Origin of the sequence: Microcella flavibacter, assembly GCF_012530535.1 — a bacterium.
Taxonomy (GTDB): domain Bacteria; phylum Actinomycetota; class Actinomycetes; order Actinomycetales; family Microbacteriaceae; genus Microcella; species Microcella flavibacter.
In genome coordinates this window covers 1,632,701-1,687,386 of the sequence record NZ_CP051299.1, presented here as the reverse complement: position 1 = coordinate 1,687,386, position 54,686 = coordinate 1,632,701, and the positions used below count along the sequence as shown (strand labels likewise).

The window sequence follows — 54,686 nt, the reverse complement described above, 5'->3', positions numbered from 1 at the left end:
GGGGCGGGCGGCGACGCCGGATGACCGCCCGGGGCTCGTCGTCGTGTGCGTGCCGCCCGACGTCACCGCCGTGACCGTCGCCGCGCAGCTCGAGGCGCATCCCGAGGCCCTCGTCACCGACGTCGCGAGCGTCAAGGCGCAGCCGCTGCGCGAGCTGCTCGCGCTCGGCGCCGACGTCTCGCGCTACCTCGGCACGCACCCGATGGCCGGCCGCGAGCGCGGCGGCCCCGTCTCGGCCCGCGCCGACCTCTTCGTCGGGCGCCCCTGGGTGCTCGCGGGCCACGACGGCATCAGCTACGGCCGCGCCGCCGCGATCGAGGACCTCATCCTCGACGTCGGCGCCGTGCCCGTCGAGATGAGCGTCGACGAGCACGACCGCAGCGTCGCCATGATCAGCCACGTGCCGCAGCTCGTCGCGAGCGCCATGGCCGCCCGCCTCGTGCGCGCGGGCGACGGCGCGGTCGGCCTCGCCGGGCAGGGCCTGCGCGACGTCACGCGCATCGCCGCGAGCGACGTGAGCCTCTGGGTGCAGATCCTGCAGGCGAACGCCGGGCCGGTGGGCGAGATCCTGCACGCCCTGCGCGACGACCTCTCGGCCATGATCGAGGCGCTCGAGAACCCCGAGCAGGCGGGATCGCGCCGGCAGACCGCCGAGCTGCTCGCCGCGGGCAACGCGGGCGTCGCGCGCATCCCCGGCAAGCACGGCTCGAGCCGGCGCTTCGCCCAGATCGTCGTCATGATCGACGACACCCCCGGTCAGCTCGCGCGGCTGCTCACCGAGATCGGCGAGCTCGGCGTCAACATGGAGGACCTGCGCCTCGAGCACTCGCCGGGCGCTCCGATCGGCTTCGCCGAGGTGTCGGTGCTGCCCGAGGCGGAGCTGACCCTGATCGCGCAGCTCGAGCAGCGCGGCTGGCGCATCGCGGGCGCGAGCTGAGCATCCCGAACCACCCCTTGTCGAGGAGAAGAACTGTGAGCGACATGATCGTGGCCGTCGACGGCCCCGCCGGCAGCGGCAAGTCGAGCGTCAGCAAGGAGGCCGCCCGGCGACTGGGCTTCGCCTACCTCGACACCGGCGCCGCCTACCGCGCGCTGGCCTGGCACTGCCTCGATGAGGGCGTCGATACGGGGGATGCCGCTGCCGTGGCCGAGCGCGTGGCCGACTTCGACTACGCCATCGGCATGGAGCCCGACCGCTACTACGTGCGCGTCGGCGGCGAGGAGATCACGGCCGACATCCGCGAGCCGCGCGTCACCGCCGTGGTGAGCCAGGTGGCGCGCGTGCCGGAGGTGCGGGCGGGGCTCACGGCGCTGTTCCGGCGGCTCGTGTCGGAGCACCCGAAGCCGGGCGTCATCGTCGAGGGCCGCGACATCACGACCGTCGTCGCGCCCGATGCGCCGGTGCGCGTGCTGCTGACGGCCTCTCCGGAGGCTAGGATGTCCAGAAGGTCGGCCGAGCTGGGCAGCGAGTCGACCGAGTCGACAGCGCAGCAGCTGGCCTCGCGCGATGCGCAGGACATGCGCGTCGTCGACTTCATGAACGCCGCCGAGGGCGTCACGACCCTCGATTCCACGGAGCTCGACTTCGAGCAGACCGTGCAGGCGTTGATCACGATCGTGCGCGCCGCACCTCCCGCCTAGGGGAGGGGCGCGGAACACGCCTCGCCGGTGGGCGAGGGAGAAATGGGAGGATCCCATGACCGCCGACACCCCGACCCCCTCCGTTCCCGCTGACGACGCCGACGGCGCCGGCACGGCCGACTACCCCGTGCTCGACGCGAGCGCGGCGCAGGCCGTCGCCGACCGCATCGCCGAGCTCGACGAGGACATCACCGAGCTGCGCAGCCAGGCCCTGCGGGCCGGCCTCGAGGACTACGAGCTCGACGAGGACGACCTCACGCTGCTCGAGCACGCGTCGCTCGGTGAGGACGGCATCATCACGATGCCCGCCCTGCCCGTGCTCGCCATCGTGGGCCGGCCGAACGTCGGCAAGAGCGCCCTCGTCAACCGCATCCTCGGCCGCCGCGAGGCCGTCGTCGAGGACAAGCCGGGCGTGACGCGCGACCGCATCTCGTACAAGGCCGAGTGGAACACCCGCCGCTTCACCCTCGTCGACACCGGCGGGTGGGAGCCCGATGCGCTCGGCATCAACGCCTCCGTCGCGCAGCAGGCCGAGGTCGCCGTCGAGCTGGCCGACGCCGTGCTCTTCGTCGTCGACGCCATCACCGGTGCGACCGCGACCGACGAGTTCGTCGTCACGATGCTGCGCCGGTCGAAGAAGCCCGTCATCCTCGTCGCCAACAAGGTCGACGACACCCGCCAGGAGCCCGAGGCCGCCGCGCTCTGGGGCCTCGGCCTCGGCCAGCCCTGGCCGACCTCGGCCGTCCACGGCCGCGGTGTCGCCGACCTGCTCGACCACGTGCTCGAGGTGCTGCCCGAGATCTCGACCGTCGCGAAGGCCGAGTTCGGCGGCCCGCGCCGCGTCGCCCTCATCGGGCGCCCCAACGTCGGCAAGTCGAGCCTGCTCAACAAGGCGGCCCGCGAGGAGCGCGCCGTCGTCAACGAGCTCGCCGGCACCACGCGCGACCCCATCGACGAGCAGATCGAGCTCGCCGGCAAGATCTGGCGCTTCGTCGACACGGCCGGCATCCGCCGCCGCGTGCACATGGCGCAGGGCGCCGACTTCTACGCCTCGCTGCGCACGGCCGCGGCACTGGAGAAGGCCGAGGTCGCCGTCGTGCTGCTCGACGTGACGCAGCCGATCAGCGAGCAGGATGTGCGCATCATCGACCTCGTGCTCGAGTCGGGCCGCGCCCTCGTGCTGGCCTTCAACAAGTGGGACCTGCTCGACGACGAGCGCCGCCGCTACCTCGAGCGCGAGATCGAGCAGGACCTCGCGCACGTCGCCTGGGCGCCGCGCGTCAACATCTCGGCCCGCACCGGCCGCCACATGGAGAAGCTCGTCCCCGCCCTCGAGGTCGCGCTCGAGTCGTGGGACACCCGCATCCCCACCGGCAAGCTCAACGCGTTCGTCGCCGAGCTCACGCAGGAGCATCCCCACCCGGTGCGCGGCGGCAAGCAGCCCCGCATCCTGTTCGCGACGCAGGCCTCGACCCGCCCGCCGACCTTCGTGCTCTTCACCACGGGCTTCCTCGACCCGCAGTACCGCCGCTTCATCACGCGCCGCCTGCGCGAGATCTACGGCTTCGAGGGCTCGCCCATCCAGGTCAACATGCGAGTGCGCGAGAAGCGCGTTCGCAAGTAGTCGCTCGGCGTCGGCGCTGCCGCGCGTCACCGCTCGGTCCGCGGCACAAATGCAGGACTCCGCGACTCGTCACCGGCGTGTCCCCGCCTCACCCTTGGCGACGCGCCGAGCGAGTCCTGCATTTGTGCACGCTCGGCGGGGTGCGACGAGGCGGCGGGATGCTCGGCGCGGGCTCCGCAGAACCCGCGCCGAGCATCCCGAACCGCCGCAGCAGCTAACGCGGGTCGACGCCCTCGCTGACCTCGTCCTTGACCTCGGCGGACTCGCGCACGCGGTCGCCGCGGGTCTTCATGAGGCTCGCGATCGTCGCCACGGTGATGGTCGCGGCGATGAAGATGAGCGAGACCGAGGTGGGGATCTCGGGCACCCAGAGCAGCGGCTCGCCGCCGTTGATGAAGGGCAGCTCGTTGACGTACAGGGCGTGCAGCACGAGCTTGACGCCGATGAAGGCGAGGATGACGGCGAGGCCCTGGGCGAGGTAGACGAGGCGCTCGAGCAGTCCGCCGATGAGGAAGTACAGCTGGCGCAGGCCCATGAGGGCGAAGGCGTTGGCGACGAAGACGATGTACGCCTCCTCCGTCAGACCGTAGATGGCGGGGATGGAGTCGACGGCGAAGATGAGGTCGACGAAGCCGATGGCGACGATGACGAGCAGCATCGGGGTGACGAAGCGGCGGCCGTCGATGCGGGTGAAGAGCTTGTCGCCGACGTACTCGTTGTGCACGGGCAGCACGCGGCGCACGAGGCCCATGAACTTTCCGTTCGCGATGTCGGAGTCGCCGTGGCTGAAGGCCTGGCGGTAGGCGAGGAAGAGCAGCAGGGCGCCGAAGATGTAGAAGATCCAGGAGAAGTTGGAGATGAGCGCCGCGCCGACCGCGATGAACGCGCCGCGCATGATGAGCGCGATGACGATGCCGATGAGCAGCACCTTCTGCTGGTAGATCTTCGGCACCGCGAAGGCGGTCATGACGAGCAGGAACACGAAGAGGTTGTCGACCGACAGCGCCTTCTCGGTGAGGTAGCCGGCGAAGTACTCGCCGCCGTACGTCCAGCCCGAGACGAGGCCGATGCCGACGCCGAAGAGCAGGGCGAGGCCGATGTAGAAGGCCGACCAGCGGGCGGATTCGCCGATCGAGGGCTCGTGCGGCTTGCGCACGTGCGCGAAGAACTCGAAGACGAAGAACGCGATCGTGACCGCGATGGTGATGATCCAGATCAGGGGTGTGACGTTCATGCAGGGTCTCCAGAATTTGGCGTGGACGAATCGACGCCAAGGTCTTCCCCATTCCGCGGGCGGAACCGGCGGCCCGGGATGCGCGCTGCGATGCGCGAACCATCCGTACTGACGAGCCGTCCGTGGGTGGGGTACTCCCCTTGAACGAGTTCAGTCTACGGGAGGGCGCTGCCCGGCTCTCTGAGCATCGCCTGGGCGCAGGGTGCGGGCGGGGCGCAGCGGCCGCGCCGCCGCGAACTCGGTGATGAGCCCGGGATGCCCCACCGGGGTCGCGAGCACCGAATCGGGCGGCCGTCGCGCGAGGTCGGGAAAGCCTGCCGCCGCGAGCAGCTCGTCGTCGAGCGCGAGCAGCTCGGCCTCGACGAGCGGCCACGGCTCGTGGCTGTTGCGCGCGTGGATGGTGCGGCCGAGGTGCCGCTCGTGGAACCCCCACCGCGCGGTGAGGAAGCGGCTGAGCCCGGTGTCGACGGACGTCGTGCCGGGCCGGGCGAGGATGCGCGTGCGCGGCCGGCCCCCGGTGCGCCGGCGCGCCCGGTACTCGACCGTGCCGCGCGCCTCGTCGTGCCGCAGGCCCGCCTGCGCCCAGCGGTAGGGGAGCCCGAAGAGCGCCTGCGCGGCGAGCACCGAGGGCAGCTGCTCGGCGTCGAGCGAGCGGAACACCACGCCCCGCTCGCCGTTCTCGTCGATCGAGTAGGTGCGCACGTTGATCTCGATGAAGGTGCCGAGCCCCGGCACGGGCGGCAGCGGCAGGAAGGCGTGGTCGCTGAGCACGAAGGGGATGAGCCCCAGCCAGGCGCTGCCGTCGAAGACGTCGGGGCGGGTGCCGGCGGGCAGCATCGAGGCGACCTCCGAGGCGGGCACGCGCCAGTGCAGGAAGAGGAAGTCGCTCCACCGCTGGCGGATGACGGCGCGGCCGGGCAGCGGGGGCGCGGCGGGGTCGAGGGCGGGCGAGTCGAGGGCGGCGCCGTCGATCTCGGGCCGGCGCGCGGCCGCGGCAGCGGCATCCCTCGCCTCATCGGTCATGCCCTCATCGTCGCGCGCGCGGCCTGCGCGCGGGCCGTGACCCGCGGGGCAGCTCGACGCCTGCTGTCAGGCTGCGCCGCGTACGCTGAGCCCACCATGACCCAGCCGCCGCCCCTGCCGCCGCCGCACCTGCGGGATCCGGGCGATGCGTGGGTCGAGGGCCCCGACGGGCAGCGCTTCTGGGGCCGCTTCGGCGCCGCCGGGCTGCTGGCTTGGCACCCGACCGCGGGCATCCTGCTGCAGCACCGCGCCGAGTGGTCGCACCACGGCGGCACCTGGGGCATTCCGGGCGGGGCGCGCAAGCTCGACGAGTCGGCCGCCGACGCCGCGCTGCGCGAATCGCACGAGGAGGCCGGCGTGCCCGCCGACCAGGTGACGGTGCTGTTCGAGAGCGTCGTCGACCTCGGATTCTGGTCGTACACGACGGTCGTCGTGCGGGTCGATGAGCTCTTCGCCCCCGTGGTCGCGGACCTCGAGAGCCTCGAACTGCGCTGGGTCGCCCTCAATGCGGTGGATGCTCTGCCGCTGCACCCCGGATTCGCCGCCTCCTGGCCGGCCCTCCGCGCGCAGTTGCCCGCGGCCTAGAGCTCGAGCCGCACGACCGGCCGGTCGGCCTTGGCGCGGCCGACCTCGGTGAAGCCGTGCCGCTCGAACAGCGCGAGGGTGCCGGTGTTGAGGGCGCCGGGGCTGCGCCGCCCTCCGACCGCGGTATCGATCGGGTAGCCCTCGACCGCGGAGGCTCCGGCGGTGCGGGCGGCCTCGACGGCGGCGCCGAGCAGCGCCGTCGCGAGCCCCGTGCGGCGGTGGGCGGGCAGCACGGTGAAGCAGACGACGCTCCAGACGCCGTCATCGGCCCAGTCGGTGCCGGGCAGCGCCGGGGCGAGCACCGTGGTGCGGGGCAGGCGGGCGTAGTCGGGGCGCGGTGCGGCGCCGACCCAGGCGGCAGGGGAGCCGTCGACGGTGGCGAGCAGGCCGCGCGGGGCATCCCGGACCAGGTCGGCCTGCAGCGCCGCCCGCCGCGCCGCGTCGTCGAGAGCGCTGTACTCGGCGTTGGGGGTGAGCCACCAGCGGCACCAGCAGTGCGAGGACTCGCCGACGGCGCCGAGCACGTGCTCGATCGCGCTCCACGGCACGTGCGCGGCCGGGGTGATCTGCACCGATGCGGTCATGCGGCGAGGCTAGCGCTGCGCGGGGCGGCAGGGGAGTGGGGAACCGGGCTCGCGATTCAGGAGTCGCCCTCGGGCGACTGCTGCTGCGCCTGCCGGGTGGCCGTGAGGAAGAAGACGAGGGCGAGGATGAGGAACGGGAGCCCCGACCAGCGCGTGCCCTCGCCGATGAACAAGGCGATGCCGACGCAGAAGAAGGCGATGGCGACGCCGTAGTTCGCCTGCGGATCGTCGGTCTCGTCCTCGTCGGGGGCGACGGGCGGCGGGGTGCTCTCGCTCATGCGCCCAGTGTGCCGCAGGTCGAGGGAGCCTCGCATCCGTCGCGCGACGGATGCGTTCGGGTCTGCTCAGACGGCGGCGGGGCCGCGCAGGCGGCGCACGAGCACGGCGCCGGCGATGACGAGGGCGAGGCCGGTGGCGAGCAGCGCGATGCCGAGCGGGGCCGGGCCGATGACGAGCAGGATGCCGCCGCTGATTGCGGAGGCGATGACGAGTGCGATGCCCGCGCCGAGCATCCATCGCCACGCGGGGTGCGGTGCCACGTAGGTGCTGCGCCTGTTCATGCGCTCAGTATGCGGTGCGGAGGGATGCTCAGGCGTCCGCCGCGCGGATGAATTCAGCCCGCTGTCAGGGGGAGGGCAGCAGGGGCAGCATGTGCTCGGTGATGAGCGGCGCGAGCGCGAGGCCGGGGAACTCGCGCGGGTGCACCCAGCGAAGCTCGGCGATCTCGGCGGCGGCCGCGACGGGCCCCTCGAGCCGCGCCCGGAACACCTCCGCCACGACCGTCGCCCCTGCCTCGTTGGCGGCCGCGGCGGTGAAGCTGCCGAGCGGTTCGAGCGCCTCGACCGGCACGGAGGCGCCCAGTTCTTCGGCGAGCTCGCGGCTCAGCGTCTGAGCCGGGTTCTCGCCCGGGTCGGGCTTGCCGCCGGGCTGCATGAACACGGTGGTGCCGCGCTTGCGCACGACGAGCAGCCGCCCCGCGTCGTCGACGATGAGCGCCGCCGAGACGCGGATGACCTCGCCGGCCTGGGTCATCAGTGGATGGCCCCGCCGCGGATGCGCTTGTCGACCGGCGTCGCGACGACGGTGTCGATGATGATGCGGATGCCCCGCTCGAGCTCATCGAGGCTCAGGCTCGGCATGCCGATGCGCCCCTCGGCCAGTTCGGGCGTGGCGGGCACGTGGACGAAACCCGATCGCATCGGGCGTCGCTGCAGCTTCCGCTGCTCGGAGAGGCGCTGCAGCACGTAGAAGACGTGGTTGCACACGTAGGTGCCGGCACTCAGCGAGACACTCGCGGGCAGATCGGCACGCTGCAGGGCGTCGACGATTGCCTTGACTGGCAGCGTCGTGAACCGACCGTCGGGGCCGTGCAGCTCGATGCGCTCATCGGTCGGCTGCGCCCCGTCGTTGTCGGGGACGCGCGCGTCGTCGAGGTTGATGGCCACCCGCTCGGGCGTGATGCCGCTGCGCCCTTCGGCCAACCCCAGCGCGATGACCACGTCGGGCTGCACCTCGTCGACGACTGCCCGCAGGCGCTCGCCCGCGGCGCCGAACGCGACCGGCAGAACCACGGTCGACAATTCGACTCCCGGATGCCCGCTCACAGCCAACCGTTCCACGACGTCCCCGCTCGGGTTCGACGCCGCACCCCCGAACGCTTCGAACCCGCTCACCAATACGCGCACGCCCCCATCCTCCCGCGTCTCACCACCCCCCGCGAACCCGCTAAGCTATCCGAGGCCCTCCGGGGCCGAGCCACGGGCTGTGGCGCAGCTTGGTAGCGCACTTGACTGGGGGTCAAGGGGTCGCAGGTTCAAATCCTGTCAGCCCGACCAAACGAAAGAACCGGTCCCGCATAGCGGGGCCGGTTCTTTCGTTTCGTGGGGCGTGAATCGGCTTGCACCTGCGAGCAGGTGGGCCCACGCCGCGCGAGGGGCCCCGGGCGCGGCGCAGCCGCGGCTGGGGGAGCCGGTGGGGACAAATCCCAACCTGTCAGGCAGCACCCGGCGGCGAGCATCGCTCGGCGCCGCGCCATGGTCGCAACAAGGGCTAGGGACTTCTCGACTCTGAAAGAGCCTCGTTCACTCGCCGTCGGCTGATGCCTGTGAGTCATCCTGATGGGCAGCTGCCGCTGCTACCGCCAGTGTCACCACCGCCCCAGCCAGGCTCAGCGCGGCTATTCCAATCTTGGGCCCGATGTCTGCCGCGGCGGTTCGGAGTTGTTCGGGGTCCTTGATCGCCTCGAACCATCGTGTTGTCAACTGATCAACGTGGATAGCCCCGATGCCCATCGGCTCCCGGAACTCTTCAACTGCCGCGCCGATCTGATTGGCTGAGTCGATGATTGCACCCGCGGCCCCGGCATGAAGAATCACGTTTGCGCGAGCAAATTCTCCGGCTTTCTCCATTCGTGTGATCAAGTGCTGAGTCTTCTCGACCAAAATCTGGTGCCGCTTGCCGAGGGTCTCGTCTAAAGCGCGTCGGTGGTATTCGAGCTTGCTAGGCGCGGATTCGATGACTCGATCGATTTCAAGAATTTTGTATTCGTTGTCAAGCTGGAAGGTGCGTGCGAGCACTGTGAGCCAGAGCGCAGTCTCCTTCTCCACCTCTGTAATTGCTTTCGCGAGCCTACCGACGCTGGTGATGCCCTCGACCTTGTCGGCGAGGGATTCAAGGGCGCGAAGTGCATCTGCTCGCGTTTGTGCGATGGTTCCCGACTCTGCGACGACCTTGTCCCAAGCAGTTTTTGAATCGCCACCGTGTTCACGAATCGCCAGCGCCTCGTCTACCGATTCGACCGCGCGGTCGAGCCGAGCCAGGACTTCGTCCCGTTGCCGACGCCGAACGTCGTCGAGCTTGCTATCCATGCGCAGCAAGAGTGCTTTCAGTTCTTGAGCCTCGGCCTGCCGAGCAAATTGGGCCATGAGCCCCGCGGCCCCGGCGAGCATCGCTGGGCTAGTGAGCACCGCGCCCGCGGTGTTCTCGACCTCCACCCACTTCGAGACATCGCCAGGCCGACCGAACATGGCATAACTAACGCCTTTGGTCTTGGTCTCCATGAAGCCTTCAGACTTCAATTGTGCCGCTGATTCCTTCGTCAGCTTCACGTATCGCCCGGACCTCTCGACCATCTTGGCCACGCCATTCGCGAGATCAGATCCGGTCCCGAGCGCCCTACCAATCTTGTCGATGTGCAGCGCTATGGCGCTCTCTCGTAGCCCCATCGAGGTGAGAAAGCGCTCCACCGCGCTTATGTCTCCAACAATGGCGAGGCCGTCGCCGTCGTTGACCAGCTCGATCTCGTCGCGCATCCTGTGCCCCTCACGTTTGGTGTTCGCCCAGAGTATGGCTCGACCCAGACATTCGAGCGTCCTGGGCGTGAGGAAGGAATCGGTGACAACTGATCGTTAGTGCCGGATGGCGCTGACGGGAAGGATGTCATCATGCCCGGTCCCTATCCCAGAGAGTTCCGCGAGGACGTCGTCGCGGTCGCCCGACGTCGCGAGAGCGGTGTCACGCTCAAGCAAGTCGCCACTGACTTCGGTATCAGCGAAGCGACGTTGCAGAACTGGCTGCGCCAAGCCGATATCGAAGAAGGCGCTCGTCCCGGTCAGACCGCAGACCAAGCGGCCGAGGTGCGCGAGCTGCGTCGCCGGAATCGTCTCCTCGAGCAGGAGAACGAGGTCCTGCGGAAGGCGGCGGCGTATTTGTCGCAGGCGAATTTGAAACTCGGTGGCTCCCCAAAATGATCTACCCGCTCGTTGCTGAGCTCGCCGAAGCGGGGATTCCCGTGACGGTGTCGTGCCGGGTCTTGAAGCTCGCCCGCCAGCCGTACTACCGATGGCGGAAGGATCCCGTTCGGGACGCAGATGTGGTGCGCGCGTATCGGATCAACGCCCTCCACGATGCCCACGCTGAAGATCCGACGTTCGGCTACCGATATCTCGCCGACGAAGCCCGCAGGGCGGGCTGGCGGATGAGCCGGCGGACGGCCTGGAAGCTGTGTTCCCAGGCCGGGATCCTCTCTTCGGCGCAGCGACGCAGGCGCGGAAAGGGCAAGAAGGTTGGCCCGCCGGTGTTCGACGATCACGTGCAGCGCGTATTCCGCGCGGACGCGCCGAACCGCCTATGGCTGACCGACATCACCGAGCACCGCACGGCGACCGAGGGCAAGCTCTATTGCTGCGCGATCAAGGACGTCTTCTCGAACCGGATCGTCGGCTACTCCATCAGTGAGCGAATGACGGCGAAGCTTGCCGTCGACGCTCTCCGCAACGCCGTCGCCCGACGTGGGGACGTCGCGGGCTGCATTCTGCATGCCGACAGGGGCAGTCAGTTTCGCAGTCGGGCGATGGCCAGGGAGCTGCGCCGCCACGACATGGTCGGCTCGATGGGCCGCGTCGGTGCCGCTGGGGACAACGCCGCGATGGAGAGCTTCTGGTCGCTGCTGCAGACCAACGTTCTCAACCAGCAACGGTGGGCGACGAGGCCAGAGCTGCGCCTCGCGATCGTGGTCTGGATCGAGCGAAAGTATCACCGGCAACGCGCCCAGGACACCCTCGGAGGGTTGACCCCGGTCGAGTTCGAAGCGAGGCTATCCGAGTCGCGATCCCTCGCGGCCTAAACCGAACCTGTCACCAGTTCGTTCCTCACGCCCCCTCGATAGACGGGGCACGCCGAAACTCGATCCCGCGCCGCCTGACGCCTCAACCTGATTGACTGCCAGCAGTGATGCAGCGGCCGGGCTGACCTCACGAAGTACCGCGCGCGCCCCGGCCTTCACAGAGGAGTGCACGTGGCCGGCAAGACGACCAAGACCGCAGCAGCGAGTCTCGAAGACGCGCTCTGGGCCTCGGCCAATCAACTGCGGTCGAGCATGGATGCTGCCGAGTACAAGCACGTCGTCCTCGGCCTGATCTTCCTCAAGTACGTCTCCGACGTCTTCGAGAAGCAACGCCTGAAGCTCGACGCCCTCTCGCGCGACGACAGCAGCGACTTCTACATGCCCACCGATGCAGCCCGCCAGAGCCTGCTCGAAGACCGCGACGAGTACACCGGTGACGGAGTGTTCTGGGTGCCCGAAGGTCACCGCTGGGACGACCTTCGCAAGGCCGCAAAGCAGGCCGAAATCGGCCGCCGCATCGATGACGCCATGGAGGCGATCGAGAAAGAGAACCCCACGCTAAAGGGGGTTCTGCCCAAGAACTACTCTCGCCGCGAGCTCACCCCAGCCACGCTCGGCGGCCTCATCGATCTGTTTTCGAACGAGAACCTCGCCGCCGAAGAGCACGAAAGCTTGGATGTTCTCGGCCGAGTCTTCGAGTACATGCTGAGCAAGTTCGCCAACGCCGAGGGCAAGCTCGGCGGCGAGTTCTTCACGCCCCGCAGCGTGGTTAAGCTGATGGTCGACATGCTGGAGCCGTTCCGAGGCCGCGTGTATGACCCGGCGTGCGGCTCGGGCGGCATGTTCGTGCAAGCCGACCGCTTCGTGAAGGCCCACAACGGCTCACGCAACGACATCAGCGTCTTCGGGCAAGAGCAGAACCCCACCACCTGGCGTCTGGCGAAGATGAACCTGGCACTGCGCGGCATTGAGGCGAACCTTGGCCCGCAGTGGGGCGATTCGTTCACCAATGATCAGCATCCTGATCTGCGGGCCGACTTCGTCATCGCGAACCCGCCCTTCAACATCAAGGGCTGGGGTGCCGACCAGTTGGCGGGGGATGCTCGCTGGAAATACGGCGTGCCACCGACCAACAACGCCAACTTCGCCTGGGTGCAGCACATGCTGCACCACCTCTCGCCGACCGGCACGATGGCCACGGTGCTCGCCAACGGCTCGCTGTCGAGCCAGTCGGGCGGAGAGGGCGAGATTCGCGCCGAGCTCGTGCGCAAAGACCGCGTCGAGTGCATCGTGTCACTGCCGGGGCAACTCTTCTTCACCACTCAGATTCCGGTGTGCTTGTGGTTCTTGACGAACGACAAAAGCGCCAAAACGGTCGCGACCGAGCGACCGCAGCGCAGTCGCGCCGGCGAGGTGCTCTTCATCGACGCGCGGATGCTCGGCACGATGGTCTCGCGGACCAACAAGGAGTTCACCGAAGCCGACATGGCTCGCATTGCCGACACTTTTCACGCTTGGCGGGGCGAGCCGGGGGAGCAGCTTTACGAAGACGTGCCCGGCTTCTGCGCGAGCGTCACCCTCGAGCAGATTGCCGAGTACGGATACGCGCTCACTCCGGGCCGCTACGTCGGCAGCGAAGGCGCGCTCGTAGACGACGAGCCGCTCGATGAGAAGATCGCGAGGCTCACGGCTGAGGTGCGCGCGGGGTTCGAGCAGCGCGCTGAACTTCAGCATCGTGTGGTTTCCGCATTGTCTGCTCTGGAAGCAGACAATGAGTGACTGGGATCGCGTCGAGTTGGGGACCGTGTGCACTTTTCGTGCAGGGTCGGCGTTCTCACCGGACTTGCAAGGACGACCTGCCGGGGACCTGCCGTTCATCAAGGTGAGCGACCTAAGTCTTGCCGGAAACGACCCATTCATCCGCCGGTCAAACAACTGGGTCTCACACGAGACTGCGGAGTCGATAAAGGCTCGCGCTGTAGAGCCAAATTCGGTTGTATTTGCGAAAATCGGCGAGGGACTCAAGTCGGAACGCATTCGTATGACAACGATGCCGACGCTTCTTGACAACAACCTCATGGCGGCAACGGCGAGGCCGGGGCTCGACCCCATGTTCATGCTCTACTTGTTCTCGGTTGTGGGACTGTCTTCGTGGGCGGCGGGCTCTGCATTGCCCTACTTGCGCCAGGGCGACTTGGTGAAGATCCCTGTCGATCTTCCATCCCTCGACGAACAGCGGCGCATCGCGGAAGTTCTGGGCGCGCTTGATGACCTCATCGACACGAACGAGCGGCTCGGGCTGCGTTTGACTGAGGCCGCAAGTGCAATCGGGCAGCGCCTACTTTTGGAGATCAGTTCTGGAGTGCCCCGATCGGTCGAAGACATTGCAACGATCACGAAGGGCTACTCGTACAAGAGTGCCGAGCTGGTTGAAGGCGACGGCTGGCTTGTCGGGCTGAAGAATGTCGGTCGCCATGGCGTCTTCCGACCCGACGGGTTCAAGCCCCTCAGTGCAAAGGTTAAGCCTGCCCACGTCGTCGTCAACGGCGACTTGGTAGTTGCGCAAACCGACCTCACCCAAGCGCGGGAGGTGATTGGCCGACCGGTTCGAGTGCGCCGCGGTAAGCGCGAAGGCCTTCTTGTTGCCAGTCTCGATCTTGCGATTGTGCGCCCGTCGGAAGGCGTGTCTGGTCAGTTCATCCAGTCGGTCTTGGAGAGCGTCGATTTCCGCGATCACGTCTTGGGGTTCTGCAATGGCACTACCGTCTTGCATATGGGCGCAAGGGCCATTCCCTCCTTCCCCGTAGTTCTGCCTGGTGCCGAACTCATGGCGCGTTTTGAAGCTCTTCTTCCGTTGCGCGATGCCGCAGATGAGGCATTCGAAACCGCGGAGTCGTTGCGTAAGACCCGCGACGAGTTGCTCCCGCTGCTGATGTCCGGCGCGGTTCGCGTGCGGCCGAAGGGGGTCGCGGCGTGAGCGGCATCCCGACCGAGGCTGAGCTCGAAGAGCTCGTGCTCGACGAGCTCCGGCAGCTCGGGTGGGCAGTGCAGCACGGGCCCGACATCGACCCGGAGTCGGAGAATCCCGAGCGCGGTGACTATCGCGAGGTCGTATTGGCCGGTCGTCTGCGCCGAGCGGTGGAGCAGCTGAACCCCGAGCTCGACTCCGAAGCGGTCGAGGATGCTGTGAAGACGGTGGTGCGACCCGAGTCGCAAGTGGTGATGAGCGAGAACTGGCGGGCGTACCAGCTGCTCACGCAGGGGGTGCCGGTCGAAACGCGCGATGTCGACGGAAACCCGCGCACGGTGCGGGCGCGTCTCGTCGACTGGGTCGACCCCGGTGCCAATGATCTGCTCGCGCTGAACCAGTTCACGGTCGCGTCAGCGACCGGGGCGAAGCGTCGGCCCGACGTGGTGTTGTTCGTCAACGGGCTGCCGATCGTACTCGTAGAGTTGAAGCGCGCCGGCAACCAGCAGGCGAGCCTCAAGGGCGCGTTCAACCAGGTGCGTACCTATCTGAATGACATTCCCGACCTGTTCGCGTTCACCCAATTCGCGGTGATTAGCGATGGCGTGCAGGCGCGCGCGGGTGCCTTTGCCGGCAACTGGGAGCACTACGCGCCGTGGAAGACCATCACGGGCGAGCTGGCCCCGGGGTTCGTGCCTGAGATCGAGGTGCTCGCGCAGGGCATGCTCAACCCCGCTGTCTTGCTCGACCTCATCGCAAACTTCACTGTCTACCTCGGCGATGCCGGCAACCTGCAGCGGTTCGTGGCGAAGTATCACCAGTTCTGGGCCGTCAACCGGGCCGTGTTCGCCACCGTCGAGGCCGTCGAGGGCGACGGTCGTGCGGGTGTCGTGTGGCACACGCAGGGGTCGGGCAAGAGCTACGAGATGCTCTGGTACGCCGGCAAGATCATGCGCAATGCGGCGATGGAGAACCCCACCGTAGTCGTGCTGACCGACCGCAACGACCTCGACGACCAACTCTTCGACGACACCTTCGCCGCCGCCCTGCCCGGAGCGCCCCTGCCCGAGAAGCCCGTGCAGGCGAGTTCGCGCGCCGAGCTGAAGACGCTGCTCGGCGGCCGGGCGTCGGGCGGAATCATCTTCTCGACCATCCAAAAATTCGGCGTCTCGCGCGAGGAGAAGGACGCAGGCACATCGTTCCCGCTGCTCTCGGACCGGACCAACATCGTCGTCATCGTCGACGAGGCCCACCGCTCCAACTACGACTTCATCGACGGCTTCGCCCGCCACCTGCGCGATGGCCTGCCTAACGCCACCTTCATCGGATTCACCGGCACCCCCATCGAGTCCAGCGACAAGTCGACCAAGAACGTCTTCGGCGACTACATCGACACCTACGACCTCACCCAAGCAGTCGAAGATGGCGCCACCGTGAAGGTCTACTACGAACCCCGGCTTGCCCGGGTCGAGTTACCTCGGGATGCTCTTGCCGACATCGACGACGCCTTCAGCGACGCGACTTCGGGCTCCGAGGATGATGCGCGTGACCGCCTCAAGTCGAAGTGGGCGCGGGTCGAGGCCATTGTCGGCTCCGACAAACGCATCGCCGAACTCGCTCGCGACTTGGTGGAGCACTGGGAGCGCCGCCGGGAAGTGCTCACCGGCAAGGCGATGATCGTCACGATGTCGCGTCGCATCGCCGCAGCCCTCTACGACGCCATCGCCGAGTTGCGCCCCGACTGGGTCACGGATGATGACGGCACCGGGCGATTGAAGGTCGTCATCACCGGCTCAGCCGCCGATGACCAGTCGCTGCAGCCGCACATCCGCTCGAAAGACGCACTCAAGGCGCTCAAGGCGCGGGCGAAGGACCCATCCGACGATCTGGAGCTCGTGATCGTTCGCGACATGTGGCTCACAGGGTTCGACTCGCCCTCGATGCACACCATGTACGTCGACAAGCCGATGCGCGGCGCTAACCTCATGCAGGCGATCGCCCGCGTGAACCGCACTTTCAAGGACAAGCCCGCGGGCCTCGTCGTTGACTACCTCGGCATCGCCGAAGACCTGAAGTCGGCACTGTCGGAGTACACCGACCGTGACCGCCAGAACGGGGAGTTGGGCCAGGACGTGCGCGAGCAGGCAGTCCCCGGCATGCTCGAAGCCCACGGTGTCGTTGACACGATCCTTCACGGTCACGCTTGGCGCGCGGGACTTGTAGCCGGTGGCGCGAAGGCGTTCTTGCACACGTTGATGGGGGCCATCGAATACTTGCTCACGTCGCACGTCGACCAGGAGTGCTCGTCGGAAGCGCCGTGCCTGAAGCACCGGTATCTGTCGCAGGCCGGCCGGTTCGTGCGGCTCTATGCGATCTGCGCTGGCACGCCCGAGGCCGAGCGCCTTAAGGGGGACGCGGCATTCTTTGAGGCGGTGCGCGGGCAACTCTCGAAGATGGAGGTTGGCGACCTGCGCGTCAACCCAAAAGCCGAACTCGACACGGCAATCCGGCAGATCGTCTCCGACGCCATGACCGGTGTCGGCGTAATCGACATCTACAAGGAAGCGGGGCTTCAGAAGCCCGACCTGTCGATGATCGACGACGAATTCATCATTCGCTTCAATCAATCCGACCGCAAGAACCTGCAATTGGAGATGCTCCGACGTCTGCTGTCGACCGAGATTGCTCGAATCAACAAGCGCAACATCGTGGCCAGTAAGCAGTTCAGCGAGATGCTCAGCGACTCGCTGCTGCGCTACCAGAACCGCACTCTCGACTCAGCCCAAGTCATTGCCGCTCTCGCCGACCTCGCGCGCCGGATGACCGCAGAAGCCAACCGCGCCGAACAGCTCGGCCTCACCAGCGATGAGCTCGCGTTCTACGACGCCATCCGCACCAATGAGTCGGCTGTGCTGACTCTCAGCGACGATATCCTCAAGGCGATCGCGCACGAGCTCGTCGAAATCGTGCGCCGTGACGCGAAAACCGATTGGGCGGTGAAAGAGCAAGTACGGGCAAAGCTGCGGGCCACGATCAAGCGGCTACTGCGCAAATACGGCTACCCGCCCGACCAGGCGGAGGGCGCCACGCAGCTGGTGCTGGCGCAGGCTGAAGTGATTGCTGCCGAGTGAGCAATCGAATCGCTTCGGGTTGGGGGCTTGGATCGCCTGACAGAGGTCGGCAAAGTTGGATGTTGAGCTGCGAGCGATGACACAAAACCAGCGATACAACTTCACCGCGGGCCAGGCACCGGATTACTGGAACCCGAACCCGGAACATCCAGACCATCGGTTCGCGCTGGGGCGAGTTCTGACACCTTCTCGTTCTCTCAACCCTCTGGTCGTGATCGCGATGAACCCCTCGTACGCGGACCACTCAGAGTCGGACCGTACCGTCAACACTGTGATCGCGGCGAGTTCACAACTCGGTCATGACGGATGGCTGATGCTCAACCTGTACCCAGAACGTCGGACCAAACCCAACATGCTCGGCGCCTTCGACGCCGTCCTTTGGGCAAGGAACTGGGCCGTGATCGACGATGTCCTTGACACATTTGCTGTCAATGAAGTCCTCGGCGCCTGGGGCAACCCGCCGAACCACACGATTAGGGAGGCGTTGAAGCGAACGCGCACCGCGCTGCACGCAAGGGGTACTCGCGTCTACCACTTCGGCACGCTCACCAAATCGGGTTCGCCGCGACACCCAACGCCGCGCGGCGCAGTCTGGAACATCAGCGGATCGAAGCGTTACCTAGCCTGAACCTGAACCTGAACCTGAAGCGCGACGACCGCCGGAGAGCGTGAAGTTTTGTTGTGCACGGTCCCGGATATTCAATCTTCGCTCGCCGGCGAACGTGTCAATCGCCGATATCCGCAACCTTCTTAGAGTTCGCGGACTGTTCCCGGCGGGAGAGTCCCAGCCTGGAATCGGGTCCCTCCGACTATCGGAAGTCGTAATCCTCGTCGCGACCACTCGAGTCATAGATCTCCTCGGCACCTGCAAACGACACGCCATCGCCGTCGCTGTCGTCCTCGTCGTCGCCATACTGCGGACCATCGATGTGGTCTTCGCCGATCATGCACCGACAGGTCACGTAGTCCTGGGTGATTTCGCCGTCTACCCACGTGTTCGTGACGTGCGCATGTTCAGGTCCGGTGGGCATGACCCGATGCTACAGACTGAGTCGGCAGATGATCGAGCGCGGGCACGACCGGTGTTGCCGGCGACATCGCTTCGAGGTGGAGGAACCCAAAGCCGATGTGTTCGGCCGTCGTATTTTCCTAGGAAAGGGTTGCCCTGGGTGCCCGCATACATCCCAGCTGGCCCAGGCTGATCCACACCAACTCGTCCCACAGCTCCCGCTTGAGTCTGGTGCTTGTCAGACACATGAGGATTTTCTGCCGAGCCAGGCGCGACTTGCACGAAGCGCACTCGGCGATCGGGTGCCACATCGAGGGCCGCCAACTTTCGACTTTAGTAGTGCCCCATAAGGTGGTGTAGCCCGGTGGCTGGCTCGTCGTCTTGGACGTGGGCGCGGTCACCGTGGTGTTCCTTCGAGGAAATTCTCACATCCCACTCGAAAGGCATCACACACGATGACCGCTCCACATATTGTCGACCCTGCTGGCGTTCTTGGCGAGGCTCTCGCCGAGGCGTCCCCGGATTTGATGCGCAGCCTGCTGCAGACCATGATCAACGCACTGCTGTCCGCGGACGCGGACGCCGTCGTCGGCGCCGAATGGGGCAAACCCAGCCCCGATCGGCTCACGCAGCGCAACGGCTATCGGCGCCGCGAGCTGGACACTCGCGTCGGGACGGTCGACGTCGCGATCCCGAAGTTGAGGTCAGGAACCTACTTCCCCGAGTGGCTCATGGAGCGCCGCAAGCGCGCTGAGACTGCGCTGATCACCGTCGTCGCGGACTGCTACCTCGCCGGGGTCTCCACCCGGCGGATGGACAAGCTGGTGAAGACCCTCGGCATCCACTCGCTGTCCAAGTCGCAGGTCTCGCGCATGGCCGCCGATCTCGACGAGCACGTCGAGCAGTTCCGCCACCGCCCTCTTGGTGATGCCGGACCGTTCACCTTCGTTGCCGCTGACGCGCTGACCATGAAAGTGCGTGAAGGCGGCAGGGTGATCAACGCCGTGGTGCTGATCGCGACCGGCGTCAACGCCGACGGACGCCGCGAAGTCCTCGGCCTGCGGGTCGCCACCTCCGAAACAGGGGCGGCCTGGAACTCGTTTCTTCGCCGATCTCGTCGCACGCGGCCTGGGCGGGGTTCGTCTGGTCACCTCCGACGCCCACCAAGGCCTCGTGGAGGCGATCGCCGCGAACCTGCCCGGCGCGAGCTGGCAACGATGCAGGACGCACTACGCCGCGAACCTGATGTCCGTGTGCCCGAAGAGCATGTGGCCGGCGGTGAAGGCGATGCTGCACTCCGTCTACGACCAGCCCGACGCAGCCTCCGTCCACGCCCAGTTCGACCGACTCCTGGACTACGTCGACGGCAAGCTGCCCGACGCGCACGAGCACCTCGACGCCGCGAGAGCGGACATCCTCGCGTTCACGCAGTTCCCCGAGGGGCTCTGGCAGCAGATCTGGTCCAACAACCCCAACGAGCGCCTGAACCGAGAGATCCGCCGCCGCACCGACAGTGTCGGCATCTTCCCCAATCGCGACGCGATCGTCCGCCTCGTCGGCGCGGTCCTGGCCGAGCAGACCGACGAATGGGCCGAAGGACGCCGCTACCTCGGCCTCGACATCCTCGCCAAGTCCCGTCTGAGCCTCGTGCCCGACACCGGAAACGAGGTGACTACCGACACCGTCCTCGAACTCAGCGCTTAACCCATCACTTCGAAGGACCGCGCTACACCACTACCTGGGACTTGACCTCGACTTTGCATTCCATCGCTCCTGGAGAAGGCTCGAACTAGAAACTTCAGGCCTGTGATGCATCAACCGTCACTGCTTCCTCGCCCGGCTACAGAGCGTGGGTTCCGGCATGGCCTGCCAATCGACCTCTTGGCTCTGTACCGCGCGTTGGCTCGCGATGGCCCCGCGCTCACCGGAGTGCTGCTCGCGAGACCCGACTTGGCGATCAAGGAGGAGTTCGCTGTGCAGCCCGATTGACGGGCCGGTCGACCGAGGCCGCGGTTCGACGAAGGCTCGGCGCAGGCGGGACGGTCCACCGGTTCCGTGCGGAGCCGGCGTCTGACGTGAGGTGGAAGGCGTGGCAGGTGGCGCAGGGGTAGACGCCGATTTCCCGACGTCGAGGTCCGGTGCCGCGGATTCGTTCGAGGACACGGCGCGCGACAGCAGCACTCGGGTAGGGACGTTTCGTGCAAGCGGGCATCGCCGCTCCCTTCGTTAGAGGAAACGACGCGCTCCGGCTTGATGACCGACCACATCTGAACCGGCGGCTGTAAAGCTCCGGCCCTGCGGAATGCCCTGATGGGACTTACGACCGCGTCAGCATGCCTGATGCCTGGTGAGTAACGCAACGCTTGAGTGAGCGGCGCGTGGCAATGGATCGAGTCACCAACCGAGTCGTGCAGCCATCTGTGGCGACCCCGTTGACGCGGGCATCAGCATCCTGATCAGCACAGCTCTGGGTGGAGGCGTTCTCGCCGGAAACGACTCTGGCCCCGTGAAGTCTCTCGACTCCGCGGGGCCAGGCCACGAGCATCCAGGCTCTCGCCCGGTCGTCTCGCTCAGCTGACCACTCCGATCAGGCCGGAGGCGATCACGGTGAACAGGGTCGTCCAGAGGATGATCGCGGCGGCCTGCCACACGAGCACGAGGCTCTTGCGCACGCCGGAGGCGGTGAGCATCGACGCGGTGAAGTGGGTCGGGAGGAGGAGCGGGCCGAGCAGGCTCACCCCGGGAACGCCGTAGCGCTCGAAGGCCCGCTCGAACTTGGCGCGGCGCTTGGAGGAGCCGGCACTCGTGGCCATATCGGCTTCCAGCTCGGCCATCCGCTCGTCACTGACACTGCCACCCCCGCCGACGGTCGCCGCGGCGCGCGCCCGGGTGCGGGTGACGACGGCCTGGCGGGCGCCGGAGGTGAGGATCACGACGACGGCGACGGCGAGGAAGTTGCCGACCGCGGCGGCGATGCCGGCCACGACGGGGTTGATGCCGCCGATGATGCCGATGGTGGCGGCGCCTTCACCTTCGATGAAGGGCACGGCGCCGGCGAGGGCGACGACGAGGGGCTGCACCAGCTCGGGCACCTGGCCGACGAGGTCCTGGTAGAAATCGAAGACGGTCATGGGGTTCTCCTGTTCGTTGTGCCGGGGTTCCGGCGGTTGTTCGTTCGTGCCTCCATTTCATCGCCGGGGCGCAGTTCGGGTAAGTGTCGCTCCGTCACTGGTTTCCGAGCGTTTCGCGCTCCCGCTGGGTGACATTTGTCATGCGTTTAGGCTGGCCCCGTGTTCAGGCATTCCGACCCCGCGGTGGGTGCTCCGGCGTCCGAGGCCGGCCTCTCCGATTCGGCGTTCAACTTCACGCGAAGCATCACGGCGACGTGGTGGTACACGGTCGCGGGCGTGCTGATCATCCATGGCGCTGTGCTCTTCATCTGGGGGCAGTCGCTCAACCGCCTCGGGCTGTCGGCCAGCGAGAGCGCGGTCGTCATCGTGGGCGGGCTCGTCTGGTTCGCGTCGACGCTCGTCCTGCTCTACGACTACCGCGATCACCCGGGTGCCTCGGCGGCGACCCGTCGTCGTCGGGCGCTGGCCGCGCTGATCGTCGCGGTCGTGGTCGGTGCGGTGTCGGGTCTGCTCGCCGGGGTGTGGGTGCTGGCGGTGCTGCCGCTCGTGCAGTCGTCGATGCTGCTGCGGTGGCCGGCGGGTATGCGGCTGCGGGTGACGATGGTGGCGACGGCGCTGCTGGCGGCGTTGAGCATCCTGGATGCTCAGCTCGTGTTCGGCGGACTCGACGCCCTCACCTGGGTGCTGTTCGTCTTCTCGGCGATGGCCCCTCCGGGTGTCGTCGTCTCGCTGTGGTGGTGGGATGTGCTCGTGACCCTCGATCGCGCGAGGCTCTCCGAGGCCCGTCTGGCGGCCACGCAGGAGCGGTTGCGCGTCGCGACCGACGTGCACGACCTGCAGGGGCATCACCTGCAGGTGATCGCGCTGCAGCTGGAGCTGGCGGAGCGGCTGTTCGAGCGCGACCCCGAGGCGAGCATGGAGCAGCTGCGGGCGGCGCGGGCGAGCGTCGACGACGCCCGGCAGGGCACGCGCGATCTGGCGCTGCGGTTCCGCTCGGCGTCGCTGCGCGATGAGCTGTCGAACGCGGTCGACCTGCTGCGGGCGGCGGGCACGGATGCCGCGGTCGAGGTCGACGGCGACTGCGATGCGGCCCCGGCCGATGTGCTCGGCCCGGTCGTGCGGGAGACGACGACGAACGTGCTGCGGCACGGCGGCGGCGAGTGGGCCCGGTTGTCGCTGACCCGCGAGGGTGAGTCGTGGCGGTATCGCATCGCGAACGATGCGGGCGAGCATCCCGTCGCTGATGACGATGGCGGGGGAGCGGGCCTGGAGGGTCTGGAGCGTCGGGCGAAGGACGCGGGCGGCACGCTCGAAGTGCATCGCGATGCCGCGGAGTTCTCGGTGACGATGATCGTGCCGGCGGTGCCGTCGTGATCCGGGTGCTGCTGGCCGACGACGAGGGCATGATCCGCTCGGCGCTCGCCGCTCTGCTGCGCCTGGAGGACGACATCGACGTCGTCGCCGAGTGCGCGGACGGCCGCGAGGCGCTCGAGGAGGCGCAGCGGCTGCTGCCCGACGTGTGTCTGCTCGACCTGGAGATGCCGCACCTGGACGGCGTCGAGGTCGCCGAGGCGCTGCGGCGCACGACGGCGACCCGCTGCGTGATCGTCACCCGGCACGCCCGCCCCGGGGTGCTGCGGCGGGCGCTCGCCTCGGGCGTGGCCGGGTTCCTGCCGAAGTCGCGCGGCGCGGACGAGGTCGCGGCGGTCATCCGCAAGGTGGCGGCGGGCGCGCGCTACGTCGACCCCGAGATCGCGGCCGACGCGCTCACCGATGAGCGCTCCCCGCTGACCGATCGCGAGCTCGACGTGCTGCGCGCCGGTGCGCAGGGGCAGACGACGGGGCAGATCGCGAAGGCCCTGCTGCTGGCACCGGGGACGGTGCGCAACCACATCTCGTCGGTGCTCACCAAGCTCGGGGTGCCGACCCGGCAGCAGGCGACGCGGATGGCGGAGGAGCGGGGCTGGTTGTAAGTGCCGCGATCGCCGGCGTCAGCATGCTCAGCGCGAGCTGTTCGGCGTGCGGCCCCGCACTATGCCGTGACCGTGTCGCGTATTGGGGACACGACAATCACTTTCGACGAGTTCGCGCGAAACAACGATGCTGCGAGAGCCAGAACTAGATGTTTCACCACCGCACCCGGGCGAGGCTAAGCTCGGGCAGGTTCCTGCAAAGTAATTGATTGAAGGGCACGTTAATGGCCGCTGGATGTCGCGATTGCGCCATGTGTACAGGCCATGCCTTCACGGGCTTAGGGCGTTCGATTGGTCGGACGATTGCCGACGGTTCGACCTTCGGTATTGCGCATCTCGCGCGGCGACGTTGCAGGCCGTGTGGCCACCCAATGTCCGAACACTTGGGCAAGTCAGCTGAGATGGTCGTCGCCACGGATGCCGACGTGCGAAACGAGCCGGCCGGATCCGCATCACGCTCGGGTAAGGCGCCAAAGCCGAAGAAAGCCAAGCCGAACCCAGCAAGGTGGGTATCGCAAGCAGACGGCCGTTTCCGGTGGTGGAACGGAGAGGCTTGGACCGATTACTTCGCCGAATCGCAAGGCGAACCGGACCCGACCATTCCCCAACCGCCAGCTTCGGAGCTCGTTCTTGAGCAGGTTTCCAGTGCTCCGCTGGAGCCGAGACCGTCCGCAGTAGATGTCGTGGAGCAACTGAAGCAGCTGGCCCAACTCCGTGATCTGGGCATCATCACCGAGGCGGAATTTTCAGATAAGAAGACTGAGCTTCTCGGGCGCATGTGAAGTGTCTCGGCAACTCACGAGCCCCTTTCGAACGCGCGGAGAAACAACCATCTTGCTGACCAATAGTCTCCCGCCCAGCGCGAGCTATTCGCCGCGCGGCCCTGCACGACGCCGATGAACTCGTCTTACAGGGGGGACAACGAAGGGCCGGACGAGCGAGATGCCGGTCTCCAGTGGGCCGACGAGCGGGCGGGCGAACACGTCCTCGCGCGAGAGGACTCGCGCCACCGACGGGGACGTGATCGACGCCCCCACGTTCGTGATGACGAGGACGACGCATCCTCACCGATGTAGATGCAGATGTAAATGTCGATAGGGATGGTGTGTCTGCTCGGCCGGTAGATCCCACACCTCGACGGCGTCATGGCAGCACAGTCTCTGCGGCGCACGAAGGTGACCGGCTGCGTCACCGTCACCCAGCACACCTGTCCCGGCATGCTGGGGCACGCGCTGCCGTCCGCCGTCGCCGGGTTTCTGCGGAAGTTGCGCGGCTGTAGGTGCCGCGCGATCGGAGGCGATGTGTCCTCCCGCCGGCCCGTGCTTCGTCGTACTGGTGTAATCGTCCCCGACGGAAGGCGGAGCATCCATGCGCTTCATGATCCTCATCCACTCCAACGAATCGGCGGAGGCCGCCTGGGCCGACGGGCGCAGCGCCGAGCTGGAGGCCGCGCACGGCGCCGTCATCGACGATCTGCGGCAGCGCGGCGAGTTCGTCGACACCAACGAGCTCGACATCGAGAACGTCACGGTCGTCGGTCAGCACGGCGGCGCGCCGGTCGTCTCGCGCGGCCCCTTCACCGAGGGCACCGAGTACGTCGGCGGCTACTACATCGTCGACGTCGCCGACCAGGATCGCGTCGTCGAGATCGCCGGCCGGTTCGCCGAGACCCGCTACTGGCCCATCGAGGTGCGCCGTCTCGTGCACGCCTCCGACCCGAACTGATCGAAGGAGATCACCATGGAGTACCTGCTGCTCATCGTCAGCGACCCGGAAGCCCCCGCCTACATCCCCGAGGAGGACAACATCGAGGAGTGGTCGGCCGACCTCGACGCCCGCGGTGCCTCGCGCGTCGGCAACCGCCTGCGACCGCCCTCCGACGCGACGACCGTGACCGTGCGGGAGGGCAGGACGATCCTCACCGACGGCCCCTTCACCGAGTCGAAGGAGTGGATCGCCGGCTTCGACCTCATCGACGTCGCCGACCTCGACGAGGCGCTCGAGATCGCCGCGGCGCATCCGATGGCGCGCTTCGGCCGCGTCGAGGTGCGGCCGGTGTGGCCGTTCGAGTGATCGCCCGATCCGACGGCGCGGGATGACCGGTCTCGCGTCATCCGATGCGGCGACCGAGGCGGCGCGAGCCCTCGCCTCGGTCGCCGCGTCCGAGCGCCTGCGCGTGGTCTCCACGCTCATCCGCCTCACCGGCGACTGGGATCTCGCCGAGGACTGCGTGCAGGACGCCCTGGCCCGAGCCCTGACGGTCTGGCCGGAGCGGGGCATCCCCGACAACCCCGGCGCCTGGCTGTCGACCGTGGCCAGGAATCTCGCCGTCGATGCCATCCGCAAGGCCGACGCCGATCGTCGCGCCGCGCGTCGGCACGCGGTCGAAACGTCGATCGACAGCGAGGGGGAGAAGGAGTCGACGATGCCGACCGACGCGTTCGACGACGACCGCCTGCGCCTCATCTTCACCTGCTGCCACCCCGCCCTCGCCATGGAGTCGCGGGTGGCGCTCACGCTCCGAACCGTGCTCGGCTTGAGCGTCGCGGAGACCGCGCACGTCTTCCTCGTGAGCGAGGCGTCGATGCAGAAGCGGCTGGTGCGGGCGCGGGCGAAGATCCGCGGGGCGGGCATCCCGTATCGCGTGCCGCCCCCGCACCTGTTGCCCGAGCGCACGGCCGGCGTGCTCGCCGTGCTCTACCTGCTCTTCACCGAGGGCTACTCTTCGGGCAGCGGCACCGACCTCGTGCGGCCCGCGCTCGCCGAGGAGGCGATCCGCCTCACCCGGCTGGTCGCGGCGCTCATGCCGGGCCAGCCCGAGGTGCTCGCCCTGCTCGCGCTCGAGCTGCTCCAGCACTCGCGCGCGGCGACGCGCATCGACGCGGCCGGCGACCTGGTGCTGCTCGAGGATCAGGACCGCACGCGGTGGGACGCCGCCGCGATTGCCGACGGCCTCGGGATGCTCGCGCAGGCCGAGCGCGCCCTCGAGCCCCTCGCCGCCCCGCCCGGCCCGTACCTGCTGCAGGCCCGCATCGCCGCCGAGCACGCCACCGCTCCCACCGCTGCCGCGACTGACTTCGCGCGCATCGCCGAGCTCTACGCGGCGCTCGGCCGGATCGCGCCGTCGCCCGTCGTCGACCTCAACCGCGCGATCGCCGTCGCGCTCTCACAGGGGCCGGATGCGGGGCTCGCGCTCCTCGACGCGCTCGAGCTCGACGCCCGCCTCGCCGGCTACCACCTGCTGCACGCGACGCGGGCCGACCTGCTGCGCCGCCGCCGCAGCATTGGGGATGCCCTGCCGCACTACCGCCGCGCGCTCGAGCTGGCGCCCTCCGAGGCCGAGCGCCGGTTCCTGCAGCGGCGCGTGAACGAGCTTGACCCTCAATGAAATGGATATTAACCTCCATTACATGAGAAACCAGCCTCCGCTCCTGGCGCCGATCTTCCGATCGGACGCGCAAGCGCGGCTGCTGGCGAGCCTGCTGCTGGGCGACGACGAGCTCACGCTCGCTCAGATTTCCGAGCGCGCGGCGACACCGTACGCGACAGCGCACCGCGAGGTCGGGCGGTTGCTGGAGGCGGGCATCCTCACCGAGCGTTCGGTCGGTCGCGCACGCCTGATCGCGGCGAACTCCGACAGCCCGATCGTCGAACCGTTGCGGACGATCCTCGCCGTCGTCGCCGGACCGGCCCAGTTCCTCACCCATGAGCTGTCGGCGATCGACCGCATCGAGGTGGCGTTCATCTACGGGTCGTTCGCGGCGAGGGCGGCAGGCCGTGCGGGGCCCGCGGCGAACGACATCGATGTGATGGTCATCGGAAGCCCTGACGCCGACGCCGTCTACGCCGCCTGCGAGCGAGTGGAAGGTCGAGTTGGGCGCCCCGTGAACGTCACTATTCTCAGCGCCGTGGAACTCGAATCGGAACGAGGCGGCGGCTTCCTGCAGCAGGTCGCCGCGCAGCCTCGGATGCCGTTGATCGGAGAGTGGTCGTGACGCTGCTGCCCCTATCCGAGGACCAGCGCGAGGCCGTCGACGGTCTGATCGGCGGAGTGGGGTCTCTCAGCGCGAGCTGTTCGCCGTACGACCCCGCACGATGCCGATGAACTCGTCGCACAGGGGGTGCGCCCCGACCACAGGCCAGACGAGCGAGATGCCGGTCTCCGGCGCGCCGACGAGCGGGCGGGCGACCACGTCCTTGCGCGAGAGGACCCGCGCCACCGACTGGGGCATGATCGACACCCCCACGTTCGCGGCGACGAGGGCGACGGCATCCTCACCGGTGCCGTTGATGATGTCGATGGGCAGGATCGTGACGTCCTCGAGGGAGTGCAGCTCGTCGAGGCTGACGCTGTCGAGGCCGGCGACGAGCGAGCCCTTCGGGGCGACGACGACGGGCGCCTCGCGGTAGAGCGGGATGGCGTGCCGGTCGTCGTCGGCGGCGACGTCGCGGGCGAGCACCATGTGGGCGGTGCCGGCGTCGAGGGCGGCGAGGGCGTCGGCCTGGGTCATGGGCGCGAGGTCGAGGCGGCCGCGGGGGCGGCGCTCGCGCCACGTGCGCTCCCACTTGCCGGGCGTGACGCCGGTGACGAAGGCGACGGCGAGGGGATCGGGCATGGGCTCAGGCTACCGGCGGGGCCGGGCGGCGGTCGGGCGGGCCCGCGGGTCGCTACGCTCGGGTGCATGACCGATGCGCCGCGTGAGGACAACCGCCAGCAGCCGAAGCCGAAGAAGCAGCAGATGCTGAGTGCGGCGACGGCCGCGAAGAAGCTCGGGGTGTTCCTGCCGGCGACGCCGGAGCAGTTCCAGTCGCAGCAGATCTCGCGGGATGCCCTGCAGGAGCTGCAGGACAGCCCGCCGGAGTGGCTGACGACGCTGCGCAAAGAGGGCCCGCACCCGCGCGACGAGGTCTCGCGTCGCCTCGGCGTCTCGAACTCGGCGCTCGCCCGCGGCGGGGTCAGCGACTCGATGACGACGGCCGAGATCCGCGCGCTGCTCGACGAGCGGCCGCAGTGGCTCGTGGACGAGCGCGAGAAGCACGTTCCCGGGTCCGGCCGCCCGCTGGGCACCGCGATCGGCGAGCGGCCGGCGTCGGCGCGGCAGCACGGCGAGGACGACGTGCGCGACGAGGACGAGGGCGACGACCTGGTCTGATCGCGGGCTCAGCGCCCGCTGAGCTTCTGTACCAACCGGAACCCGGCCCGGTCGACCGAGGCGTCGCGCGCCGTCAGCACGACCGCACCGACCTCCGCCGCCCGGTCGACGCCGACCCAACTGCGGAACCCGCCGGTGCCGCCGTTGTGCCAGGTAATCGACTGCGCACCGCGGCCGAGCGTGATCCAGCCGGCGCCGATGCGCACCCCGTTCGAGAACTCGGTGTCGGGGTCCAGAGCGCTCATCCCGGGGGCGGTGCCGGCGAGGATGCGCTGCAGCAGCCCCTGCATCGTGCCGATGGTGGCGCGGATGCCCCCGGCGGGCGCGATGCCCTCCCCGGTCCACGGGGCGCGAGCCGCTCCTCGCCTGCTCGCCCCGATGAGGGCGCCGGGCCGGAGCTCGTCGACCGTGGCCGGGGCGTAGAAGGCGTCACCGAACCTGCTCTGCAGCAGTTCGCCGTACCGAACGCCGGAGGCCGCCGCGACCGCGTGCCCCAGCAGTTGGAACCCGAGGTTCGAGTACACCGCCCGCGGCGGGCCGATCGTGATGCCGCGGACCTGCTCGAGCAGCTCGGCGAGGGTGTCCCCGTAGGGGTTCTCGCCTTTCGTGTACAGGCGCCAGGTTCGGCGCCAGACCTTCATCGCGGGTGGCAGCCGGGGGAGACCTGAGCGGTGCGTGGCCAACGACTCCAGCGTGACCCGCTCGACCGCGCCGTGGTCGGCGAGCGGCAGCAGCGACCCGAGCGTCGTGGAGGGGGTGACCCGGCCGAGGCCGATCGCCTCGCGGTAGAGCATCCCGGTGAGGGCTTTGGAGACGGAGCCGATCTCGAAGTCGGCGTCGTCGGCCGCGCCGATCGAGGCCGTCGCGAAGCCCTCCGGCGTGACGGTGGTCATGGCGGTTACCGTGTGGGCCCGGCCGAGCAGGGCGCCGGCGGTTGCGGCGAGGGAGGCGTCGCCCCTCCAGGTGGTGGTCACGGCTCGATCGTCGCACAGCGAGCGCGGGCCGCGTCGCCCCCGGTCCGGCCGAGCGTCCCGCCCGCATAGGAACGGCGGCGACGGAGCGACTCTCGTCGTCCGACGCCGCCGTTCTAGCAGCTGCGTGCCGGGGCTAGCTCGCCGCGACCTCGTCGCGCTTCGGCAGCACCCAGTTCGCGCGCGGGAAGTGACAGGTGTAGCCGTTGGGGTACTTCAGCAGGTAGTCCTGGTGCTCCTCCTCGGCCTCCCAGAAGGGCGCCTCGGGCTCGATCGTGGTGACGACCTTGTTCGGCCAGAGGCCCGAGGCGTCGACGTCGGCGATGGTCTCGCGCGCGACGCGCTCCTGCTCGGGGCTGAGCGGGAAGATCGCCGAGCGGTAGCTCGTGCCGACGTCGTTGCCCTGGCGGTTGAGCGTCGAGGGGTCGTGGATCTGGAAGAAGAACGCCAGCACGTCGCGGTAGCTGGTCTTCGTCGGGTCGAAGACGACCTCGAGCGCCTCGGCGTGGCCGGGGTGGTTGCGGTAGGTGGGGTGGTCGTTCTCGCCGCCGGTGTAGCCGACGCGCGTGCCCAGGATTCCGGGCTGGCGGCGCACGAGATCCTCCATGCCCCAGAAGCAGCCGCCGGCGAGCACGGCGGTCTCGGTGCCGGGGGTGCGGGTGATGCTGCCGGTGTCGGTCATGGTGCGGTCTCCTCTGCTGGATGGGGCGGGCTGGGCGCGGCCGGTGAGGCGGCTCGCGAATCGTTCGATGAAGGGATGCACGGCTCAGGCCGTCGCGTCGGAGCTCGAGTCGAACAGCGCCCGGTAGGCACCGTAGCCCTGGGCTTCGAGCTCGGCCACCGGCACGAAGCGCAGGGCCGCGGAGTTCATGCAGTAGCGCTGCCCTCCGGCTTCGCGCGGGCCGTCGTCGAACACGTGGCCCAGGTGGCTGTCGGCGCCGGAGGAGCGCACCTCGGTGCGCACCATCCAGAGCATGCGGTCGCTCTTCGTCGTGACGACGCCCGGTTCGATCGGCTTCGTGAAGCTCGGCCAGCCGGTGCCGCTGTCGTACTTGTCGAGGGAGGAGAACAGCGGCTGACCGGAGACGACGTCGACGTAGATGCCGGCCGCCTTGAGGTCGTGGTACTCGTTGCGGAACGCCGGCTCGGTGCCGTCGTTCTGCGTGACCTTGCGCTGCATCGGGGTGAGGCGGGCGATGGCCTCGGGGGTGGCGCGGTACTCGGTGGTCATGGCTTCTCCTTACGTCCGTCGACGGTTCGGAGCCGGCGCTGGCGGCGGCGGCCCGGCACGTCGTGCTCATGACAACAGGCGGAGGCGCGCATCCGTTCCCGATGGGCTTGGAACGGACCGAGAATCGCACCCCCACCACTGGGGGATGCCGTGGCGCAGCGTCCGACGTACGGTACGAGCACTCCTCACGGAGCGACGCGGCGCCCGGTCGGGCGGTGCGCGCGAGGGGCCGGGCGAGGACGGGATCCCATGACGAGCGACACGAGCGCTGCGGGCGCCTCGGCACGACGCGAGTACGACCGGCGCCGCGCGAAGGACGAGCAGCGCACGCGCGAGCAGTGGGGCCGGCTCGGCGGGCTCGCCGTCGCCCTCACGCCCGAGCGCCGCAGCACGCGCGCGTGGAGCATCGGCGCGGTCGGCGAGGAGAAGGTCGGACAGGCGCTCGACGCGCTCGCCTCCGACTCGATCCGGGTGCTGCACGATCGGCGCATCCCGGGCTCGAGAGCGAACATCGACCACATCGTCATCACGCCCGGCGCGGTCTGGGTCATCGATGCGAAGCGTTACGCCGAGAGGCGGCCCGAGCTGCGCGTCGAGGGCGGCATCATCCGGCCGCGCACCGAGTCGCTCATCGTGGGCGGCCGCGACCAGACCCGGCTCATCGACGGCGTGCTCGGGCAGTCCGCGCGCGTCTGCGCCGCCATCCCCGGCAACCCGATCCGGTCGGCGCTGTGCTTCGTCGACGCCGATTGGCCGCTGTTCGGCGGCGCGTTCAGCGTGCGCGGGGTCGAGGTGCTGTGGCGGGCGCGGCTCGCCGACCGCATCCTCGCGACGGCTTCCGGCGCGGTCGACGTGGATGCCGTGGCGGCGGCCGCCGAGACGCGGTTCCGCCCCTCGGTCTGACGCGGCGAGCGGCGATCGACTAGAGGGCCTCCTCGGAGCCCTCGAGCTCGGCGAAGCGCTGCTGCATCGTCGGATTGCCGCGGGTGAGCGACTTGATCGTCAGCGAGTCGGCCTTGTCGTTGGCGAGCCGCAGGTTGTTCGACGACTTCAGCAGGTTCTCCTTCGTCTTCTCGAGATCCTTGATCGCCTCGTCGATGCGCTTGATCGCCTCCTGGAACTGGTTCGACGCGAGGTCGTAGTTGCGGGCGAAGCCGGTCTTGAACGTCGTCAGCCGCTCCTCGAAGTCGGTGATGTCGACGTTCTGCTCCCGGATGCGCGCGAGCTCGCCGCGCACCGCGATGGTGCTGGCGGCCGCGTTGCGCAGCAGCGTGATGATGGGGATGAAGAACTGCGGCCGCACGACGTACATCTTCGGGAACCGGTGCGAGACGTCGACGATGCCGCCGTTGTAGAGCTCGCTCTCGGGCTCGAGCAGGCTCACGAGCACCGCGTACTCGCAGCCCTTCTCGTTCCTGTCCTTGTCGAGCTCCTTGAAGAAGTCCTCGTTGCGCTTCTTCGTCGCGGTCGTGTCGCTCTCGTTCTTCATCTCGAACATGATCGACACGTACTCGACGCCGGTCTGATCGCGGTCGCGGAACACGTAGTCGCCCTTGCTGCCCGATGACGCGTCGTTGTCCTTCTCGAAGTACGCGTTCGGGAACGCCGCCGAGCGCATCCGGTTGAACTCGATCTCGCAGTGCTGCTCGAGGGTCTCGCCGACCATCTTCGTCGACAGCCGCGCCTTGAAGTCCTTGTGCACGGCGATGGCCTCGTTGAGCAGCGCCACCTCGGTGCCGTGCTGCTCCTTCAGGGCGATCTCGCGCGCCTGCTGCTCCGACTTGCGCTGCTCGAGCTCGAGGGCGAGGCGGTCGCGCTCCCGCTCGACGGCGCCGACGGCCTCCGACACGGCGAGCTGCTTCGCGAGCTCGGTGGATGAGAGCTCCGCCCGCAGCCGCTCGACCTCGGCGGCCTTCTCCGCCGCCTGCTGCGCGAGCTGCGCCGCGGCCTTCTCGCGCTCCGCGTTCGCGGCGGCGAGCGCCTTCTCGCGATCGGCGTTCGCGGCGGCGAGGGCCTCGCTGATGGCGAGCTGCCGGGCGACGTCGGCCGAGGCGATGTCGGCCTTCAGCCGCTCGATCTCAGCCTGCTTCGCGGCGGCGGCGCGCTCGAGCTCGCTCGCGGCCCTGGCCTCGGCGAGCTCGAGCGCCGCGGCCTTCTCGCGCTCGGCGAGGGCGAGCTGGTCGTGCAGCGCCTGGTCGAACTCGCGGTCGCGCACCTGCTTCACGATGTCGGCGTAGCCCGCCTCGTCGATCGTGAAGGCCTTGTTGCAGTGCGGGCAGATGACCTCGTGCACGGTGCTCCCTCCGGCCGCGGGCTCGGCGCCGTCGACCTCACGATGAACGCTACCCGGGGGTGCGGAATCCGACATACTGTCGACATGTCACCCTCCCTCGTCGGCGAACAGCTGACCACCCTCGTCATCGTCGGAATCGTCGTCGCGCTCGTCCTCGTCGCCGTGGTCGTGCTGCTGCGCGGCATCAAGGTGGCGAAGCCCGATGAGGCGATCATCGTCACCTCGAAGCAGCGCGCCACGCAGGAGCGCCCCCAGAACAACGAGTTCGACAACGTCGGCCAGAAGGTCGTCTTCGGCTCGCGCGTCTTCGTCAAGCCCGTCGTCGAGGCCTACTTCAAGCTCAGCCTGCGCAGCCGCCAGCTCAACGTGCAGGCGACCGCCCAGACGAAGGACGCCATCACGATCAAGGTGAACGCCGTCGCCGTGGTGAAGGTCGGCGGCTCGGAGACGATGGTGCGCGCCGCCGCCCAGCGGTTCCTCAATCAGCAGGACCAGATCGAGTCGTCGACCGAGGAGGTGCTGAGCGGTTCGGTGCGATCGATCGTCGGTCAGCTCACGGTGACCGAGATCATCACCAACCGCTCGGCGCTGCAGGAGCAGGTGCTCGAGGCGGTGCGCGAGGCGCTCGACATCCAGGGCCTGCAGATCGACACGCTGCAGATCAAGGAGATCGACGACGACAACAACTACATCCGCGACCTCGGTCGTGCCGAGGCCGCCCGGGTGAAGCAGGTCGCCGAGGTCGCCGAGGCCATCGCGCAGCAGGCCTCGGAGGAGGCGCGCATCAACGCCGCGCAGGCGATCGCCGAGCAGCAGCGCAAGCTCGACCTGCGCAACGCCGAGATTCAGAAGGAGACCGACAAGGCGCGCGCCGAGGCCTCCGCCGCGAAGCCGCTCGCCGATGCGATCGCCCAGCAGGAGGTCGTCGCCCAGCAGGAGATCACCGCGGCCAAGCGCGTGGGCCTGCGCAAGCAGGAGCTCGACGCCGAGGTGCGCGCCGTCGCCGACGCCCAGGCCTACGCCCTCGAGAAGCAGGCCGACGGCGCCGCCGCCGCGGCCGTCGCGAACGCCGCCGCCGACCGCGACTCGCGCCGCGCCGCCGCCGAGGCCATCGAGTCGGAGGGCATCGCGGAGAAGAACCGCCGCATCGCCGCCGCGCAGGCCATCGAGGCCGAGGGCATCGCCGAGAAGAACCGCCGCATCGCCGCCTCCGAGGCGCTCGTCGCCGAGGGCGAGGCCGAGGCCAGCGCCATCCGCTCGAAGGGTACGGCCGAGGCCGACTCGACCCGCGCGCAGGCCGAGGCCCTGGCCGAGCGGGCGGATGCCCTGCTCAAGCAGCGCATCATCGACCAGCTGCCCGCCATCGTGCGCGCAGCCTCCGAGCCGCTGTCGGCCATCTCGTCGATGACCGTGATCTCGAGCGACGGCGTCGGGCAGATCGGCGACAACGTCGCCGGGCAGCTCGCCACCTCGACGAAGCTCATCAAAGATCTCGTCGGCATCGACATCTCCGAGATCATGACCGGCCGGGCCACCGGCTCGGCCGCGGGCGCCGCCATCGGCGAGGCGCTCGCCGGCGGCACCGCACCGGCCGCCCCGGCGGGCACCGCCTCGCCGCGCAAGAAGTCGACGCCGAGCGAGCCCTCGGGCAGCTAGGCCGTCGCGGTGCTCGCGGCGGGCTCCGGCTCGATCGGCAGCCAGAGCTCGGCGCGCGCGGTCGAGCCGTCACCGATCGGCTCGACCGCGAGGATCTCGGGGCCGGGCACGAGCCGGTACGGGTTCGCCGGCAGCCACTCGCCGTACGCGAGCGGCCAGAGCTGCTGCAGCGCCTCGGGAACCCGGCCCTCGGTCGACAGCACGAGCCAGTCGCCGGCGGCGACCTCGATCGCGTCAAGGTCGGCCGGCGGCGACGCCTCCGCGCGGGTCGCGGCGCCGATCGTGTAGCGCAGCATCGAGCCCTCGGCGCGGGACTCGTCGAACTCGTCGCTGACGGAGAGCGAGCCGGCGGGCATCCCGTCGCCGGCGCGCTCGCCGATCGCGGCGATGCTCGCGCGCACGTCCTGGCCGAGCGCGCGGGTGAACCGCTCGATGTCGGCGTTGGGTCCCTCGAAGACGAGCGGCACGCGGGTGCTGCGGCCGACGATGCGGAAGGCGGGCAGGGGGGTGATGCGGTACTCCATGGGGGAGCTCCCTTCGACGGTGAGATGGAACGACAGGCGCGACTGTGAGCGCAGCGCGGCGCCGGTGCGGCGCGCCTCATCCGGCCCGGTGCCGTGCACGGCCGCGAAGGCGCGGGCGAAGGCGTCGGCCGAGCCGTAGCCGAAGCGCACGGCGATGTCGCTGAGCGTCTCGCGCCCCGCGAGCACGGCCGCCGCGGCGACGGTCAGGCGCCGCCGGCGGATGTACTCCGAGAGCGGCAGCCCCGCGAGCGTCGAGAACATGCGACGGAAGTGGTACTCGCTCGTGCGAGCGATGCGGGCCAGCTCGGCGACGTCGATCTCGGCCTCGAGCCGGTCGTCGATCGCCCGCATGGCCTCGTTCCCGCCGTCCATCGCCTCTCCCTCCGCGCTGCCGGCGGTCGCCGGCGTCGTGATCCCCACGGTAGGCGCGGGCGCGCCGGGGCGTCCGATGATCGGTGCCCGATGCGGTGGGATGCGCGGCGCGCGCCGGCGGCGGCTCAGCCCTCGTCGGGCTCGGCGTACCGGTGCACCCGCATACCGGCGTCGCTGAAGATGCTGATGACCTCCGCCGGCGCCCCGCCGAGCGCGCTCATGCTGTGCGGCACGCGCGTGTCGAACTCGGCGGCCTCGCCGGGCTCGAGCTCGGTGCGGGTCTCGTCGAGCACGAGCAGCAGCCGGCCGCTCAGCACGTAGAGCCACTCGTAGCCGTCGTGCACGCGGGGCGCGGGCACCGCGTCGACCGGCGGGTAGGTGATCTTGTAGGTCTGCATCGGCGCCGTCTCGGCCGTGAGCGGCGCGATCACGTGACCGTGGCGGCGGATGCTCGGCCGGCGCACCCGCGGGTCGGCGTCGACCGGGCTCAGCAGGTCGTCGATGCGCACGCCGAGGTGGCGCGACAGCGGCAGCAGCAGCTCGAGGTTGGCCTGGCGCTTGCCCGACTCGAGCCGCGAGATCGTGCTGGGGGAGACGCCCGCGCGCTCGCCGAGCTCGTCGAGGGTGAGACCGCGCAGGCGTCGCGCCGCGCGCAGGCGGGGGCCCAGGGCATCCAATTCACGCATCGCGCCTCCTTGCTGAATCTGCAAGGAAGTTTGCCACACGATCGCACCGACCGCAGGGTGGGACCATGACGACGCCCACCCCCACGCCCCTGCTCGACGCTCTCGTGATCGGCGGCGGCCCCGCCGGTCTCAGCGCCGCGCTCATGCTCGGTCGCTCCCGCCGCTCGGTGCTCGTGCTCGACGCCGGCGAGCCCCGCAACCGCACCGCCGCGACCGCCCACGCCGTGCTCGGGCACGACGGCATCGCGCCGCACGAGCTGCTGCGCCGGGGACGCGAGGAGGTCGCCCGGTACGGCGTCGAGGTGCGCTCGGCGCGGGTCGTCGGCGCCCGAGCGACGGCCGACCGCGTGACCGCGACCCTCGACGACGGCACGACCCTCGCCGCCCGCGCGATCGTGCTCGCGAGCGGCATCGTCGACGAGCTGCCCGCCGTGCCCGGGCTCGCCGCGCACTGGGGTGACCGCGTGCTGCACTGCCCCTACTGCCACGGCTGGGAGGTGCGCGAGCGCCGCCTGGGCGTGCTCGCCACCGGCCCCGCGTCGCTGCACCAGGCAGAACTCGTGCGCCAGTGGAGCGACGACGTCGTGCTGTTCGGCGCGGCCGCGGGGGAGGCGCTCGGCGACGCCGTGCGGGCGCGGCTGGCGGCGCGCGGGGTGCGCATCGTCGAGCATCCCGTCATCGCCGTCGAGACCGCGGGGCCCGATCGGGATGCCCCGCTCGCGATCGTCGACGCCGCCGGCGCCCGGCACGCGGTCGACGCGCTCTTCACCGGCGGAGAGCCGCGGCTCGACGACGCCCTCGTCGACTCCCTCGGTCTGGAGCGGTCGACCGAGCCCGGCGCCGCCCTCGTCGTCGACGCGATGGGCGCGGCCGCGCCCCGGGTCTGGGCGGCCGGCAACGTCGTGGCGCCCTTCGCGAGCATCCCCCTCGCGATGGCGAGCGGCACGATGGCGGGCGCGGCCGTCAACGCCGCGCTGGTGGCCGAGGACGGCGATCGCGCGCTGCTCGCCTCGCCCGCGCACTTCTGGGAGCACCGCTACGCCGGCACCGAGCGCTCGTGGTCGGGCCGCGCCAACGCGACGCTGCTCGCCACCGCCGACGATCTCGTCCCCGGCACGGCCCTCGAGCTCGGCTGCGGCGAAGGGGCGGATGCCCTCTGGCTCGCCGAGCGCGGCTGGCGGGTCACGGCGCTCGACATCGCGCCCACCGCTGTGCACCGAGCGCAGCAGCTCGCGGCCTCGAGTGCGGCACTGCGGAGCGGCACGGGCTCGGTCGAGGCGCACGTCGCCGACCTCGCCGCGCCCTGGCCGGTCGAGGGGCGCTACGACCTCGTCGTCGCGAGCTTCCTGCACTCGCCGGCCGCGCTCGACCGGCTCGCGCTGCTGCATCGCGCGCTCGACCGGGTCGCCCCGGGCGGGCGGCTGCTGCTCATCACGCACGTCGCACCGCCCGCGGGTGCGCCGAGCGACGGGCATCCGGCCCTCGACCTGCCGAGCCCGCAGGAGGAGCTCGATGCGCTGCGGCTGGACCCCGCCGAGTGGATCGTCGAGGTCGTCGAGACCCGCGCGCGCACGGTCGAACGCGTGACGGGGGAGCGGCACGCGGTGACGGACGGGGTGCTGCGGGTGCGGCGGGCGGCCCCGGGCGAGCGGCGCGACGGCTGAGGGGCGTCTATGCGGGGGCTGTGCGTGCGGGGCCCGGCTGGGCATCCCGAACCGCGCCCGCGTACCCTGGGAACGCACCCCCGACTCTCACCTTCTGAAAGGCGTTGAGCCCCGACTGTGGATTCCACGGCCATTCCCGCCGGTTCCGATACCGGCGACTGCTCCCATAGACCCTCGTCCTCCTCCTGCCGCACGGCGGTGATCGCATGGTGATCGAGGGCATCCTGCTGCTGCTGCTCGGCATCGTCGTGACGCTCGCGATCATCGCGGCCAACGGCTACTTCGTGGCCCAGGAGTTCGCGTACATGTCGGTCGATCGCAACCGGCTCGGCGCGCAGGCCGACGCGGGCGACGCCGCCGCGGCGCGCGCGCTCAAGGTCACGAAGCGCACCTCCTTCATGCTCTCGGGCGCGCAACTCGGCATCACCGTCACCGGCCTGCTCGTCGGCTTCGTCGCCGAGCCGCTCATCGGGGCCTCGATCGGCACCCTGCTCGGCGGCATCGGCATCCCCGCCGTCGTCGGCATCGGCATCGGCACCGTGCTCGCGCTCGTGCTCGCCACCGTCGTGCAGATGATCTTCGGCGAGCTCTACCCGAAGAACCTCGCCATCGCGAGCCCCGATCCGCTCGCCCGGCGCCTCGCGCGCTCGACCATCATCTACCTCACCGTGTTCGGCTGGCTCATCGCCGTCTTCGATGCGGCCGCCAACGCCCTGCTGCGCCTGCTGCGCATCGAGCCCGTGCACGACGTCGACTCGAGCGCGACGGCCGAGGATCTCGAGCGCATCGTCAGCGACTCCCGCGACAGCGGCGACCTGCCGGCCGAGCTCTCGCTCATGATCGATCGCATCCTCGAGTTCCCGAAGCAGGACGTCGAGCACGCGATGATCCCCCGCTCGCTCGTCGACACCATCCCGCCGACGACCACCATCGGCGAGGTGCGCGCCATGATGGCCCGCGCCCACACCCGGTACCCGGTCGTCGACGACGAGAGCCAGCCGCTCGGCGTCGTACAGCTCGCCGACGTGCTCGGCACGACCCTGCCCCGCGAGACGCCCGTCACCGAGCTCATGCGCCCGCCCCTCGTGCTGGCGACCCTCATGGCGCTGCCGGATGCTCTCGCCGAGCTCACCCGCAGCAGGAACCAGATCGCCTGCGTCATCGACGAGTACGGCGGCTTCGCCGGCGTGCTGACCCTCGAGGACCTCGCCGAGGAGGTCGTCGGCGAGATCACCGACGAGCACGACGACGACTCCGCCCCCTCGGTGGAGCCCGACGGCGACGACGTCTGGCGCATGGGCGGCGACGTCCACGTCGACGAGGCCCACCGCGCCATCGGCTACGAGCTGCCCGAAGGCGACTACGAGACCGTCGCCGGGCTCGTCATCGCCGCGCGCGGCGGACTGCCCGAGGCCGGCGAGACGGTCGTCGTCGAGCTGCCCGACGACCCGGGCGACCTCGTGCACGACCGCGAGGTGCACCGCTCGCTCGAGATCGAGGTGCTCGAGATCGAGCGGCACGTGCCGAGCGAGGTGCGGGTCACGCTCGTGGAGCGCGAGGGCGACCGCGAGGACGAGACGGTCGACACCGACGGGGAGGGCAAGGCGGAGCATCCCGAGCTCGGGGCCGCCCCCGATGCCGACGCGACCGCCGCGGCCACCGCCGCCGCGCCGACCGAGCAGACCGTCACCGAGACGACCAGCGCGACGGGCGCCTCGGCCGCGAAGGAGGAGGACCGATGAGCGACGGCATCATCGTCACGCTGGCCACCATCGGCCTCATCGCGCTCAGCGCGTTCTTCGTCATCATCGAGTTCGCCCTGCTCGGCGCCCGCCGGCACCGCCTCGAGGAGACGGCCGCGACCGACCCCTCGGCGCGCGCCGCCCTCCGCGGCGTCAACGAGCTGACGCTCATGCTCGCCGGCGCGCAGCTCGGCATCACCGCGTGCACCTTCGCCCTCGGCGCCATCACGAAGCCCGCGCTCGACTACTGGATGGGCCCGATCTTCGAGGGCTGGGGACTGCCCGAGTGGGGCGCCGGCGCGCTCGCCTTCGGCCTGTCGCTGCTCATCGTCACCTTCCTGCACCTCGTCGTCGGGGAGATGGCCCCCAAGTCGTGGGCGATCGCGCATCCCGAGACGGCGGCCAAGGTCATCGGCATCCCGTCGCGCATCTACATCTGGCCGTTCCGTCCGCTGCTCGGCTGGGTCAACAGCATCGCCAACCGCCTCGTGCGGGCCTCCGGCGTCGAGCCCGTCGAGAGCGCCGCGGTGGGCGGGCAGAACGCCGACACCATCCGCCACCTCGTCGAGCTCTCCGCCCGCAGCGGCGCGCTCGAGCCCGAGTTCCGCGACTCGCTCGAGGGCGTCATCGACCTCGAGACGCTGCGGCTCGACGAGCTCGTCGACATGAGCGCCACGCCGACCGCCGTGCCCGTCGGGGCGACCGTCGCCGACGTGCAGGCGGCCGCCGCCTCCTCGGGGCACATGCGCATCCTCTTCGGCGACCCGGCGGCCGAGGTGCCGCGCGTCGTGCACGTGCGCGACACGCTGCTCGACGAGCCCGAGGCGCAGGCCGCGCCCTTCGCCCGCGACGCCCTCGTGCTCGCCGCCGACACCCCCGTGTACGAGACGCTCGCCCGCATGCGCGCGCTGAGCCAACAGCTCGCCATCGTCATCGACGACGGCCGCTTCGTCGGCGTCGTCACGCTGTCGGACGTGCTGCGCAAGGTGCTGCCGCAGCCGGAGGAGCAGATCGCGGTGATCTAGGGCCCGTCGGGCGGGCGGCGCTGTCTACTCGTCCGCGAGGTCGAGCCGCATCACGACGCGGCGCTTCGTCGGGCGGCTCACCTCGGTGAACCCCGCGGCGAGGGAGGGCCCGACGGGGCCGACGTTGAGCTCGTCCCAGACGACGCGCTCGCCGCCGGTGAGCATCGGGTAGCCCTCGATCGCGCGGGCGCCGTGGGCGCGGGCGTGCTCGACGGCGGCGGCCACGAGCGGGTAGGTGAGTCCGCGGTCGCGGAAGCCGCTCCGGACGATGAGGCAGGCGATGGCCCAGACCGTGCCGTCGTCCTTCGACTCGGTGCGGCCGGCCCAGGGCACGGGGTTGCCGGCCAGGCGGCGAAAGGCGGGGCGGGCATCCACCGCGCACCACCCGGCGGGCTCGCCGTCGAGGTGGGCGACCAGCCCGATCGTGCGCGCCGCATCGCGCGGGATGCCGCTGCCGGGCCCGGCCCCGCCCGCGTCGTCGCAGCCCACCTCGCTGCGCAGCACGGCCAGCCGCTGCGCGACCGGCAGGTGCCATCACTCGCGGTCGCCCATGCGGATGCGCTCGCATTGGCAGCGCCCCGCGGCGCCGGTCAGCACGAGTTGGAGGTCGTCCCAGAGCGCCTCGGACGCCGGCACCACCCGCACCTCGCCGTCGAGCACGCGCATGCGACGAGGGTAGCGCCGCCGGCCGCGGTCGCCGCCTACCCTGGACGCGTGGTGCACCCGAGGAGCAGGGCCGGCCGCGCGGCGATCAAGCGCCGACGCCGGATGGCGCTGCAGACCCACGACCTCACCGCGGGGGAGTGGGCGACGCTCGTCGCCGCCTGGGGCGGCTGCGCCTACTGCGGCACGACCGAGGCCGCGCTGCAGAAGGATTGCGTGCAGCCGATCTCGCGCGGCGGCCGCTACACGGTCGACAACGTCGTGCCCGCCTGCGCCTCGTGCAACGCCAGCAAGAGCAACGACGAGGTCACGAGCTGGCTGCGGCGCAAGCGGCTCGACGAGCGGGCGTTCCTCGAGCGGTACGTCGCGGTGCGGCGGGCGCTCGGGGAGGCCGCGGCGCCCGGATAGACTCGCATCTCGTGTCCAAGGTCCTGACTTCCCTGCCCGTCGGCGAGCGCGTCGGCATCGCCTTCTCCGGAGGTCTCGACACCTCCGTCGCCGTCGCGTGGATGCGCGACAAGGGCGCGATCCCCTGCACGTACACGGGCGACCTCGGCCAGCCCGACGAGCCCGATGTCGCCGCGGTGCCCGAGCGGGCGAAGGAGTACGGCGCGGAGATCAGCCGCCTCGTCGACGCGAAGTCGGCGCTCGTCGAGGAGGGTCTCGTGGCCCTCGCCTGCGGCGCGTTCCACATCCGCACCGGCGGCAAGGCCTACTTCAACACCACGCCCCTCGGCCGCGCCGTGACCGGCACCCTGCTCGTGCGCGCCATGCTCGAGGACGGCGTGGAGATCTGGGGCGACGGCAGCACCTACAAGGGCAACGACATCGAGCGGTTCTACCGCTACGGCCTGCTCGCGAACCCGCGCCTGCGCATCTACAAGCCCTGGCTCGACGCGGACTTCGTCACGGAGCTCGGCGGCCGCCAGGAGATGAGCGAGTGGCTCGTCGAGCACGGGTTCCCGTACCGCGACTCGGCCGAGAAGGCCTACTCGACCGACGCCAACATCTGGGGCGCCACTCACGAGGCGAAGACGCTCGAGCACCTGAACGTCTCGCTCGAGACCGTCGAGCCGATCATGGGCGTGCGCTTCTGGGACGAGTCGGTCGAGATCGCCGCCGAGGACGTCACCGTGGAGTTCGAGGAGGGCCGCCCCGTCGCCCTCAACGGCGTGCGCTTCGACGACCCGGTGCAGCTGGTGCTCGAGGCGAACCGCATCGGCGGCCGTCACGGGCTCGGCATGAGCGACCAGATCGAGAACCGCATCATCGAGGCGAAGAGCCGCGGCATCTACGAGGCGCCGGGCATGGCGCTGCTGCACATCGCCTACGAGCGGCTGCTCAACGGCATCCACAACGAGGACACGATCGCGAACTACCACGCCGAGGGCCGCCGCCTCGGGCGCCTCATGTACGAGGGCCGGTGGCTCGACCCGCAGTCGCTCATGCTCCGCGAGAGCATCCAGAAGTGGGTCGGCAGCGCGGTCACCGGCACCGTGACCCTGCGTTTGCGTCGCGGCGACGATTACACGATCCTCGACACGGCCGGGCCGACCCTGTCGTACGCGGCTGAGAAGCTCTCGATGGAGCGCGTCGGCGACGCCGCCTTCGGCCCCACCGACCGCATCGGTCAGCTCACGATGCGCAACCTCGACATCGCCGACTCGCGCACCCGCCTCGAGCAGTACGCGGCGCAGGGCATCATCGGCGGGGCGACGGCGGCGCTCGTCGGCCGCATCACGGCCGGGCTCGCCGACGACGTCACCGAGCCGGCGTCCCCCTCGAAGGATGCTGCGCTCGCGCACGCCGTCGACGCGGCCAACGAGGCCAGCGCCTTCGACTCGGGCACCGACTAGCACCCCGTCGGTCCCAGCGGGCCCGACCTCGGCGCGCGGGAGCGCCTCCTGCTCGACTCGCTCGCCCGGAGCTCGCACCGGGGGCTCGTGTCCACCTGGCGCGGGCATTTCCGCGACACGCCGCTGAGACGGCGGGACCTGCGCTCCGCCGCCAGCGCATCAGCGCGCGACGGACATCACCGGCTCGTCGCGGCCACCGGGTCACCCCACGGGCAGGCTGACCGTTCCCAGAATGCGTCGGCGCGCGCCCTCGGGGTGCTCGGAGCGCTCGACGAGCGGGAGAAGGGCATCCCGGATCGTCACGGCCACCACGCGCCACTCGTCGTCGGTCGCCTGCACGGCCACCTGACGGAACCCCACGAGGTCGTCCTCGAGCGTCGCTCGAGGCGCGGCGAAGTAGTCGTCGAAGGCGGAGGCGAGCGACGCGAGGTAGGCGAGGAAGCCGGCGCGCAGGCGGGCCTCGTCGACGAGGCCGTCGTCCGACGGGTCCACGCTCGTGCGCGCGAGGTCCAGGCGGAGGGTGCGCTCGACCGACCCGCGGACGCGCGATTCGGCGACGACCTCGAGCACTCCGCCGTCGATGAGCGACCCGACGTGGCGGTAGAGCGTCGCCACCGGGACGTCGCCGAGGCGTTCTGCGAGCTCGCGCGTCGTCGACTGCGGATAGCCCAGCATCGCCTGCACGATGCGGAGCCGCACGGGGTGCAGGAGCAGATCGGCTGTGGTCACGGGTCCTCCGAGTGCTCGTGGTCTCACGCCCGGCGGGAATGATCTCGTCTGCGATAATGTTATCAAATCCGATACCAATGAGGGGGAGGTCCTTCGTCCCCCCGACGATCAGGCGGTCCGCATCCGCCGCGAGCTCCAGGAGACCCCATGCCGACGACCATCCACGCCGGCCCTGCCGGCATCACCGTGCGCCTCGGACGCCTCGACCGGCTGCTGGCGCTCCGGGGCGACCTCGTGGTCCCCGCGGAGCATGTCGCCGAGATCACGGCCGTGGCAGACGGCATGGCCGCCGTCAGGGGCCTCCGCGCGCCCGGTCTGGGCGTCCCCGGAGCGCGCAAGATCGGTACCTGGCGCCGCCGAGGTCGTTCGACTCTCGCGGTCGTGCGCGGCAGCGGCCCTGCCGTGCAGATCCTGACCTCGGACGGGCCCGTGCATCGCATCGTCGTCTCCGCGGCCGACGCGCCCGACCGCGCGGCGGTCCTGCGCGCCGCGATCCGGACGAGCCGACCGTGACCGCCGCGATCGCGGCATCGCCGTTCGTCATCGACGCCGCCGTGCGGCTCGTCGGAGAGCGTATCGACGTCACCGGAGCGACCGCTCTCGCCGTGCTGCTGCCGGGCAGTGGGCCGGTCGATCGGGAGGGGGACGTCCGCCGACTCGCGCTGGGCATCCAGCGTCAGCTCGCGACCGCGCTGGCCGATCACGGGATCGCGAGCGTGCGCTGGGACAAGCGCGGCGTCGGCGACTCCGGCGGCGAGTTTCTGAGCACGGGGTTCGACGACCTCGTCGACGACGCTCTCGCGGTGGTCGACCGCGCGCTGGAGGAAGCGCTGCCGGTGATCGTCATCGGGCACAGCGAGGGCGCGACGATCGCTGCACGCGTGGCCGCCGAGCGGCCGCGGATCGCCGGCGCGGTGATGCTGAGCGGCTACGCGCGCTCCGGTCTGGAGGTGCTGCGGTGGCAATCGCGCGCCCTTTCCGGCGACCTCCCCGCGCCCGTGCGGGGTCTCCTCCGACTGCTGCGCACCGACCTGGAGGCGCAGACGGAGAAGAATCGGCAGCGGCTGCTGCGCACGACCGGCGACGTCGAGCGCATCGGCGGGGTGCGTCTCAACGCGCGATGGCACCGCGAGTTCATGGCCTACGACCCCCGCACCGACCTCGATGCGGCCGCGGCGCCCGTGCTGGCCATCACCGGCTCGCTCGATCTGCAGACCCCGCCCGAGGACCTCGCGCTGATCGCGGCGCGCACCGGCGGACCGACGCGCACCGTCGAGCTCGAGGGCGTCAGCCACATCCTGCGGACGCAACCGAGGGCCACGCTGCGCACCTACCGAGTGGATGCTCGACGCCCGATCGACGCGCGCATCGTGCCGCTCATCGCCGCGTGGTGGAGCGATCTGCGCGACGCATCGCCCTGACGACGAACGCGTCCCGCCCCGTCGTCGCCCGTGCGGGCGCGGGTTCGTGTCCGTCCAGCGCGGTGCATCGTCCGACGCGCCGCGGACGCAGGGGGACACTCTGACCGTCTTCGCGACGACCGCGCGCGGTGGACATCGCGAGCGGGCGTTCACCACCTCGGCGGCGGGAGGCCTGATCGGTGGGCGGCTGGCGGGAGGCGCGGCGCGCTACTCGGTACCGGAGTCGTCGCCGCGCTCCGCGTCGAGCTCCCGCAATCGCGCGAGCTTCGTCCACGGCACGAAGCAGATCCAGACGATGGACGCGATCACGGCGCCCATGAGCAGCGAAACGGTGTCCATCGCTCCACGGTAGGTGTGATCGATTGACGAATCCTCCGTCGTGCGACGGATATCGCCCAGGTTCCGCCGAGCGCTAGTAGCGCGGCTTGCGCGCCGGTCGGTCGTCGCCGTCGCGCGCGGGGCGCTTGCCGCGCGGACCGCGGTCGAGCTGCAGCGAGATGAGCTGGCCGCTGATGCGGGTCGACTCGAGCTTGCGCATGGTCTCCGACGAGAGCGAGGCGGGCAGCTCGACGATCGAGAAGTCGGGCATGATCTTGATCGCCCCGAAGTCGTCGCGGCTCAGGCCGCCCTCGTTGGCGAGCGCTCCGACGATCTGCCGGGGCTCGACGCGGTGGCGGCGGCCGACCTCGATGCGGTACGGCACGAGAGCCGACTGGCCCTCGCGGCTGCGGCGGGGCGGCCGCTCGCCGCGATCGTGGCCGCTGCGGGCATCCCGCTCGGGGCGGTTCTCGCGCGGCGGGCGCAGGTCGTCCTTCGTCAGCAGCAGCGGGGTGCCTCCCTGCGAGACGACGGCGAGGGCCGCCGCCACGTCGGCCTCGGGCACGTCGTGGTGCTCGACGTAGTGGCCGATGACGTCGCGGAACACGCTCATGAGCTCGGCGTTCTGCAGCGCCTCGGTGATGGCGTCGTCGAAGCGCTCGAGGCGCGTGGCGTTGACGTCGTCGACGCTCGGCAGCTGCATCTGGGTGAGCGGCTGGCGGGTGGCCCGCTCGATCGCGTCGAGCAGGCGGCGCTCGCGCGGGGTGACGAAGCTGATGGCGTCGCCCGAGCGGCCGGCGCGACCGGTGCGGCCGATGCGGTGCACGTACGACTCGGTGTCGATCGGGATGTCGTAGTTGACGACGTGGCTGATGCGCTCGACGTCGAGGCCGCGGGCGGCCACGTCGGTGGCGACGAGGATGTCGAGGGCGCCCGACTTCAGCTGCTCGACGGTGCGCTCGCGCTGCACCTGGGCGACGTCGCCGTTGATGGCCTGGGCCGAGTAGCCGCGGGCGCGCAGCTTCTCGGCGAGCGTCTCGGTCTCGTTCTTCGTGCGGACGAAGACGATCATGCCCTCGAAGTTCTCGACCTCGAGGATGCGCGTGAGGGCGTCGACCTTCTGCGGGTACGAGACCATCAGGTAGCGCTGCCGCGTGTTGACCGAGGTCGTGGTCTTCGTCTTGACCGTGATCTCGTCGGGGTCGTTCAGGTACTGCTGCGAGATGCGGCGGATCGCGGCCGGCATCGTCGCCGAGAACAGGGCGACCTGCTTCGAGTCGGGGGTGTCGGCGAGGATCGTCTCGACGTCCTCGGCGAAGCCCATCTTCAGCATCTCGTCGGCCTCGTCGAGCACGAGGTACTTGAGCTCGCTGAGGTCGAGCGTGCCCTTGTCGAGGTGGTCCATGATGCGGCCGGGGGTGCCGACGACGATGTGCACGCCGCGGCGCAGGGCCGAGAGCTGCACGCCGTACGCCTGGCCGCCGTAGACGGGCAGCACGTGCACGCCGTGCATGGCGGAGGCGTACTTCTCGAAGGCCTCGCACACCTGCAGCGCGAGCTCGCGCGTAGGGGCGAGCACGAGGGCCTGCGGCGACTTCTGCGAGATGTCGAGGCGCGACAGGATCGGCAGCGCGAAGGCGGCCGTCTTGCCGGTGCCGGTCTGGGCGAGGCCCACCACGTCGCGCCCGTTCAGCAGGGTCGGGATGGTGGCGGCCTGGATGGCCGAGGGGTGCTCGTAGCCGACGTTCTTGAGCGCCGTCATGACGTCGTCGCTGAGGCCCAGCTGGTCGAAGGTGATGGTGGGCGCGCTGTCGGCCTCGGTGGGGGCGGTCGTCTCAGGAGGCGTCATGGCCTTAACGGTACGCCCCGGGCGGGGTCGGTGCGTGCGCGGGCGCGCGGCGGGGCATCCCGACCCTCTTGCGGGGATGCTCGGCGCGGGCTATCGTGTAACCAAATGGTTGTAGATAAGCAGTCCGATGAGGTCGTCGACCGCGTGTTCCAGGCGCTCGCCGACGCCACCCGGCGCGACATCCTCGCCCGGGCGGCCGTCGACGAGCTCTCGGTGACCGCGCTCGCCGCGGGCTACGCGATGAGCTTCGCCGCCGTGCAGAAGCACGTCGCCGTGCTCGTCCGCGCCGGCCTCGTCACGAAGCGACGACGGGGGAGGGAGCAGCTCGTGCGGACCGACCTCCGCCAGCTCGAGAAGGCCCGCGCCCTGCTCGAGCAGTACGAGAGCCTCTGGCGGCACCGTGCCGCCGGCATGGAGCGCCTGCTGGCCGAGGGCTGAGCGGCGCATCCCCGTCGACCGGCGGGGGAGAGGAGGCGGGGATGCCCGTCATCAGTTCCGAGATCGATGAGCGCACCCTGACGCTCGTGTTCACCGCCGAGTTCGACGCGCCGCCGATGCGGGTGTGGCAGCTCTGGGCCGATGCGCGGCAGCTCGAGCAGTGGTGGGGACCGCCGACCTGGCCCGCCTCGTTCCCCGCGCACGACTTCACCGTCGGCGGCTTCTCGCCGTACGTCATGACGGGCCCGGAGGGGGAGACCAGCGCGGCCTGGCTGCGCTTCACCCACCTCGACGAGCCGAACGCGCTCGAGTTCGACGACGGGTTCCGCGGGGAGGACGGCGAGCCCGACGACACCATGCCGAGGATGCACGGCCGCGTCGAGCTCGAATCGCTCGACGGCGGCCGCACCCGCATGGTCACCCGCATGCGCTTCGACTCGGCCGAGGAGATGGAGCAGATCGTCGGCATGGGCATGATCGAGGGCATGACGGGCGCCATGGGGCAGATCGACGCGATCCTGACGGGGGATGCTCCGCCGAGGCCCTAGCCCGCGGCAGGGTCGAGCGCGCTTGTCTCAGCCCTTCTCGGCCTCGCGCGCCGCGATCTGCTCGCGCCAGCCCTCCTCGGCCTGGAGAAATTCGTTGTCGGCGTAGTCCTCGAAGTCGCTCTCGTCGGTGACGCGGCGCACCTCGAGGGCGTTGCCGGGGCCGAGCGGGCAGCGCTTCGCCCACTCGACGGCGTCAGCCTGGGCCGGCACGTCGAGCATCCAGAAGCCGTTGAAGAGCTCGCGGGTCTCGCCGTAGGGGCCGTCGGTGACGACGCGCTCGTCGCCCTCGCCGAACGTGACCACCGCGCCCTGCGCGGCATCGCTCAGGCCGTCGCCGCCCACCATCACTCCCGCCTCCATCATCGCCGCGTTGTACGCGCCCATCGCGTTGATGACCTCCTCGAAGTCGATGTCGGCGGAGGCGGCCTGGGCCGCGTCGGTGGTGCGCATGATGAGCATGTACCTGGGCATGGTGTCTCCTTCAGGGGGTGGGCGCCGGATGCGCCCTCATGATGACGTCGAACGGGATGCGCGGGAATCGACATCGTCGTCGGAATCCGTCCGCAGCGGGGTCGAGGGGCGGGCGTCTGCGCTCACGCTAGTGCTGAGCATCCCGCATCGAAAGGGGCGCGGGTCGGGGCCGCGTACCCTGGTGGGTATGGCACCCGAGCGCGGCATCCGCAACAACGGCACGACCGCGATCGCGCGACCCCAGGTGCGGCCCGCCGCCGAGGGCTGGACCCAGAAGCTCGACGCCGAGGGCCGCCCCGCCCTGCAGTTCGCCTCGCCGAAGCGCGGCAAGCCGCCCGAGCACTGGGCCGACCTCACCGTCGAGCAGCGCGAGGCGAAGGTCATCGAGCTCGGGCTGCCGAAGTTCCGCGCGAAGCAGGTCTCGACCCACTACTTCACGCACTACACCGCCGACCCCGCGCGCATGACCGATCTGCCCGCCGCGCTGCGCGACGAGCTCGCCGCGGGCCTGCTGCCGCCGCTGCTCACCGAGGTGCGCCGCCTGCAGACCGACAACGGCGACACCATCAAGTTCCTCTGGAAGCTGCACGACGGCGCCCTCGTCGAGAGCGTGCTCATGCGCTACCCGGGCCGCATCACGCTCTGCGTGTCGAGCCAGGCGGGCTGCGGCATGAACTGCCCCTTCTGCGCGACCGGTCAGGCGGGGCTCACCCGCAACATGTCGGCGGCCGAGATCGTCGACCAGGTCGTCGCCGCGAACCGCGCGCTCGCCGCGGGGGAGCTCGGCGGCCGCAAGAAGGGCGACGAGACGCCCGACCGCGTCAGCAACATCGTCTTCATGGGCATGGGCGAGCCGCTCGCGAACTACGCGCGGCTGATGAGCGCGGTGCGCACGATGGTCGCGCCGCAGCCGAACGGCCTCGGGATGAGCGCGCGCAACATCACCGTCTCGACGGTCGGCCTCGTGCCGGCGATCAAGAAGCTCGCCGACGAGGGCATCCCGGTGACCTTCGCCCTCAGCCTGCACGCGCCCGACGACACCCTGCGCGACGAGCTGATCCCGGTGAACTCGCGCTGGAAGGTCGACGAGGCGCTCGACGCCGCCCGCGAGTACTTCGAGAAGACCGGGCGCCGCGTGAGCATCGAGTACGCGCTCATCAAGGACATGAACGACCACGCCTGGCGGGCCGACCTGCTCGCGCAGAAGCTCAACGAGCGCGGCCGCGGCTGGGTGCACGTGAACCCCATCCCGCTGAATCCGACCCCCGGATCGATCTGGACGAGCTCGGACCCGGCCGTCATGCGCGAGTTCGTGCGCCGCATCGACGACGCCGGCATCCCGACGACGCTGCGCGACACCCGCGGCAAGGAGATCGACGGGGCCTGCGGCCAGCTCGCGGCGGCCGACGAGTAGCGCGACCGTGCCCGAGCCCGTCGACCCGACCCGCACGCGCGATCAGCGCGAGCTGACGACGGCCTCGGGAGCGACCTGGCTGATCGTCGGCGCGATCACGACGGTGCTCGTCGGCGGCATGCTGCTCGCGCTGGGGTGGACGCTCGGCGACGACCGCGCGTCCCTCGGCGCCGCCCTCATCGGCGTCGCCATGGCGGCCATGCTCGTGGTGCGGGTCACCGTCCGCGCCCGCCCGACCCGACTGCGCCTGCTCGCGATCCTCTTCGGCCTCATGGTCGCGACGGGCCTGGTGATCGTCCTCCTGGTCGCGGCCGGCTGAGCCGTGACCGTCGCTGATCGCCGCCCGAGCCCGTCGTGATGGATGCCCCGCCTCCCGTCTTCCGCGCCCCCATGCGCTCCCGGCTCGCCTCGGTGCCCGATGACCGCGCCGCCGTCGCCCGCGCGCTCGAGCTCGGCCTGGTCGGGGTCGGCGGGCGTCTCGACCCGGTGCCGCACGATCTCGCCGCGGCGGTCGCCGCCCTCGCCGCGCCTCCGGCGCCGGACGAGCGCGCCGCCCGGCGGCTCGCGCGCTTCGCGGCCGCCCCGCTCGGCTCGTTCGTCTGGACGACCGACGCGGCCGGCGCCCTGCACCTCGGCCGCGTGACCGGCCCCTGGCGCTACGACCCGAGCGCCGCGGCGCACGCGGTCGACCTCGTGCACGTGCGCGATGCCGAGTGGCTGCCACGGCCGGTCGACGACGCCGACGCACCCGCGGCCGTGCACGAGACGATGTCGCGCGGCGGCCGCAACTGGCAGAGCATCACCCGGATGGCGGCGGGGGAGCGGACGGCCGTGCTGTGGGAGGCGCTGCGGGGCTGATCGGCTCGGCGAGCCCCGTGAGGCTCGCATCCGGCGACTCCGCCCCCGGCAGCCCCGCAGTGGCCTCGAGACCCCGGCGCTCCAGCATCTGCCGCACGAGCAGCGTCGAGCCGACGACCGCCGCGGGCATCACGAGGATGGCGCCGCCGGGAACGAGGAAGAACAGCTGCGTCATGACCCCGAAGCCGAGCTGGCGGGCGCGGTTGCCGCGACGCAGCGCGCGCCGGGCATCCCCCACGATGCCCCTGCTCTCGAAGGGGCGCGTCGCGAGCTCGCGACCGATCAGGTGGCCGGCGAGCACGGCGCCGAGAACGGGCGCCAGGATCGCGCCGACGCCGGGGATGAGACCCGTCGCGAAGGTGAGCACGGCGTAGAGCGCGCCGCGCAGCACGAGCAGGATGCTGCCGCCGACCGAGCGCCAGAAGCCGACCGGAGCCTCGTCGAGCCCGCCGAGATCGACCTCGACGCGGCGCTGGATGCGCTCGTAGAAGGGGTCGCCGACGATGAGGGTGAGGGTGGTGAAGGTGTAGAAGGCGAGCACGGCGGCGGCGAGCACGACGAGGAAGCCCGCGATCTCGCGCGCGGCCGTGCGCGCGGCCTCGCCCCACTCCTCGGCGAACGGGGTGAGCCACGTGCCGACCGCGCCGGTGTTCACCGCGAGCAGCGTGATCAGCCCGCCCACGACGATGAGCACGATGAGCCCGGGCAGCATGCCGAGGGCCATGACTCCGGGCCGTCGGCGCCAGAATCCGAACCCGCGCCACACGAGGCCCGCCCCGCCGACCAGCTCGCCGACGACGCCGCGACGGGCGGGGGTCGGCGGCACGATCATGGGGAAAGGCTAGTGCCGCCGCCGCGCTGCATGACCGCTGCCCCGAGCCGTCGCCGCCCCGATACGCTGGGCCCAGGCCACCACCGTCGCGGGCCTCCTTCGCCCGCGTCGACCCGCCCGACCCCACCTCGAGGAGACTCATGAGCGACTACGCCGTCGTCAACCCCGCCACGGGGGAGACCGTGAAGACGTACTCCACCATCACCGACGCCGAGCTGCAGGAGGCCATCGCGGCCGCGCACGACGCCCACCGCGGCTGGTCGCGCTCGACGACGGTCGCCGACCGCGCCGCGATGATGCGCCGCGTCGCCGAGCTGCACACCGAGCGCCGCGAGGAGCTCGCCGCCATCATCGTGCGCGAGATGGGCAAGCCGCTCGAGTCGGCGCTCGGCGAGGTCGACTTCTCGGCCAGCATCTACGAGTACTACGCCGACAACGCCGAGCGACTGCTCGCCGACACCCCGATCGAGCTGCTCGACGGCGAGGGCCGCGCCTTCGTGCGCCGCAGCTCGCTCGGCGTGCTGCTCGGCATCATGCCGTGGAACTTCCCGTACTACCAGGTCGCCCGCTTCGCCGGTCCGAACCTCATCGTCGGCAACACCATCCTGCTGAAGCACGCGCCGCAGTGCCCCGAGAGCTCGGCGGCGATGGCGCGGATGTTCCACGACGCCGGGTTCCCCGAGGGCGCCTACGTCAACATCTACGCCACGAACGACCAGATCTCGACCGTCATCGCCGACCCCCGCGTGCAGGGCGTCTCGCTCACCGGCTCGGAGCGCGCGGGCGCCGCCGTCGCCGAGCAGGCCGGCCGTCACCTGAAGAAGGTCGTGCTCGAGCTCGGCGGCAGCGACCCCTTCATCCTGCTGAGCACCGATGACATGGATGCCGCGGTCGAGCAGGCGGTCGCCGCCCGGGTGGACAACAGCGGGCAGGCCTGCAACGCCGGCAAGCGCTTCATCGTCGTCGACGGCCTCTACGACGAGTTCCTGGAGAAGTTCAGCGCCGCGCTCACCGCGGTCGAGCCCGCCGACCCGATGAGCCCCGACGCCGTCATCGGCCCGCTCTCGTCGACGCTCGCCGTCGAGCGGCTCGAGGAGCAGGTGGAGCGCGCGATCGCGCAGGGCGCGACGCTCGCCGCGGGCGGCGGGCGCGAGGGCAACTTCGTGAGGACCGCCGTGCTCACCGGCGTCACACCGGACAACGACGCGTACCACGAGGAGTTCTTCGGCCCCGTCGCGCAGGTGTTCCGCGTCGCCGACGAGGACGCCGCGATCGAGCTCGCGAACGACACCCCCTACGGCCTCGGCTCGTACGTCTTCACCACCGACGAGGAGCAGGCGCTGCGGGTCGCCGACCGCATCGAGGCCGGCATGGTCTTCATCAACGCCGTCGGCGCCGAGGGCGCGGAGCTGCCGTTCGGCGGCATCAAGCGCTCCGGCTCGGGCCGCGAGCTCGGCACCTTCGGCATCGACGAGTTCGTCAACAAGAAGATGATCCGCGTCGGCTTCTAGCCGACGAGCGCGTCGTCCCCGCGCTGCGCCGTCGCGGCCAGCACGGGGAACGCCGCGAGCACCATGTCGACGAGCCGCTCGCGCGGCCGCGTGAGCGGGTCGGTGGCCACGAGCCCGAACGCGAGCTCGTACTCGTCGATGACGGCGCCGATCTCGTGGTCGAGCATCCCCTCGTGGTTGACGGTGATGCCGATCACGCGCGTGTCGGCGAAGGCCTCGATGAGGGCGATCTCGCTGGCCACGCTCGGCATGGGCGACATCGGGAAGTCGCCGCGCACGAGCCGCGTCGGCGCGTGCTGCACGATGACGCCCTGCGGCCTGCTGCCGCGCAGGATGTGCGCCGAGGTCAGGTAGGCGGGGTGGCTGAGGGCGCCCTGGCCCTCGACGACGATGATGTCGGGGTTCTCGGCCTCGAAGGCGCGCACCACCTGGTGCTCGACCTCGCCCGAGCAGAACTGCGGCACGAGGGCGTCGAGCGCGACGCCGTAGCGGCCGCCCTGGATGATCGTCGTCTGGCCCGTGCCGACGAGCACGGCGTTGATGCCGACCGCGCGCAGGGCATCCACCAGCAGGATGGCGGTCGTGCGCTTGCCGATGGCGCCGTCGGTGCCGAGCACGGCGATGCGGGGGCAGGTGACCGCGTCGATGCGGCCCGAGTACAGGTGCAGCTCGGCGGTCGGCTTGGGTCGGCGGATGTCGAGGATGGTGACGTTCGCGAGCAGCGCCGCGGCGGCGAACTCGACGTCGTCGGCGAGGAACTCGTGCAGCCCGTTGATGATGTGCATGCCGCGGGCGATGCCGTCGAGCAGCACGAGCCGCTGGGCCGGCGAGAGCAGCCCGTCGGCGGGGGCGACGCCGCAGATGAGGTAGTCGGGAACCGTGCCGTGGTCGGCGATCGCCGCCTCGAGGTCGGTGACGATCGGGATGCCCGCCG

General features: G+C 70.1%; 57 protein-coding genes, 1 tRNA gene and 1 pseudogene (2 of these 59 running past the window's edge). 34 read left to right on the top strand and 25 right to left on the bottom strand.

All coding sequences use genetic code 11. The annotated features are described in order from the left end of the window. The 3 genes in view from HGB54_RS08010 to der are tightly spaced (at most 55 nt apart) and all read left to right on the top strand, a layout consistent with a single transcriptional unit that may run on beyond the window. Positions 1-937: the 3' portion of a prephenate dehydrogenase gene (locus HGB54_RS08010; protein ID WP_168915971.1), read on the top strand. Its footprint begins 152 nt before the window's first position; 937 of the gene's 1,089 nt are visible here — the last part of the coding sequence; its start codon lies beyond the left edge, outside the window; its stop codon occupies positions 935-937. 44 nt (positions 938-981) lie between these two features. Next, the gene (gene cmk, locus HGB54_RS08005; RefSeq protein WP_168916896.1) at positions 982-1,641 is read left to right on the top strand and encodes a (d)CMP kinase; all 660 of its coding nucleotides are present in this window, start codon (positions 982-984) and stop codon (positions 1,639-1,641) included. A gap of 55 nt (positions 1,642-1,696) precedes the next feature. Next, a complete protein-coding gene (der, locus tag HGB54_RS08000) occupies positions 1,697-3,265 on the top strand; it encodes a ribosome biogenesis GTPase Der (protein ID WP_168915970.1) in 1,569 nt (522 codons plus the stop codon). A gap of 214 nt (positions 3,266-3,479) precedes the next feature. Here the strand turns inward: der and HGB54_RS07995 are convergent, their stop codons facing one another. After that, positions 3,480-4,499, bottom strand: a complete 1,020-nt coding sequence (locus HGB54_RS07995) for a TerC family protein (protein WP_168915969.1) — start codon at positions 4,497-4,499, stop codon at positions 3,480-3,482. A gap of 150 nt (positions 4,500-4,649) precedes the next feature. Next, entirely contained in the window at positions 4,650-5,522 is an 873-nt protein-coding gene (locus HGB54_RS07990; RefSeq protein WP_168915968.1) for a YqjF family protein, read from the bottom strand. A 96-nt stretch (positions 5,523-5,618) separates the two neighbouring features. On the opposite strand from HGB54_RS07990, the gene HGB54_RS07985 reads away from it, so the two are divergent. After that, complete coding sequence (locus HGB54_RS07985) at positions 5,619-6,107, top strand: NUDIX hydrolase (RefSeq protein ID WP_168915967.1); 489 nt, start codon at positions 5,619-5,621, stop codon at positions 6,105-6,107. On the opposite strand, the gene HGB54_RS07980 is transcribed toward HGB54_RS07985, so the two are convergent. The 5 genes from HGB54_RS07980 to pcp all read right to left on the bottom strand — a co-directional run bounded on the left by HGB54_RS07980 (position 6,104) and on the right by pcp (position 8,364). Continuing rightward, positions 6,104-6,691, bottom strand: a complete 588-nt coding sequence (locus HGB54_RS07980) for a GNAT family N-acetyltransferase (RefSeq protein ID WP_168915966.1) — start codon at positions 6,689-6,691, stop codon at positions 6,104-6,106. The genes HGB54_RS07985 and HGB54_RS07980 overlap by 4 nt on opposite strands. 56 nt (positions 6,692-6,747) lie before the next feature. Beyond that, positions 6,748-6,969, bottom strand: coding sequence for a hypothetical protein (locus tag HGB54_RS07975; protein ID WP_168915965.1), 222 nt, complete (start codon positions 6,967-6,969; stop codon positions 6,748-6,750). A 66-nt stretch (positions 6,970-7,035) separates the two neighbouring features. After that, complete coding sequence (locus HGB54_RS07970; protein ID WP_168915964.1) at positions 7,036-7,251, bottom strand: hypothetical protein; 216 nt, start codon at positions 7,249-7,251, stop codon at positions 7,036-7,038. A 64-nt stretch (positions 7,252-7,315) separates the two neighbouring features. Next, entirely contained in the window at positions 7,316-7,723 is a 408-nt protein-coding gene (locus HGB54_RS07965) for an NUDIX hydrolase (RefSeq protein ID WP_168915963.1), read from the bottom strand. Continuing rightward, on the bottom strand, positions 7,723-8,364 hold the full coding sequence (pcp, locus tag HGB54_RS07960; RefSeq protein WP_228546014.1) for a pyroglutamyl-peptidase I: 642 nt from the start codon (positions 8,362-8,364) through the stop codon (positions 7,723-7,725). The genes HGB54_RS07965 and pcp overlap by 1 nt, the downstream gene beginning before the upstream one ends. An 85-nt stretch (positions 8,365-8,449) precedes the next feature. Between pcp and HGB54_RS07955 the strand changes: the two genes are divergently transcribed. Further along, positions 8,450-8,526, top strand: a tRNA-Pro gene (locus HGB54_RS07955). A gap of 246 nt (positions 8,527-8,772) precedes the next feature. Here HGB54_RS07955 and HGB54_RS07950 read toward each other — a convergent pair. Beyond that, positions 8,773-10,002 carry a hypothetical protein gene (locus tag HGB54_RS07950; RefSeq protein WP_168915961.1) on the bottom strand — a complete coding sequence of 410 codons (1,230 nt, stop codon included), beginning with the start codon at positions 10,000-10,002 and terminating at the stop codon, positions 8,773-8,775. A gap of 132 nt (positions 10,003-10,134) precedes the next feature. On the opposite strand from HGB54_RS07950, the gene HGB54_RS07945 reads away from it, so the two are divergent. The 5 genes from HGB54_RS07945 (at position 10,135) to HGB54_RS07925 (ending at position 18,042) form a co-directional block, all read left to right on the top strand. Continuing rightward, a protein-coding gene (locus HGB54_RS07945; RefSeq protein WP_407663465.1) for an IS3 family transposase occupies positions 10,135-11,315 on the top strand; the annotation gives its coding sequence in 2 pieces (ribosomal slippage) (positions 10,135-10,401 and positions 10,404-11,315; 1,179 coding nt in all). Positions 11,316-11,486: 171 nt separating this feature from the next. Then, positions 11,487-13,094 (top strand): class I SAM-dependent DNA methyltransferase, encoded by a 1,608-nt coding sequence (locus HGB54_RS07940; protein ID WP_323740659.1) that lies wholly within the window; start codon positions 11,487-11,489, stop codon positions 13,092-13,094. Continuing rightward, positions 13,087-14,292, top strand: coding sequence for a restriction endonuclease subunit S (locus tag HGB54_RS07935; RefSeq protein WP_168915959.1), 1,206 nt, complete (start codon positions 13,087-13,089; stop codon positions 14,290-14,292). Before HGB54_RS07940 ends, HGB54_RS07935 begins: the two co-directional genes overlap by 8 nt. Beyond that, on the top strand, positions 14,289-17,414 hold the full coding sequence (locus tag HGB54_RS07930; RefSeq protein WP_168915958.1) for a type I restriction endonuclease subunit R: 3,126 nt from the start codon (positions 14,289-14,291) through the stop codon (positions 17,412-17,414). The genes HGB54_RS07935 and HGB54_RS07930 overlap by 4 nt, the downstream gene beginning before the upstream one ends. Before the next feature lie 76 nt (positions 17,415-17,490). After that, positions 17,491-18,042 (top strand): DUF1643 domain-containing protein, encoded by a 552-nt coding sequence (locus HGB54_RS07925; protein WP_168915957.1) that lies wholly within the window; start codon positions 17,491-17,493, stop codon positions 18,040-18,042. A gap of 181 nt (positions 18,043-18,223) precedes the next feature. On the opposite strand, the gene HGB54_RS07920 is transcribed toward HGB54_RS07925, so the two are convergent. Further along, positions 18,224-18,445 (bottom strand): hypothetical protein, encoded by a 222-nt coding sequence (locus HGB54_RS07920; RefSeq protein ID WP_168915956.1) that lies wholly within the window; start codon positions 18,443-18,445, stop codon positions 18,224-18,226. A gap of 433 nt (positions 18,446-18,878) precedes the next feature. On the opposite strand from HGB54_RS07920, the pseudogene HGB54_RS07915 reads away from it, so the two are divergent. Further along, a pseudogene (locus tag HGB54_RS07915) lies at positions 18,879-20,127 on the top strand (IS256 family transposase). 866 nt (positions 20,128-20,993) lie between these two features. Here HGB54_RS07915 and HGB54_RS07910 read toward each other — a convergent pair. Next, on the bottom strand, positions 20,994-21,554 hold the full coding sequence (locus HGB54_RS07910) for a small multidrug efflux protein (RefSeq protein WP_168915955.1): 561 nt from the start codon (positions 21,552-21,554) through the stop codon (positions 20,994-20,996). A 159-nt stretch (positions 21,555-21,713) separates the two neighbouring features. Between HGB54_RS07910 and HGB54_RS07905 the strand changes: the two genes are divergently transcribed. The 7 genes from HGB54_RS07905 to HGB54_RS07875 all read left to right on the top strand — a co-directional run bounded on the left by HGB54_RS07905 (position 21,714) and on the right by HGB54_RS07875 (position 27,522). Next, a complete protein-coding gene (locus HGB54_RS07905; RefSeq protein WP_228545745.1) occupies positions 21,714-22,928 on the top strand; it encodes a sensor histidine kinase in 1,215 nt (404 codons plus the stop codon). After that, the gene (locus HGB54_RS07900) at positions 22,925-23,527 is read left to right on the top strand and encodes a response regulator transcription factor (RefSeq protein WP_168915954.1); all 603 of its coding nucleotides are present in this window, start codon (positions 22,925-22,927) and stop codon (positions 23,525-23,527) included. The genes HGB54_RS07905 and HGB54_RS07900 overlap by 4 nt, the downstream gene beginning before the upstream one ends. A 401-nt stretch (positions 23,528-23,928) precedes the next feature. Further along, the gene (locus HGB54_RS07895; RefSeq protein ID WP_168915953.1) at positions 23,929-24,309 is read left to right on the top strand and encodes an SHOCT domain-containing protein; all 381 of its coding nucleotides are present in this window, start codon (positions 23,929-23,931) and stop codon (positions 24,307-24,309) included. Between the two features lie 586 nt (positions 24,310-24,895). Next, positions 24,896-25,252, top strand: coding sequence for a YciI family protein (locus tag HGB54_RS07890; protein WP_168915952.1), 357 nt, complete (start codon positions 24,896-24,898; stop codon positions 25,250-25,252). A gap of 15 nt (positions 25,253-25,267) precedes the next feature. Next, the gene (locus HGB54_RS07885; protein ID WP_168915951.1) at positions 25,268-25,600 is read left to right on the top strand and encodes a YciI family protein; all 333 of its coding nucleotides are present in this window, start codon (positions 25,268-25,270) and stop codon (positions 25,598-25,600) included. A gap of 22 nt (positions 25,601-25,622) precedes the next feature. Continuing rightward, positions 25,623-26,915: an RNA polymerase sigma factor gene (locus HGB54_RS07880; RefSeq protein WP_168915950.1), complete on the top strand. Its 1,293-nt coding sequence runs from the start codon at positions 25,623-25,625 to the stop codon at positions 26,913-26,915. A gap of 22 nt (positions 26,916-26,937) precedes the next feature. Beyond that, positions 26,938-27,522 carry a winged helix-turn-helix domain-containing protein gene (locus HGB54_RS07875; RefSeq protein ID WP_168915949.1) on the top strand — a complete coding sequence of 195 codons (585 nt, stop codon included), beginning with the start codon at positions 26,938-26,940 and terminating at the stop codon, positions 27,520-27,522. A gap of 66 nt (positions 27,523-27,588) precedes the next feature. On the opposite strand, the gene HGB54_RS07870 is transcribed toward HGB54_RS07875, so the two are convergent. Then, on the bottom strand, positions 27,589-28,143 hold the full coding sequence (locus HGB54_RS07870; protein ID WP_168915948.1) for a LysR substrate-binding domain-containing protein: 555 nt from the start codon (positions 28,141-28,143) through the stop codon (positions 27,589-27,591). A gap of 66 nt (positions 28,144-28,209) precedes the next feature. Here HGB54_RS07870 and HGB54_RS07865 point away from each other — a divergent pair, with 66 nt between their 5' ends. Continuing rightward, complete coding sequence (locus tag HGB54_RS07865; protein WP_323740658.1) at positions 28,210-28,680, top strand: DUF5997 family protein; 471 nt, start codon at positions 28,210-28,212, stop codon at positions 28,678-28,680. An 8-nt stretch (positions 28,681-28,688) separates the two neighbouring features. Here the strand turns inward: HGB54_RS07865 and HGB54_RS07860 are convergent, their stop codons facing one another. From HGB54_RS07860 to msrB, 3 genes are all read right to left on the bottom strand, one after another. Then, on the bottom strand, positions 28,689-29,654 hold the full coding sequence (locus HGB54_RS07860; RefSeq protein ID WP_228545744.1) for a serine hydrolase domain-containing protein: 966 nt from the start codon (positions 29,652-29,654) through the stop codon (positions 28,689-28,691). A gap of 133 nt (positions 29,655-29,787) precedes the next feature. Then, positions 29,788-30,333, bottom strand: a complete 546-nt coding sequence (gene msrA / locus HGB54_RS07855; RefSeq protein ID WP_168915947.1) for a peptide-methionine (S)-S-oxide reductase MsrA — start codon at positions 30,331-30,333, stop codon at positions 29,788-29,790. 84 nt (positions 30,334-30,417) lie between these two features. Continuing rightward, entirely contained in the window at positions 30,418-30,882 is a 465-nt protein-coding gene (gene msrB / locus HGB54_RS07850) for a peptide-methionine (R)-S-oxide reductase MsrB (RefSeq protein ID WP_168915946.1), read from the bottom strand. A gap of 249 nt (positions 30,883-31,131) precedes the next feature. Here msrB and HGB54_RS07845 point away from each other — a divergent pair, with 249 nt between their 5' ends. Next, the gene (locus tag HGB54_RS07845; protein ID WP_168915945.1) at positions 31,132-31,785 is read left to right on the top strand and encodes a nuclease-related domain-containing protein; all 654 of its coding nucleotides are present in this window, start codon (positions 31,132-31,134) and stop codon (positions 31,783-31,785) included. A gap of 19 nt (positions 31,786-31,804) precedes the next feature. On the opposite strand, the gene HGB54_RS07840 is transcribed toward HGB54_RS07845, so the two are convergent. After that, positions 31,805-33,175 carry a DUF2130 domain-containing protein gene (locus tag HGB54_RS07840; RefSeq protein WP_168915944.1) on the bottom strand — a complete coding sequence of 457 codons (1,371 nt, stop codon included), beginning with the start codon at positions 33,173-33,175 and terminating at the stop codon, positions 31,805-31,807. An 84-nt stretch (positions 33,176-33,259) separates the two neighbouring features. On the opposite strand from HGB54_RS07840, the gene HGB54_RS07835 reads away from it, so the two are divergent. Beyond that, entirely contained in the window at positions 33,260-34,831 is a 1,572-nt protein-coding gene (locus tag HGB54_RS07835; protein WP_168915943.1) for an SPFH domain-containing protein, read from the top strand. Here HGB54_RS07835 and HGB54_RS07830 read toward each other — a convergent pair. Both HGB54_RS07830 and HGB54_RS07825 read right to left on the bottom strand, forming a co-directional pair. Next, positions 34,828-35,727: a GyrI-like domain-containing protein gene (locus HGB54_RS07830; RefSeq protein ID WP_168915942.1), complete on the bottom strand. Its 900-nt coding sequence runs from the start codon at positions 35,725-35,727 to the stop codon at positions 34,828-34,830. The genes HGB54_RS07835 and HGB54_RS07830 overlap by 4 nt on opposite strands. Before the next feature lie 125 nt (positions 35,728-35,852). Next, positions 35,853-36,413 carry a helix-turn-helix domain-containing protein gene (locus HGB54_RS07825; protein WP_168915941.1) on the bottom strand — a complete coding sequence of 187 codons (561 nt, stop codon included), beginning with the start codon at positions 36,411-36,413 and terminating at the stop codon, positions 35,853-35,855. Positions 36,414-36,478: 65 nt separating this feature from the next. On the opposite strand from HGB54_RS07825, the gene HGB54_RS07820 reads away from it, so the two are divergent. The 3 genes from HGB54_RS07820 (at position 36,479) to HGB54_RS07810 (ending at position 40,844) form a co-directional block, all read left to right on the top strand. Then, the gene (locus tag HGB54_RS07820) at positions 36,479-38,077 is read left to right on the top strand and encodes a bifunctional NAD(P)/FAD-dependent oxidoreductase/class I SAM-dependent methyltransferase (RefSeq protein ID WP_168915940.1); all 1,599 of its coding nucleotides are present in this window, start codon (positions 36,479-36,481) and stop codon (positions 38,075-38,077) included. Positions 38,078-38,283: 206 nt separating this feature from the next. Next, the gene (locus HGB54_RS07815; protein ID WP_228545743.1) at positions 38,284-39,819 is read left to right on the top strand and encodes a hemolysin family protein; all 1,536 of its coding nucleotides are present in this window, start codon (positions 38,284-38,286) and stop codon (positions 39,817-39,819) included. Next, positions 39,816-40,844, top strand: coding sequence for a CNNM domain-containing protein (locus HGB54_RS07810; protein ID WP_168915939.1), 1,029 nt, complete (start codon positions 39,816-39,818; stop codon positions 40,842-40,844). Before HGB54_RS07815 ends, HGB54_RS07810 begins: the two co-directional genes overlap by 4 nt. A gap of 24 nt (positions 40,845-40,868) precedes the next feature. Here the strand turns inward: HGB54_RS07810 and HGB54_RS07805 are convergent, their stop codons facing one another. Next, on the bottom strand, positions 40,869-41,348 hold the full coding sequence (locus HGB54_RS07805) for a GNAT family N-acetyltransferase (protein WP_228545742.1): 480 nt from the start codon (positions 41,346-41,348) through the stop codon (positions 40,869-40,871). Positions 41,349-41,378: 30 nt separating this feature from the next. Further along, a complete protein-coding gene (locus HGB54_RS12755; RefSeq protein WP_267237826.1) occupies positions 41,379-41,510 on the bottom strand; it encodes a hypothetical protein in 132 nt (43 codons plus the stop codon). Between the two features lie 48 nt (positions 41,511-41,558). On the opposite strand from HGB54_RS12755, the gene HGB54_RS07800 reads away from it, so the two are divergent. Beyond that, positions 41,559-41,915, top strand: coding sequence for an HNH endonuclease (locus HGB54_RS07800; RefSeq protein WP_228545741.1), 357 nt, complete (start codon positions 41,559-41,561; stop codon positions 41,913-41,915). Positions 41,916-41,926: 11 nt separating this feature from the next. Next, entirely contained in the window at positions 41,927-43,363 is a 1,437-nt protein-coding gene (gene argG, locus HGB54_RS07795; RefSeq protein WP_168915938.1) for an argininosuccinate synthase, read from the top strand. 201 nt (positions 43,364-43,564) lie between these two features. On the opposite strand, the gene HGB54_RS07790 is transcribed toward argG, so the two are convergent. Then, the gene (locus tag HGB54_RS07790) at positions 43,565-44,092 is read right to left on the bottom strand and encodes a helix-turn-helix domain-containing protein (RefSeq protein ID WP_168915937.1); all 528 of its coding nucleotides are present in this window, start codon (positions 44,090-44,092) and stop codon (positions 43,565-43,567) included. A 147-nt stretch (positions 44,093-44,239) separates the two neighbouring features. Between HGB54_RS07790 and HGB54_RS07785 the strand changes: the two genes are divergently transcribed. Continuing rightward, on the top strand, positions 44,240-44,605 hold the full coding sequence (locus HGB54_RS07785) for a hypothetical protein (RefSeq protein WP_168915936.1): 366 nt from the start codon (positions 44,240-44,242) through the stop codon (positions 44,603-44,605). Further along, the gene (locus tag HGB54_RS07780; RefSeq protein WP_168915935.1) at positions 44,602-45,513 is read left to right on the top strand and encodes an alpha/beta fold hydrolase; all 912 of its coding nucleotides are present in this window, start codon (positions 44,602-44,604) and stop codon (positions 45,511-45,513) included. The genes HGB54_RS07785 and HGB54_RS07780 overlap by 4 nt, the downstream gene beginning before the upstream one ends. Before the next feature lie 207 nt (positions 45,514-45,720). Here HGB54_RS07780 and HGB54_RS12750 read toward each other — a convergent pair whose 3' ends face one another. Beyond that, positions 45,721-45,852: a hypothetical protein gene (locus tag HGB54_RS12750; protein ID WP_267237825.1), complete on the bottom strand. Its 132-nt coding sequence runs from the start codon at positions 45,850-45,852 to the stop codon at positions 45,721-45,723. A 73-nt stretch (positions 45,853-45,925) separates the two neighbouring features. After that, positions 45,926-47,680 carry a DEAD/DEAH box helicase gene (locus HGB54_RS07775; protein ID WP_168915934.1) on the bottom strand — a complete coding sequence of 585 codons (1,755 nt, stop codon included), beginning with the start codon at positions 47,678-47,680 and terminating at the stop codon, positions 45,926-45,928. Between the two features lie 105 nt (positions 47,681-47,785). Between HGB54_RS07775 and HGB54_RS07770 the strand changes: the two genes are divergently transcribed. Beyond that, positions 47,786-48,118, top strand: coding sequence for an ArsR/SmtB family transcription factor (locus HGB54_RS07770; RefSeq protein WP_168915933.1), 333 nt, complete (start codon positions 47,786-47,788; stop codon positions 48,116-48,118). A gap of 41 nt (positions 48,119-48,159) precedes the next feature. Further along, positions 48,160-48,666, top strand: coding sequence for an SRPBCC family protein (locus HGB54_RS07765; RefSeq protein ID WP_168915932.1), 507 nt, complete (start codon positions 48,160-48,162; stop codon positions 48,664-48,666). Between the two features lie 27 nt (positions 48,667-48,693). On the opposite strand, the gene HGB54_RS07760 is transcribed toward HGB54_RS07765, so the two are convergent. Continuing rightward, positions 48,694-49,137 (bottom strand): YciI family protein, encoded by a 444-nt coding sequence (locus tag HGB54_RS07760; RefSeq protein WP_228545740.1) that lies wholly within the window; start codon positions 49,135-49,137, stop codon positions 48,694-48,696. Between the two features lie 187 nt (positions 49,138-49,324). Between HGB54_RS07760 and rlmN the strand changes: the two genes are divergently transcribed. The 3 genes from rlmN to HGB54_RS07745 are packed head-to-tail and all read left to right on the top strand — an operon-like array spanning position 49,325 to position 51,409. Further along, positions 49,325-50,551, top strand: coding sequence for a 23S rRNA (adenine(2503)-C(2))-methyltransferase RlmN (gene rlmN, locus HGB54_RS07755; protein ID WP_168915931.1), 1,227 nt, complete (start codon positions 49,325-49,327; stop codon positions 50,549-50,551). 7 nt (positions 50,552-50,558) lie between these two features. After that, positions 50,559-50,870 (top strand): hypothetical protein, encoded by a 312-nt coding sequence (locus HGB54_RS07750; RefSeq protein ID WP_168915930.1) that lies wholly within the window; start codon positions 50,559-50,561, stop codon positions 50,868-50,870. 38 nt (positions 50,871-50,908) lie between these two features. Then, the gene (locus HGB54_RS07745) at positions 50,909-51,409 is read left to right on the top strand and encodes a GAF domain-containing protein (RefSeq protein WP_168915929.1); all 501 of its coding nucleotides are present in this window, start codon (positions 50,909-50,911) and stop codon (positions 51,407-51,409) included. Here HGB54_RS07745 and HGB54_RS07740 read toward each other — a convergent pair. Next, positions 51,351-52,241 (bottom strand): EI24 domain-containing protein, encoded by an 891-nt coding sequence (locus HGB54_RS07740; protein WP_168915928.1) that lies wholly within the window; start codon positions 52,239-52,241, stop codon positions 51,351-51,353. The two genes, HGB54_RS07745 and HGB54_RS07740, sit on opposite strands and share 59 nt — an antisense overlap. Before the next feature lie 140 nt (positions 52,242-52,381). On the opposite strand from HGB54_RS07740, the gene HGB54_RS07735 reads away from it, so the two are divergent. After that, positions 52,382-53,752 carry an NAD-dependent succinate-semialdehyde dehydrogenase gene (locus HGB54_RS07735; RefSeq protein WP_168915927.1) on the top strand — a complete coding sequence of 457 codons (1,371 nt, stop codon included), beginning with the start codon at positions 52,382-52,384 and terminating at the stop codon, positions 53,750-53,752. On the opposite strand, the gene HGB54_RS07730 is transcribed toward HGB54_RS07735, so the two are convergent. Then, positions 53,749-54,686, bottom strand: partial view of a DUF1611 domain-containing protein gene (locus HGB54_RS07730; RefSeq protein WP_228545739.1) — the 3' portion only. It continues 238 nt past the right edge of the window; only the last 938 of its 1,176 coding nucleotides appear in the window; its start codon lies off the right edge, out of view; the stop codon is at positions 53,749-53,751. The genes HGB54_RS07735 and HGB54_RS07730 overlap by 4 nt on opposite strands.

Bases quoted from the DNA above. Each gene is read 5' to 3' on its own strand.
- HGB54_RS07875 (WP_168915949.1), top strand. From the start codon at position 26,938: ATGAGAAACCAGCCTCCGCTCCTGGCGCCGATCTTCCGATCGGACGCG.
- HGB54_RS07975 (WP_168915965.1), bottom strand. From the start codon at position 6,969: ATGAGCGAGAGCACCCCGCCGCCCGTCGCCCCCGACGAGGACGAGACC.
- HGB54_RS07970 (WP_168915964.1), bottom strand. From the start codon at position 7,251: ATGAACAGGCGCAGCACCTACGTGGCACCGCACCCCGCGTGGCGATGG.
- HGB54_RS07775 (WP_168915934.1), bottom strand. From the start codon at position 47,680: ATGACGCCTCCTGAGACGACCGCCCCCACCGAGGCCGACAGCGCGCCC.
- HGB54_RS07920 (WP_168915956.1), bottom strand. From the start codon at position 18,445: ATGCCCACCGGACCTGAACATGCGCACGTCACGAACACGTGGGTAGAC.
- HGB54_RS07910 (WP_168915955.1), bottom strand. From the start codon at position 21,554: ATGACCGTCTTCGATTTCTACCAGGACCTCGTCGGCCAGGTGCCCGAG.
- HGB54_RS07825 (WP_168915941.1), bottom strand. From the start codon at position 36,413: ATGCGTGAATTGGATGCCCTGGGCCCCCGCCTGCGCGCGGCGCGACGC.
- HGB54_RS07845 (WP_168915945.1), top strand. From the start codon at position 31,132: ATGACGAGCGACACGAGCGCTGCGGGCGCCTCGGCACGACGCGAGTAC.
- HGB54_RS07740 (WP_168915928.1), bottom strand. From the start codon at position 52,241: ATGATCGTGCCGCCGACCCCCGCCCGTCGCGGCGTCGTCGGCGAGCTG.
- HGB54_RS07885 (WP_168915951.1), top strand. From the start codon at position 25,268: ATGGAGTACCTGCTGCTCATCGTCAGCGACCCGGAAGCCCCCGCCTAC.
- der (WP_168915970.1), top strand. From the start codon at position 1,697: ATGACCGCCGACACCCCGACCCCCTCCGTTCCCGCTGACGACGCCGAC.
- HGB54_RS07830 (WP_168915942.1), bottom strand. From the start codon at position 35,727: ATGGACGGCGGGAACGAGGCCATGCGGGCGATCGACGACCGGCTCGAG.
- HGB54_RS07995 (WP_168915969.1), bottom strand. From the start codon at position 4,499: ATGAACGTCACACCCCTGATCTGGATCATCACCATCGCGGTCACGATC.
- HGB54_RS07770 (WP_168915933.1), top strand. From the start codon at position 47,786: ATGGTTGTAGATAAGCAGTCCGATGAGGTCGTCGACCGCGTGTTCCAG.
- HGB54_RS07880 (WP_168915950.1), top strand. From the start codon at position 25,623: ATGACCGGTCTCGCGTCATCCGATGCGGCGACCGAGGCGGCGCGAGCC.
- HGB54_RS07990 (WP_168915968.1), bottom strand. From the start codon at position 5,522: ATGACCGATGAGGCGAGGGATGCCGCTGCCGCGGCCGCGCGCCGGCCC.
- HGB54_RS07890 (WP_168915952.1), top strand. From the start codon at position 24,896: ATGCGCTTCATGATCCTCATCCACTCCAACGAATCGGCGGAGGCCGCC.
- HGB54_RS07815 (WP_228545743.1), top strand. From the start codon at position 38,284: ATGGTGATCGAGGGCATCCTGCTGCTGCTGCTCGGCATCGTCGTGACG.
- HGB54_RS07835 (WP_168915943.1), top strand. From the start codon at position 33,260: ATGTCACCCTCCCTCGTCGGCGAACAGCTGACCACCCTCGTCATCGTC.
- HGB54_RS07870 (WP_168915948.1), bottom strand. From the start codon at position 28,143: ATGCCCGATCCCCTCGCCGTCGCCTTCGTCACCGGCGTCACGCCCGGC.
- HGB54_RS07765 (WP_168915932.1), top strand. From the start codon at position 48,160: ATGCCCGTCATCAGTTCCGAGATCGATGAGCGCACCCTGACGCTCGTG.
- HGB54_RS07935 (WP_168915959.1), top strand. From the start codon at position 13,087: ATGAGTGACTGGGATCGCGTCGAGTTGGGGACCGTGTGCACTTTTCGT.
- cmk (WP_168916896.1), top strand. From the start codon at position 982: ATGATCGTGGCCGTCGACGGCCCCGCCGGCAGCGGCAAGTCGAGCGTC.
- HGB54_RS07760 (WP_228545740.1), bottom strand. From the start codon at position 49,137: ATGCCCAGGTACATGCTCATCATGCGCACCACCGACGCGGCCCAGGCC.
- HGB54_RS07865 (WP_323740658.1), top strand. From the start codon at position 28,210: ATGACCGATGCGCCGCGTGAGGACAACCGCCAGCAGCCGAAGCCGAAG.
- HGB54_RS12755 (WP_267237826.1), bottom strand. From the start codon at position 41,510: ATGCGCGTGCTCGACGGCGAGGTGCGGGTGGTGCCGGCGTCCGAGGCG.
- HGB54_RS07895 (WP_168915953.1), top strand. From the start codon at position 23,929: ATGGTCGTCGCCACGGATGCCGACGTGCGAAACGAGCCGGCCGGATCC.
- HGB54_RS07785 (WP_168915936.1), top strand. From the start codon at position 44,240: ATGCCGACGACCATCCACGCCGGCCCTGCCGGCATCACCGTGCGCCTC.
- HGB54_RS07735 (WP_168915927.1), top strand. From the start codon at position 52,382: ATGAGCGACTACGCCGTCGTCAACCCCGCCACGGGGGAGACCGTGAAG.
- HGB54_RS12750 (WP_267237825.1), bottom strand. From the start codon at position 45,852: ATGGACACCGTTTCGCTGCTCATGGGCGCCGTGATCGCGTCCATCGTC.
- HGB54_RS07810 (WP_168915939.1), top strand. From the start codon at position 39,816: ATGAGCGACGGCATCATCGTCACGCTGGCCACCATCGGCCTCATCGCG.
- HGB54_RS07950 (WP_168915961.1), bottom strand. From the start codon at position 10,002: ATGCGCGACGAGATCGAGCTGGTCAACGACGGCGACGGCCTCGCCATT.
- rlmN (WP_168915931.1), top strand. From the start codon at position 49,325: ATGGCACCCGAGCGCGGCATCCGCAACAACGGCACGACCGCGATCGCG.
- HGB54_RS07925 (WP_168915957.1), top strand. From the start codon at position 17,491: ATGACACAAAACCAGCGATACAACTTCACCGCGGGCCAGGCACCGGAT.
- msrA (WP_168915947.1), bottom strand. From the start codon at position 30,333: ATGACCGACACCGGCAGCATCACCCGCACCCCCGGCACCGAGACCGCC.
- HGB54_RS07965 (WP_168915963.1), bottom strand. From the start codon at position 7,723: ATGACCCAGGCCGGCGAGGTCATCCGCGTCTCGGCGGCGCTCATCGTC.
- msrB (WP_168915946.1), bottom strand. From the start codon at position 30,882: ATGACCACCGAGTACCGCGCCACCCCCGAGGCCATCGCCCGCCTCACC.
- HGB54_RS07985 (WP_168915967.1), top strand. From the start codon at position 5,619: ATGACCCAGCCGCCGCCCCTGCCGCCGCCGCACCTGCGGGATCCGGGC.
- HGB54_RS07820 (WP_168915940.1), top strand. From the start codon at position 36,479: ATGACGACGCCCACCCCCACGCCCCTGCTCGACGCTCTCGTGATCGGC.
- HGB54_RS07745 (WP_168915929.1), top strand. From the start codon at position 50,909: ATGGATGCCCCGCCTCCCGTCTTCCGCGCCCCCATGCGCTCCCGGCTC.
- HGB54_RS07980 (WP_168915966.1), bottom strand. From the start codon at position 6,691: ATGACCGCATCGGTGCAGATCACCCCGGCCGCGCACGTGCCGTGGAGC.